At 35.7% G+C, this 57,651-nt stretch carries 65 protein-coding genes (1 of these 65 cut by a window edge); 20 read left to right on the forward strand and 45 right to left on the reverse strand.

Annotated elements, in window-relative coordinates; all coding sequences use genetic code 11:
* From C0T34_RS16310 to C0T34_RS16315, 3 genes are all read left to right on the forward strand, one after another.
* On the forward strand, nt 1-519 hold the end of the coding sequence (locus C0T34_RS16310; protein WP_109850474.1) for an SMI1/KNR4 family protein. The gene continues 903 nt to the left of window position 1, outside the view; the window shows 519 of its 1,422 coding nt (coding positions 904-1,422); the start codon falls outside the window, past its left edge; its stop codon occupies nt 517-519.
* A gap of 733 nt (nt 520-1,252) precedes the next feature.
* Nucleotides 1,253-1,417 carry a hypothetical protein gene (locus C0T34_RS18170; RefSeq protein ID WP_162556840.1) on the forward strand — a complete coding sequence of 55 codons (165 nt, stop codon included), beginning with the start codon at nt 1,253-1,255 and terminating at the stop codon, nt 1,415-1,417.
* Between the two features lie 730 nt (nt 1,418-2,147).
* Nucleotides 2,148-2,459 carry a hypothetical protein gene (locus C0T34_RS16315; protein WP_098943581.1) on the forward strand — a complete coding sequence of 104 codons (312 nt, stop codon included), beginning with the start codon at nt 2,148-2,150 and terminating at the stop codon, nt 2,457-2,459.
* Between the two features lie 429 nt (nt 2,460-2,888).
* On the opposite strand, the gene lpxL is transcribed toward C0T34_RS16315, so the two are convergent.
* The 4 genes from lpxL to C0T34_RS16335 all read right to left on the reverse strand — a co-directional run bounded on the left by lpxL (nt 2,889) and on the right by C0T34_RS16335 (nt 6,481).
* Entirely contained in the window at nt 2,889-3,818 is a 930-nt protein-coding gene (gene lpxL, locus C0T34_RS16320; protein WP_098943583.1) for an LpxL/LpxP family Kdo(2)-lipid IV(A) lauroyl/palmitoleoyl acyltransferase, read from the reverse strand.
* Nucleotides 3,819-4,278: 460 nt separating this feature from the next.
* A complete protein-coding gene (locus C0T34_RS16325; RefSeq protein ID WP_006537332.1) occupies nt 4,279-4,491 on the reverse strand; it encodes a cold-shock protein in 213 nt (70 codons plus the stop codon).
* 398 nt (nt 4,492-4,889) lie between these two features.
* Complete coding sequence (locus C0T34_RS16330) at nt 4,890-5,747, reverse strand: alpha/beta hydrolase (RefSeq protein WP_098944096.1); 858 nt, start codon at nt 5,745-5,747, stop codon at nt 4,890-4,892.
* Between the two features lie 401 nt (nt 5,748-6,148).
* Nucleotides 6,149-6,481, reverse strand: coding sequence for an MliC family protein (locus tag C0T34_RS16335; RefSeq protein ID WP_109850475.1), 333 nt, complete (start codon nt 6,479-6,481; stop codon nt 6,149-6,151).
* A 378-nt stretch (nt 6,482-6,859) separates the two neighbouring features.
* On the opposite strand from C0T34_RS16335, the gene C0T34_RS16340 reads away from it, so the two are divergent.
* The gene (locus C0T34_RS16340) at nt 6,860-7,756 is read left to right on the forward strand and encodes an AraC family transcriptional regulator (RefSeq protein ID WP_098943587.1); all 897 of its coding nucleotides are present in this window, start codon (nt 6,860-6,862) and stop codon (nt 7,754-7,756) included.
* Nucleotides 7,757-7,835: 79 nt separating this feature from the next.
* Here C0T34_RS16340 and C0T34_RS16345 read toward each other — a convergent pair whose 3' ends face one another.
* Nucleotides 7,836-9,332: a C69 family dipeptidase gene (locus C0T34_RS16345; RefSeq protein WP_109850476.1), complete on the reverse strand. Its 1,497-nt coding sequence runs from the start codon at nt 9,330-9,332 to the stop codon at nt 7,836-7,838.
* Between the two features lie 626 nt (nt 9,333-9,958).
* The gene (locus C0T34_RS16350) at nt 9,959-10,324 is read right to left on the reverse strand and encodes a hypothetical protein (protein ID WP_109850477.1); all 366 of its coding nucleotides are present in this window, start codon (nt 10,322-10,324) and stop codon (nt 9,959-9,961) included.
* Between the two features lie 225 nt (nt 10,325-10,549).
* Between C0T34_RS16350 and C0T34_RS16355 the strand changes: the two genes are divergently transcribed.
* Complete coding sequence (locus C0T34_RS16355; RefSeq protein WP_109850478.1) at nt 10,550-11,482, forward strand: LysR family transcriptional regulator; 933 nt, start codon at nt 10,550-10,552, stop codon at nt 11,480-11,482.
* Between the two features lie 51 nt (nt 11,483-11,533).
* On the opposite strand, the gene C0T34_RS16360 is transcribed toward C0T34_RS16355, so the two are convergent.
* From C0T34_RS16360 to cbpA, 3 genes are all read right to left on the reverse strand, one after another.
* Nucleotides 11,534-12,808, reverse strand: coding sequence for an amidohydrolase (locus tag C0T34_RS16360; protein ID WP_109850479.1), 1,275 nt, complete (start codon nt 12,806-12,808; stop codon nt 11,534-11,536).
* A 287-nt stretch (nt 12,809-13,095) separates the two neighbouring features.
* On the reverse strand, nt 13,096-13,401 hold the full coding sequence (gene cbpM, locus C0T34_RS16365) for a chaperone modulator CbpM (RefSeq protein ID WP_075673157.1): 306 nt from the start codon (nt 13,399-13,401) through the stop codon (nt 13,096-13,098).
* A complete protein-coding gene (gene cbpA, locus C0T34_RS16370) occupies nt 13,401-14,345 on the reverse strand; it encodes a curved DNA-binding protein (RefSeq protein WP_075673156.1) in 945 nt (314 codons plus the stop codon). The genes cbpM and cbpA overlap by 1 nt, the downstream gene beginning before the upstream one ends.
* A gap of 365 nt (nt 14,346-14,710) precedes the next feature.
* Here cbpA and C0T34_RS16375 point away from each other — a divergent pair, with 365 nt between their 5' ends.
* Both C0T34_RS16375 and C0T34_RS16380 read left to right on the forward strand, forming a co-directional pair.
* The gene (locus C0T34_RS16375; RefSeq protein ID WP_109393663.1) at nt 14,711-15,043 is read left to right on the forward strand and encodes a DUF1971 domain-containing protein; all 333 of its coding nucleotides are present in this window, start codon (nt 14,711-14,713) and stop codon (nt 15,041-15,043) included.
* Between the two features lie 7 nt (nt 15,044-15,050).
* A complete protein-coding gene (locus tag C0T34_RS16380) occupies nt 15,051-15,389 on the forward strand; it encodes a DUF1869 domain-containing protein (protein ID WP_098943599.1) in 339 nt (112 codons plus the stop codon).
* 68 nt (nt 15,390-15,457) lie between these two features.
* On the opposite strand, the gene C0T34_RS16385 is transcribed toward C0T34_RS16380, so the two are convergent.
* On the reverse strand, nt 15,458-16,330 hold the full coding sequence (locus C0T34_RS16385) for a LysR family transcriptional regulator (RefSeq protein ID WP_109393661.1): 873 nt from the start codon (nt 16,328-16,330) through the stop codon (nt 15,458-15,460).
* Nucleotides 16,331-16,430: 100 nt separating this feature from the next.
* Between C0T34_RS16385 and C0T34_RS16390 the strand changes: the two genes are divergently transcribed.
* Together C0T34_RS16390 and C0T34_RS16395 are read left to right on the forward strand one after the other, a co-directional pair.
* The gene (locus tag C0T34_RS16390; protein WP_109850480.1) at nt 16,431-16,883 is read left to right on the forward strand and encodes a multidrug/biocide efflux PACE transporter; all 453 of its coding nucleotides are present in this window, start codon (nt 16,431-16,433) and stop codon (nt 16,881-16,883) included.
* Between the two features lie 165 nt (nt 16,884-17,048).
* Nucleotides 17,049-17,576: a DUF4303 domain-containing protein gene (locus tag C0T34_RS16395; RefSeq protein ID WP_109850481.1), complete on the forward strand. Its 528-nt coding sequence runs from the start codon at nt 17,049-17,051 to the stop codon at nt 17,574-17,576.
* A gap of 349 nt (nt 17,577-17,925) precedes the next feature.
* Here C0T34_RS16395 and C0T34_RS16400 read toward each other — a convergent pair whose 3' ends face one another.
* Entirely contained in the window at nt 17,926-19,053 is a 1,128-nt protein-coding gene (locus tag C0T34_RS16400) for an ABC transporter substrate-binding protein (RefSeq protein WP_098943607.1), read from the reverse strand.
* Between the two features lie 346 nt (nt 19,054-19,399).
* Here C0T34_RS16400 and C0T34_RS16405 point away from each other — a divergent pair, with 346 nt between their 5' ends.
* The 8 genes from C0T34_RS16405 to C0T34_RS16440 all read left to right on the forward strand — a co-directional run bounded on the left by C0T34_RS16405 (nt 19,400) and on the right by C0T34_RS16440 (nt 27,204).
* Nucleotides 19,400-20,599 carry a PfkB family carbohydrate kinase gene (locus tag C0T34_RS16405; RefSeq protein ID WP_162556841.1) on the forward strand — a complete coding sequence of 400 codons (1,200 nt, stop codon included), beginning with the start codon at nt 19,400-19,402 and terminating at the stop codon, nt 20,597-20,599.
* Between the two features lie 53 nt (nt 20,600-20,652).
* The gene (locus tag C0T34_RS16410) at nt 20,653-21,840 is read left to right on the forward strand and encodes a nucleoside transporter C-terminal domain-containing protein (protein ID WP_109850483.1); all 1,188 of its coding nucleotides are present in this window, start codon (nt 20,653-20,655) and stop codon (nt 21,838-21,840) included.
* Between the two features lie 74 nt (nt 21,841-21,914).
* A complete protein-coding gene (locus tag C0T34_RS16415; protein WP_109850484.1) occupies nt 21,915-22,847 on the forward strand; it encodes a nucleoside hydrolase in 933 nt (310 codons plus the stop codon).
* A gap of 258 nt (nt 22,848-23,105) precedes the next feature.
* The gene (locus tag C0T34_RS16420) at nt 23,106-23,555 is read left to right on the forward strand and encodes a hypothetical protein (protein WP_098943615.1); all 450 of its coding nucleotides are present in this window, start codon (nt 23,106-23,108) and stop codon (nt 23,553-23,555) included.
* A gap of 670 nt (nt 23,556-24,225) precedes the next feature.
* Nucleotides 24,226-24,417: a hypothetical protein gene (locus C0T34_RS18365; protein WP_004247006.1), complete on the forward strand. Its 192-nt coding sequence runs from the start codon at nt 24,226-24,228 to the stop codon at nt 24,415-24,417.
* Nucleotides 24,418-24,753: 336 nt separating this feature from the next.
* The gene (locus C0T34_RS16430; protein WP_089503251.1) at nt 24,754-24,894 is read left to right on the forward strand and encodes a DNA polymerase III subunit theta; all 141 of its coding nucleotides are present in this window, start codon (nt 24,754-24,756) and stop codon (nt 24,892-24,894) included.
* Between the two features lie 575 nt (nt 24,895-25,469).
* Entirely contained in the window at nt 25,470-25,874 is a 405-nt protein-coding gene (locus C0T34_RS16435) for a hypothetical protein (RefSeq protein WP_109850485.1), read from the forward strand.
* A gap of 367 nt (nt 25,875-26,241) precedes the next feature.
* Complete coding sequence (locus tag C0T34_RS16440) at nt 26,242-27,204, forward strand: hypothetical protein (protein ID WP_109850486.1); 963 nt, start codon at nt 26,242-26,244, stop codon at nt 27,202-27,204.
* 199 nt (nt 27,205-27,403) lie between these two features.
* Here the strand turns inward: C0T34_RS16440 and C0T34_RS16445 are convergent, their stop codons facing one another.
* The 13 genes from C0T34_RS16445 to C0T34_RS16505 all read right to left on the reverse strand — a co-directional run bounded on the left by C0T34_RS16445 (nt 27,404) and on the right by C0T34_RS16505 (nt 40,963).
* Complete coding sequence (locus C0T34_RS16445; protein ID WP_109850487.1) at nt 27,404-28,312, reverse strand: SIR2 family protein; 909 nt, start codon at nt 28,310-28,312, stop codon at nt 27,404-27,406.
* A gap of 354 nt (nt 28,313-28,666) precedes the next feature.
* A complete protein-coding gene (locus C0T34_RS16450; protein WP_109850488.1) occupies nt 28,667-29,308 on the reverse strand; it encodes a hypothetical protein in 642 nt (213 codons plus the stop codon).
* Complete coding sequence (locus C0T34_RS16455) at nt 29,305-29,568, reverse strand: hypothetical protein (protein WP_109850489.1); 264 nt, start codon at nt 29,566-29,568, stop codon at nt 29,305-29,307. The genes C0T34_RS16450 and C0T34_RS16455 overlap by 4 nt, the downstream gene beginning before the upstream one ends.
* Nucleotides 29,553-29,804, reverse strand: a complete 252-nt coding sequence (locus tag C0T34_RS16460) for a hypothetical protein (protein WP_072071134.1) — start codon at nt 29,802-29,804, stop codon at nt 29,553-29,555. Before C0T34_RS16460 ends, C0T34_RS16455 begins: the two co-directional genes overlap by 16 nt.
* Nucleotides 29,805-29,807: 3 nt before the next feature.
* Nucleotides 29,808-33,986: a phage tail protein gene (locus C0T34_RS16465; RefSeq protein ID WP_109850490.1), complete on the reverse strand. Its 4,179-nt coding sequence runs from the start codon at nt 33,984-33,986 to the stop codon at nt 29,808-29,810.
* Entirely contained in the window at nt 33,986-34,552 is a 567-nt protein-coding gene (locus C0T34_RS16470; RefSeq protein ID WP_089503237.1) for a tail assembly protein, read from the reverse strand. The genes C0T34_RS16465 and C0T34_RS16470 overlap by 1 nt, the downstream gene beginning before the upstream one ends.
* Nucleotides 34,489-35,208 carry a C40 family peptidase gene (locus tag C0T34_RS16475; RefSeq protein ID WP_109850491.1) on the reverse strand — a complete coding sequence of 240 codons (720 nt, stop codon included), beginning with the start codon at nt 35,206-35,208 and terminating at the stop codon, nt 34,489-34,491. Before C0T34_RS16475 ends, C0T34_RS16470 begins: the two co-directional genes overlap by 64 nt.
* 3 nt (nt 35,209-35,211) lie before the next feature.
* Nucleotides 35,212-35,910 (reverse strand): phage minor tail protein L, encoded by a 699-nt coding sequence (locus tag C0T34_RS16480; protein WP_109850492.1) that lies wholly within the window; start codon nt 35,908-35,910, stop codon nt 35,212-35,214.
* Nucleotides 35,907-36,236 carry a phage tail protein gene (locus C0T34_RS16485; protein ID WP_109850493.1) on the reverse strand — a complete coding sequence of 110 codons (330 nt, stop codon included), beginning with the start codon at nt 36,234-36,236 and terminating at the stop codon, nt 35,907-35,909. The genes C0T34_RS16480 and C0T34_RS16485 overlap by 4 nt, the downstream gene beginning before the upstream one ends.
* 39 nt (nt 36,237-36,275) lie before the next feature.
* The gene (locus C0T34_RS16490) at nt 36,276-39,632 is read right to left on the reverse strand and encodes a tape measure protein (protein WP_109850494.1); all 3,357 of its coding nucleotides are present in this window, start codon (nt 39,630-39,632) and stop codon (nt 36,276-36,278) included.
* Between the two features lie 64 nt (nt 39,633-39,696).
* A complete protein-coding gene (locus tag C0T34_RS16495) occupies nt 39,697-40,005 on the reverse strand; it encodes a hypothetical protein (protein WP_109850495.1) in 309 nt (102 codons plus the stop codon).
* A 139-nt stretch (nt 40,006-40,144) separates the two neighbouring features.
* Nucleotides 40,145-40,462, reverse strand: a complete 318-nt coding sequence (locus C0T34_RS16500) for a hypothetical protein (protein ID WP_109850496.1) — start codon at nt 40,460-40,462, stop codon at nt 40,145-40,147.
* 21 nt (nt 40,463-40,483) lie between these two features.
* A complete protein-coding gene (locus C0T34_RS16505) occupies nt 40,484-40,963 on the reverse strand; it encodes a type VI secretion system-associated protein TagO (protein ID WP_109850497.1) in 480 nt (159 codons plus the stop codon).
* A gap of 391 nt (nt 40,964-41,354) precedes the next feature.
* Here C0T34_RS16505 and C0T34_RS16510 point away from each other — a divergent pair, with 391 nt between their 5' ends.
* A complete protein-coding gene (locus C0T34_RS16510; RefSeq protein WP_162556842.1) occupies nt 41,355-41,630 on the forward strand; it encodes a Rap1a/Tai family immunity protein in 276 nt (91 codons plus the stop codon).
* A 75-nt stretch (nt 41,631-41,705) separates the two neighbouring features.
* Here the strand turns inward: C0T34_RS16510 and C0T34_RS16515 are convergent, their stop codons facing one another.
* Nucleotides 41,706-43,295, reverse strand: coding sequence for a DNA repair protein (locus tag C0T34_RS16515; RefSeq protein WP_233063841.1), 1,590 nt, complete (start codon nt 43,293-43,295; stop codon nt 41,706-41,708).
* A 284-nt stretch (nt 43,296-43,579) separates the two neighbouring features.
* Here C0T34_RS16515 and C0T34_RS16520 point away from each other — a divergent pair, with 284 nt between their 5' ends.
* Nucleotides 43,580-43,759, forward strand: a complete 180-nt coding sequence (locus C0T34_RS16520; protein ID WP_109372780.1) for a hypothetical protein — start codon at nt 43,580-43,582, stop codon at nt 43,757-43,759.
* 5 nt (nt 43,760-43,764) lie between these two features.
* On the opposite strand, the gene C0T34_RS16525 is transcribed toward C0T34_RS16520, so the two are convergent.
* The 14 genes from C0T34_RS16525 to C0T34_RS18250 form a co-directional block, all read right to left on the reverse strand.
* Nucleotides 43,765-44,106, reverse strand: coding sequence for a hypothetical protein (locus C0T34_RS16525; RefSeq protein ID WP_239450339.1), 342 nt, complete (start codon nt 44,104-44,106; stop codon nt 43,765-43,767).
* A gap of 72 nt (nt 44,107-44,178) precedes the next feature.
* On the reverse strand, nt 44,179-44,871 hold the full coding sequence (locus C0T34_RS16530) for a DUF6246 family protein (protein WP_109850500.1): 693 nt from the start codon (nt 44,869-44,871) through the stop codon (nt 44,179-44,181).
* 49 nt (nt 44,872-44,920) lie between these two features.
* Nucleotides 44,921-45,676: an Ig-like domain-containing protein gene (locus C0T34_RS16535; protein ID WP_109850501.1), complete on the reverse strand. Its 756-nt coding sequence runs from the start codon at nt 45,674-45,676 to the stop codon at nt 44,921-44,923.
* A 64-nt stretch (nt 45,677-45,740) separates the two neighbouring features.
* Complete coding sequence (locus C0T34_RS16540; protein ID WP_109372776.1) at nt 45,741-46,112, reverse strand: hypothetical protein; 372 nt, start codon at nt 46,110-46,112, stop codon at nt 45,741-45,743.
* Entirely contained in the window at nt 46,109-46,477 is a 369-nt protein-coding gene (locus tag C0T34_RS16545) for a hypothetical protein (RefSeq protein WP_098943653.1), read from the reverse strand. Before C0T34_RS16545 ends, C0T34_RS16540 begins: the two co-directional genes overlap by 4 nt.
* 2 nt (nt 46,478-46,479) lie before the next feature.
* A complete protein-coding gene (locus C0T34_RS16550; protein WP_231039772.1) occupies nt 46,480-46,839 on the reverse strand; it encodes a hypothetical protein in 360 nt (119 codons plus the stop codon).
* On the reverse strand, nt 46,823-47,200 hold the full coding sequence (locus C0T34_RS16555; protein WP_098943655.1) for a hypothetical protein: 378 nt from the start codon (nt 47,198-47,200) through the stop codon (nt 46,823-46,825). Before C0T34_RS16555 ends, C0T34_RS16550 begins: the two co-directional genes overlap by 17 nt.
* 43 nt (nt 47,201-47,243) lie before the next feature.
* Complete coding sequence (locus C0T34_RS16560; RefSeq protein WP_109850502.1) at nt 47,244-48,194, reverse strand: major capsid protein; 951 nt, start codon at nt 48,192-48,194, stop codon at nt 47,244-47,246.
* A gap of 5 nt (nt 48,195-48,199) precedes the next feature.
* Complete coding sequence (locus C0T34_RS16565) at nt 48,200-48,886, reverse strand: hypothetical protein (protein ID WP_089503223.1); 687 nt, start codon at nt 48,884-48,886, stop codon at nt 48,200-48,202.
* Between the two features lie 66 nt (nt 48,887-48,952).
* On the reverse strand, nt 48,953-50,014 hold the full coding sequence (locus C0T34_RS16570) for a phage minor head protein (protein WP_109850503.1): 1,062 nt from the start codon (nt 50,012-50,014) through the stop codon (nt 48,953-48,955).
* Nucleotides 50,015-50,016: 2 nt separating this feature from the next.
* Nucleotides 50,017-51,399 carry a DUF4055 domain-containing protein gene (locus C0T34_RS16575; protein WP_109850504.1) on the reverse strand — a complete coding sequence of 461 codons (1,383 nt, stop codon included), beginning with the start codon at nt 51,397-51,399 and terminating at the stop codon, nt 50,017-50,019.
* Between the two features lies 1 nt (nt 51,400).
* Nucleotides 51,401-52,885 carry a terminase gene (locus C0T34_RS16580; protein WP_109850505.1) on the reverse strand — a complete coding sequence of 495 codons (1,485 nt, stop codon included), beginning with the start codon at nt 52,883-52,885 and terminating at the stop codon, nt 51,401-51,403.
* Nucleotides 52,886-52,887: 2 nt separating this feature from the next.
* A complete protein-coding gene (locus tag C0T34_RS16585) occupies nt 52,888-53,490 on the reverse strand; it encodes a hypothetical protein (protein WP_204100989.1) in 603 nt (200 codons plus the stop codon).
* Nucleotides 53,491-53,575: 85 nt separating this feature from the next.
* Nucleotides 53,576-53,740, reverse strand: a complete 165-nt coding sequence (locus tag C0T34_RS18250) for a hypothetical protein (protein ID WP_164530411.1) — start codon at nt 53,738-53,740, stop codon at nt 53,576-53,578.
* Nucleotides 53,741-54,024: 284 nt separating this feature from the next.
* Between C0T34_RS18250 and C0T34_RS16590 the strand changes: the two genes are divergently transcribed.
* The gene (locus tag C0T34_RS16590) at nt 54,025-54,453 is read left to right on the forward strand and encodes a hypothetical protein (protein WP_036976683.1); all 429 of its coding nucleotides are present in this window, start codon (nt 54,025-54,027) and stop codon (nt 54,451-54,453) included.
* Between the two features lie 505 nt (nt 54,454-54,958).
* On the opposite strand, the gene C0T34_RS16595 is transcribed toward C0T34_RS16590, so the two are convergent.
* The 6 genes from C0T34_RS16595 to C0T34_RS16620 form a co-directional block, all read right to left on the reverse strand.
* Nucleotides 54,959-55,420, reverse strand: a complete 462-nt coding sequence (locus C0T34_RS16595) for a lysis protein (protein ID WP_109850507.1) — start codon at nt 55,418-55,420, stop codon at nt 54,959-54,961.
* A gap of 2 nt (nt 55,421-55,422) precedes the next feature.
* On the reverse strand, nt 55,423-55,581 hold the full coding sequence (locus C0T34_RS18255) for a hypothetical protein (RefSeq protein ID WP_004244729.1): 159 nt from the start codon (nt 55,579-55,581) through the stop codon (nt 55,423-55,425).
* Entirely contained in the window at nt 55,563-56,033 is a 471-nt protein-coding gene (locus C0T34_RS16600; protein WP_109850508.1) for a lysozyme, read from the reverse strand. The genes C0T34_RS18255 and C0T34_RS16600 overlap by 19 nt, the downstream gene beginning before the upstream one ends.
* Nucleotides 56,033-56,302: a hypothetical protein gene (locus C0T34_RS16605; protein WP_098943665.1), complete on the reverse strand. Its 270-nt coding sequence runs from the start codon at nt 56,300-56,302 to the stop codon at nt 56,033-56,035. Before C0T34_RS16605 ends, C0T34_RS16600 begins: the two co-directional genes overlap by 1 nt.
* A 486-nt stretch (nt 56,303-56,788) precedes the next feature.
* The gene (locus tag C0T34_RS16615; protein WP_109850509.1) at nt 56,789-57,298 is read right to left on the reverse strand and encodes a lipocalin family protein; all 510 of its coding nucleotides are present in this window, start codon (nt 57,296-57,298) and stop codon (nt 56,789-56,791) included.
* A 24-nt stretch (nt 57,299-57,322) separates the two neighbouring features.
* Nucleotides 57,323-57,651: DUF1722 domain-containing protein (locus C0T34_RS16620; protein ID WP_114399071.1), on the reverse strand; the 329-nt coding region annotated here is incomplete at its 5' end.

Consider the following 57,651-nt stretch of genomic DNA (forward strand, 5'->3'; position numbering starts at 1 on the left):
GCACTGCCTTATATTCAGCAAGCTTTAGTTGCTCCATTTGATGAAAAAACAGATATTGTTATTCCTATTATTTACTTTAAATATAAAGATCAATGTGCTCTTTTCAAAGAGAGTCTTCTCCCTATACTTAAAGTAACTAATAACGAAGATACATTACGTTTTATCGGTTACTCTTTGACCGAATTAAACGCTATTTTAGTTGAAGATTTTCAACCATTCTTTACTCACCCAAATGTAGAAATAATAAGAAGCGCAATTTATGCTGCTTCTCATGATGTTAATTTAAAAGATAAAACATCAGCATTTTATGAACTTGCAATCTCTGAGAATGAAGAGATCAGCTTAGGTGCAATTCAGGCATTATCGAAATCAAATTACATCGACAGCAAATTGTTACCTTATTTACAACAAGCTTGGAAAATGTACCCCAAAGAAAAGAACCCTTATATACGCAATAATATTTCCTCTTATATCGCAAAGGTATACCAGAACAATGAAATTGATGTTACTCAATGGTAACTAGTAAATAAATATACATTTTCCTTTTTTAGTTGTTCCAAATAGACAATAATTAGATCTTATTATTGTCTATTTCCAATTCCAAACTCATTATAAAGAAGCTTATTGTTATTCTAACCAACAAGCTAAATTATCAAGATCTTCAACTAAATGTATGCAAACCTTATAGTTAAACCAAGGTGATTTTAGTTTACATTATTTTCCTTCACTGTCAGGTGAAATTTAAAAGCAAATGAAATCAAGCAGTTAAATAAAAAACAAACTTACACAGTCATTTATCTTCGTAGAAAATCATTTTAATTTTGCATTTATTCTTATTATTTCTTTTTAAAGTTTGTTACAGATTGATATCCTTTTTTCCCTTACTATTGGTTTCAGTATTTCATCACTGATAGATATTTAATTTTCCCCCCGCCTTGTGCGGGGGATTTTTTTATCTGAATTCTCCTCTTAAGATACTCAATCACTAAATCCCCACTATTTTCAAACTAAACGTGCTTTTATATTTTTTCCCATAGCGCAAACGTATTAGGGCTGTTATATCTTTTGCAAAGGATGGGAGCTCATATGGCAATAAAACTCAGATTAGTTACAGAGCAAGATGTACAACACCTTCATAAAATGGGAAATGAAAGTTATCGCTATCATTTTGCTGCTCTTTGGCATCAACTTATTGAAAGATATATTGAGTGGTCTGGTATAGGATTTATCTCATCTTCGCCCAGAATCATATATGCAAAATATATTAGGTTATCAAGGGGATAATAATTTAAATAAAAATATGCTTCGTTCTTATTTTGGTGATGCTATTTTGAGTTGGATTGACTGTACAGACGTTGCTGAAATGGCAGCTCATTGTTTGTTATCACCAAATCAACATACTGGCAATACCTACTGATTAGGGTACGAAAACAAAAATTATCAACAAATTGCTCAATTAACGACACTAAGACAATTTATTCTCAATAATAAAAAGTATTTCAATTAGTCATATAAACTTAGGTCAGCTCAACTGCTATGACCTTTTTATTATTCTACTCCCAGTTTCTATATCGAATGCTTGCAAATTATCTTTCATATTCCTATTTGCAAGTTTCCATTATTTTTCAGATTTTATGCACAGATATAAAGCATCTTATCTGCAATTGAGTTCCTTTCAATAACAGGCTCTATATTATCTATTTAAAAACCATCCAATTAAGATGAGTTTTTGTTCTTAATAATCGTTTCTTTGTAATACTTTGACAAATTTTTTTGGACTCTGAAATTACTCATTTTATAAGTTTTCTATTTTAACGACAAAATGTATCACTAAAAAATTAAGCAATTTAACTAATATCAAAAAAAGTTAACTTATTAACAAAAATAATAAAAAACAAGTTTATTACGTATATTTCAAGTAGTTATATAAATTTAAATCAATTTATGCTAATAATAAAGCACTGAAAAAATCACAAAACCATTCATAAATCTTTATCTAGCTGTCATTAACCATCAAGATTTTTTACAGATTGATATATTTTTTTCCTCTAATATTCCTTCCATCAACTCAGTACGAACAGATATTTATTTATCGTACACAAAAAAATTAAAAATTAACCAAATAAAGAATATTTGAGGAATATAGAATGAAAAAGAATTTTATTATCGGAACTTGCTTAGCACTTTTATTATCAGCTCCAACTATGGCAAATAACAATAAAGTCATCGGCTCAGGAATAATTATATTTACAGGCTCTATTGTAGAGGGAAATTGTATGACTGATTCAGTAGGAAATACTTTTAAAGCAAATTGCTGGAATGGAACTGAAATGGAAGAAACTTTACATAAAATCGAACCTAATAAAATGTTTAATGCTCAATTAGGTGAAAATAAAGGTTCAATGAGTATGAATTGGATCAAAGAAAATGTAGGTATAATGGATATCGTATATAATTAATATAGTATCTTTAAAATCCTATATTTTTAATAAACATTAATCTCTATTAAATAGAAATAATATTTATTATTAAATAACGAGTATATATTTTCCAAGAATTAGAATTCATTACTATATGAATGGTATTTTCTATTATGGTTATAATATATTAGGCAGATATAGTTTATTTCTATATCTGCTAACTCTGTTTTAACTCGTTTATAAAAATTCTTATTTTCTTATTTTCTTATCTTTACTTTGCCCTCCCTATTCTTATCTTCTAAATCCATACAAATCCTAGGGTTGACAAACTAAGTGATAATGATTATCTTTTACATTGTGAATGATTGAGTATTTTACTTGGTTTTTCACAACGACATTGCTCACATTGCTTCCAGTATTTACTGTGACCAACACATAATGTGTTGGTCTTTTTTTATATATTAATCATTAATTATAAAAACTAGCTTCACCCGCTGGCCGAGTTTTAAAGCGACGGTGAGCCCATAAATATTGTTCTGGAGCCCTCATAATTTCAGTTTCTATCAGCTTATTCATTCTATCGGTGTCATTTTGAATATCCTCAGAAGGATAATTAACTAGTTCTTTACCAATGATTAAGCTGTACTTTTTACCTTTCTGATTTTCATTTCTAACTAAAGTGACGGTTAAAGAAGGTGCTCCTGATAGTTTCGCTAGTATTGCAACCCCTTTTGAGGTTGATGTTTTTTCAACAGAAAAGAAAGGAGAGAATGTTGTGCCTTTTAAACCAAAATCTTGGTCTGGAGCAAACCAAATTGCTTTTCCTTTTTTTAGCTCCATAACCATAAACTTTAGGTTACGTCTATCTATCATACCTTTATCTGAACGGCATCTTGCTTTAGTTTGGATAAACTCCATCGCTTTATTATTATGTGGCCTATACATCGCATTTACAGGGAAACAAAGCCCCATAATGCGCCCACCTAATTCTAGTGACATAGAATGTATACCAATGAGTAAAATTCCAGCTTTTTTATCACTTGCATCAGTAAAATTGGAGATCCCCTGTACTTCAAAGAGGTTTCTTAATCGATGATCACTCCAGAACCACGCCATACCTGTTTCAAATAATGCGATACCTAGTGACGATAAATTATCCATAACAAGCTTGTTAATTTCATTTTCATCTTTATTAGGAAAACATAATTCTAAATTTTTCTTTATTATAGAAACTCTTCTTTTGACAAAGAAACGAGATAACAATCCGAGATGTTTACCTAAAAAAAGTAACCACGAATAAGGTAGTTGTACTAATAAAAAAAGAATAAAAACACCAAACCAAGTTAAGAAATATTTGGGATGTAATAGATGCAATGAAAAAATATTTTTAGCGTACACAAGCTTGTCCTTTAGGAACTAAAAAGCATTTAAGCCACATTGAATTAGACAATAATTATTTAAGATAAATCATTAAATATTACTTTTATTTTTTATCTTAAATTATTTTTATGATTTATCTGATATCTTTTATTCTAATAAAAATTTTTTCTTTCTTTTGATTGAGAAGGCAATAACTTAATGCCTTTATTTAACCATTATAAGAATTTCTTTATTAATTAATGTATTTATTTGTAAAATTTACTAGTAATTAAGGTAAATACACTTCTAATAATTAAATTAATTTACATTAAATATTTACATAACTTTAATAATATTATTTTTTACGCTTTGCTAAATAAACTTTAAAATAAAATATACTGGAATTTGACATAAAAAAACCCCACCGAAGTGAGGTTCTTTAAGTCTTACTTGTATTGATATTGCATCAGCAATATATACAGTAATAAAACTCAATATATTACAGAGCGATTACGTTCGCTGCTGCTGGACCTTTAGCGCCATTTTCGATAGAAAATGAAACTTCTTGGCCTTCTTTCAGAGATTTGAAGCTGTCGCTTTGGATCGCTGAAAAGTGTACGAATACATCTTTGCTACCGTCTTTAGGAGTGATAAAACCAAAGCCTTTATCATCGTTAAACCATTTTACTGTACCAGTCATTGTATTAGACATAAGATTTCCTTTAATTAATTAGTTTGCCATAAGGCATTGTTTTCGGTTTGATTTCGGATTTTTACTTATGGTCACTATTTGAAGGAATTCGCAACGAAGAGGTATCAGGGATAACGCTAAACGGTGAACTACTTAAAACTGCACTAACATAAATAGGTCTGTACTTCCAAACCAGTGGCGCTATTAAGTCATATAATTCGTTTTATAGCAAATTATTTTCATCTTTATTTTAAAAATAACTTTTTACACATTAAATTAGAAAATAATTATAAGATAAAAACAATTATCTATTTCAGCTATCTCTTTATTTTAATTTAATAATATGAATAAAAAAGGTAGATACTGTTATTTTTTTAAGATAACTCGTATCTACCTTATCATTAACGTACTACATCACCTTAATCAGCCAGTTCTAATAAAATTTCTTCTGTTTTCGTCCAGAGAAGTGCCCCCCCTTCTTCTGGCCATAAATGACGCTCTGCATTAGGAAAACGTTCAAATAATAATTCGCCAAAATCAGGAGAATGAACTGTACTGGTATCCTTCATTCCATACCATAAAGTTGTTGGTGTCTTTATTTCTTCAGGTGAAAATCCCCAAGGTTGCATCGCAATCAGTAAATCTTGAGTGTATCCATCATTACCTTGTTTAAAGGCTTCCGCCATACATTCTTGATAAACGCAGAGAAAATCAGCTGATTTATAAATAGCCAAATCGACATCAGCACTGTAATTTAGAATAAAATCCATTAACCATTTACCTGTTATATTTTGCTTAATCCAACTGGTTAACAGATCTGGTGATCCAACAGCTTGACGTTGCATATTGATAACATCTTCTGTTAGCTTTTTTTGTGTATCAGGATAATCAAATTGATCTTGTCCTGCGACAATCAGTAATTTATCAACATGACAATAAACACAAAGAGCCATCGCAAAAACAGCACCTTGTGAAAATCCCATTACATTAATGTTTTCGATACAAAGATGATCTAATAAAAATAAAATATCTTCAGAAAAAGATTTTAACGATTTTTTAGGATCAAAAGTGGAATCACCTAATCCAGGACGAGTTGGTGCAATCAGCCGAATATTAAGTCTATTTAAGAGGTCAATATCTACACCTAATAAACCGCTCATACCTGCACCAGTACAAAATAATATTGGCTTACCTTGCTCTGGACCAGATTCGTACCACGTTAAAATTCTATTATCTGGTAATGATACATTATATTTTCTTGAGTTTTTAATTTTCATTAGATTTTGTCTTTTATTAATTTTTGATAACACATTACCTGCCATATTGGATAGCAATGTCTATTTTAAAGTTCTACTTTTAAAAATTAATGTTGAGACTAGCTAAGGGTAAGACTTCATATAAACTCGCAATAAATTTTGTTTCGTTGCAGATAAACGGATAAACCGAAATTTATTTTTTGTTTTTTGAAAAACAAAAAAGAGTAGATTTTATACTACTCTCTATGAGTATAATCAAATTCGCCCTAATAAGTAAGGGCTCTACCATTGATCGCCACAACGAAAATCACAATAGGACTATCTTTATAACTAATTTTTTCATAACCAACTTATTTATGTGATAAAAAATGCGTTATCATTTTTCTATACTTGTTATTTTTTATTTTTAACTGGTTTCTACGTTATTTTACTAATTTACAGGTACGCCCCTTATCTTCAGCAACTCGCCCATTAACTGCATCATCCTCTGAAATTGTTGCTAAATTAAATTCATTTTTTCCTTTACCCCAAATTTGGAAGTTTTCACCAACATAACGAGCACCACTAGCCGCAACAGCTTCTTTTAAAACAATAAGTTCATCGCTGTAATACATAACTGCTAACTGTTCATTAGGGAAAGAAACTCTGATTTTTTGGCCTTCACAGTTATAAGTATCCGTTTTAGCTGCCAAAGCAGGAGCTGTTATTAATGAAGAGACTAAAGCAATAGCAAAAATAGAAAATAACTTATTCATTTACATCTCCTAAAATAACAAAGTAAGGTTTTACTAATAAATTTAGACTAGACTTTATCTTTAAAAGATAAAATAGGATACCTCCGCATTTTATTAAAATTAAAATATATATGAATATTTTAACTTAAGATTAATTTTAATAAAAAATCATCAATCATTGATGATTGAATTAAAATACAATTTTTTAATTAATATCAATTTTAAATCAAATAAATTACAATACATAACTTTACATTATTATCCGCCTATTTTACTTTATTCAATGTAATTATCACTATACGATATGCTATTATCCTAACACCTATAAATTTATTGTAGTTCAATAAATTAAGTCGATCTTGTTGAAAAATATCGATAGAAAAAATAATAGGAATATTCATGCTACAAGAGAATGTTGTTAAAGATATCATCGTCTGGATTGAGCAGAATCTCGATTCACGTTTATCGTTAGATATTGTTGCTGAGAAATCAGGCTATACAAAATGGCATTTTCAGCGCTTATTTAAAGCGTATACAGGAATATCTTTAGGAAAATACATACTCGCTCGTCGTTTATCTTGCGGCGCCTATGCGTTAAGAGTAACACGTTGTAGCCTATTAGATATTTCATTGAAGTATCGCTTTGACTCCCAACAAACATTTTGCCGAGCCTTTAAAAAACAGTTTAATATTACGCCTTCGGAATATAGAAAAAAACCAGGCTGGGATATTAGTGAACTAATTTTTCCTGCATTAGAAACCGTTGAACTGAGTGCTAAATATGAGGTAGTTACATTCCCATCTCAAAAATTAGTTGGCATGTCACATCATTACAATAAGCCTATTTCAACATGGGATTCAGACAAGAAAAAATTCAGAAAAGAATTTTGGCGTAAATTTTTAAAAGATGTACATACAATCCCCACAGAGTTATATGCAATGCATCGGGCATCTGCAAGTACATTAGAAGATACTATGTATATTTATAGCACTGCTGTTGATAAAGAAAAGTTAGCAAAAACATCAAATGTTTCTGCCATGTCACAATTAGAATTGCCGAGTGGCAACTATCTGGCCATTACATTTCATATGAATGAAATCTTAGATTCATTAACTGGCTATGATGACATTATTTATACGGTCTATACAAAAATACTTCCGAAAATGAATTTATTGCGTAGACCCGGCCCAGACATCGAACGATATACGCTAAAAGAATCTGTAAGTTACGATAAATTACTTGGCCAAAGCGACCATTACGTACAAAAGATTAGCTACTATATCCCCGTTCTTTAATTAATTTCATCTATAAAAAAGATCCCAATTTAAATGGGATCTTTCTATTAAAATAGATAGCTGAAATATTTCTCTGCTATCAGTCTTTTTTAGATTTGTTAGCAAAGAAAATATCGTCTTGGATATCTTTTGTTCTTACTGTAAATAATTCATTCATTAAATTTTCAGTTAACTTTTCAGCATCTGCCATGACTCGTAGATTAAATTCATTAAGCATTTTATTTGCACCAGCTTTATCTGTTTTCACCATAGTGAGATATTTAGCTTCCATTTCTTTTTGCTCTAATGCAGTTTTTACTTCCCACTCTTGATAAGCTTTTTTCACTATTGGTGCGAGTTTTGGATAATCTGTCATTACTAATGTTTGTAATTTACGATATTTCCAGTAAATAGAATCACTGTCTGCTTGATTACTTCCTATTCCATAATGTTGCGGATAAGCTTTTAATCCACTGTAATACGGAACAAATGCAGTTAAATCCGCCATGCCTAAACCAACATAGGTAACTTCACCTATTTCCTGAGGAAGTTCAGGGCGAACTTGCATAACATGAGCTTCATAAGTTCTGAATACACTGATTGGACGCCATGATTCTTGACCATTTAATCCATTAGTATATGGGTCGTGCTCTGTTCCTTCAAAGTGATTACGTAACATCGCTTTAGCTTCTTCAACAGATACTTTTTTCTCTGGTGTTAATAAAGGTGCGAAATTACGACCATCATCCACAGCTTGTTTTAATGATGGATTAAATTGTTGCTGAATAACCCATACACGCGGATCATTATAAGTACGATCTCGTTCATCATCTCGTGTATAAGCTTTTGAAAAATTAAATTCCCCTTCTTTTCCTGGGTTATATAGCCCTTTCTCAACAGCAAATTCCACTAGATTTTTAGAGCCTAAAACATCATTACTGTTAATATCGTAGTGTTGTAATCGGCCTTGGTTTCCTGTCGCAAAGTACTTATCTTTAGGTAATTTTTGTGCAATCCAATGATGTCCTGTCCCAGTTTCTAAATACCAAAGCTCATTTTTATCAACAACAGCAACACCAAATCCCTCACCAGCACCTTGTTTTTCAATAATACTTCCTAATAATTCCACTGCTTCACGAGCTGTTTTTGCTCTTGAAAGTAAGACATCTGGAATATCATCTTCAGTTATCCCAGTATCTTCAACATAGGGATCAAAAGAGAGCGCTTTAGGTGAAGCAAAAATAGATTCTGTACCACTAACCCCCACACCCAGTTCATTAAATCCTGTTGCACCATGGAGTTGTGTTTTCCAATTAGGTACGGTGGTATAACGCAATGAATTCTTAGGTAATGGATAAGTGAAATTATTAGCACCATTATGCTCTTTGGTACTGTAAATACCCGTTTGATTCGTTTTAGCCGGATGAATAACAAAATGTTGTGCTTTTAATGCATCGCTATCTGCGCTACGAGCAATAATCAACGAACCATCATTTGTCGCTTCGCTCCCCGCTAACAACGTTGTACAGGCTAAAGCTGAAGAAACTAATGCAATATTAACGGATAAAGCAATAATACCTTTTTTGAATAAAGACATAAAACTCCCCATTTGCTTGTTATTTATAATTTATGTATCAATTAAGTATCTTTTTAGAATCAAAATAAAAAACCAGATAGATAATTTGATGCGAAATATTAGCAATGAAAATGTGTGAATTTCCGTGATTTATATCTCAATGATTATTATATTTCTAAATAAAAATATTAATTTTATGCATTATATTAATATCAGAGGGCTTTATTAAAAGATATATTTAATATACAAATAAAACCAGATGAGCTTTGTTATTAACATTATTTTAATGTAATTGATAGCAGTGTTTTTTTATATAAATAACCATTGATATTAAAGACGATAGCAATACATTAAATCTGATAATAACTTGTGTTAATTTTGTTGTACTAACCTAAAAAAGAACTCCAGTTTTATTTTCTAGAGCTCTTTTATTGAAATCTATTTTCTACTTTTTTCTTGTATAAATTCAAATAGTTGATTAAACTCTTCTATTGTTCTAACGGCTCTCATTGGAATTATTATATAATTATGTCTTTCTAAATCTATAAAAATATATTTTTTATAAACAAAAGTATCAATAACAGCTGGCCAATAAGTTTTATAAGAAATATTTTCATCTCTCTGCTCTATAAACTTTCTATTTATTCTTAAGTCAAAATTATGGCCAATTCCTTCAATTTCTCTTTTTTCATTTTTTTAGTTAAATACTCATCTAGAGAAGAAAAAATTCCCAACATAACTAAGAAAGAAGCAAAAATAATAAGAATATAAAGATTAAGATCTTTCAGTCGCTGTAGCTCATCACTTACAACATCATTATTTAAATAAATATTAATCGCATTTAAAATTAAGAAAAAAACAGAAAGACCTGATAAAATCAATAATAAAATTAATAAATTAGAAAGAAAGGCATAACCTTTAATATACTTTCTCTCTCTTAACTTCATTTTTTTATGGAGTTTTTTTAATTCATTTATTGATAATGAATATTTTAAATAGAATCGGTTTTTCATATAATTAATCCTTTAATAACATTACCTTATAAGCTTTATAATATCATACCACCTGCTTTATAATAAAAGTTATAAATCCCAAATAACATTTATAATCTACGTCTTTACTCTTAAAATATTCCTTATAAAAACCATTTAAAATTTCCATCATCACTATTATTCAATAATCAATTCATTGACGGTATAATCGTATACAAGATAAACTGACTAAAACAAAAAAACATAATGACAATGAACATAAAAAGAACTTCTTGGTCAGGGGGATGGGCGACTTTACGTGACCTTGAAATTATACAAACCGTAATCGATCAAGGAAGTGTTACTAATGCAGCAGAACAGCTGGGTATTTCTCAACCAGCAGTAAGCCAGACATTAAACCAGATCGAAAAACGTTGTGGTAAAAAGTTATTCAGTCGTGAAAATAATAAACTAATCCCAAACTCTGATGCCTTATTGCTTTATGAAGAAATTGCCAATATCGCCGAATCTTTCAGTCGATTGAGCCATTTTCATCATCAAGAAAAAAAACGAAGTCTACGGATCCTAGTTCCACCAACATTAGCTTATGGTTTTATCAATCAGGCCACTACTCTGTTTATCAAAAAATATCAAGTTAATGTCCATTTAGAAATATCTAGAAGTGAGCAGCTACTTTCTTTAATTGCAAAAGAACAAGCTGATATTGTCATTACTGATAATATGACCATTAACAGCAATTATAATTTGACTCAAATTCCGATGAGAGAAACTCAAATTATTTGTGCAATCCCTAAAACACATGAATTATCTACAAAAAACACCATCACACCTGATGATTTACATGAACAGTCTTTTATTGCTTTAGTTAAAAGTAATATTGGGCGCACAGTTATTGATCGAGCACTCAATAAATCAAAATCTAAGCCTAATATTATTGCTGAAGTTTCTGATCAAGATACAGCTATGACATTTGTAAAAAATGGCTTAGGGATCAGTTTAATTAATTCATTTCCTACTATTGAAACAGAAGATATTGTTTATAGAGAATTTACACCGACGATTATGAGTAATATTTGTTTTTTCACATCGCAAAAAACAGAGCATGAAACACAACTTTATATTGAGTTTATTAAAGAACATCAACCTGATGCCTCTTTATTTTCGACCCCAATTAAATAGTTATTAAGGTCTCATTCTATGCAATATCGATAAATAGAAGAGACCTTTCTCTTATTTATGCATCTCAAGAATAGAGAGAATACCTTCAGTAAAAAGTGTTAACCCGATGGAAAGCGCCTCTTCATCGATATCAAATTTTTCTTTATGATGTCCATCACATTGATCTGCACCAACTAAGAAGAATATCGCTTTTCCTTTTTTCTCTTGCACTCTTCTTACCATTAATGAGACATCCTCACTTCCTCCTAAAGGTAATACGACATTTAATAAATCTGGATGCGCATCAACAACACCTTGCATGATATCTATCATTTCTCGATCATTTCTGAAATTTGTCGCTTCGCCCGTAATGTCTATTTTTGTTTCTAGTTGGTAAGTAATTGCAATACCATCAACATATTTTTTTATACTATTAAATAAGTATTGTGTTATTTCAGCATCTTGCCCACGCACTTCTAGTTGCATTTTCGCAGAGCGAGGAATAAGGCTACGATTTTCGCCTGCAATTAAGGTTCCAATATTCACTCTAGTCATACCTTTACCATGCCTTGGCGTTGCTAATATTTCATTAGCTAAAAAGCATGCTCCGGCTAATGCGTTATTTCCTTTTTCTGGTTCATCAATAGCATTAGCGGATTTTCCTTTTAAAGAAATATCTAATTTAGTGGTACAAAGAAAATCAAAAGGATCGAGTGCAATTTCACCTTTTTTCAAGTTACATCCAATATGCATCCCCATAAAATAATCAGTATCATCTAATACTCCACTGTCGCTTATTGCTCTTGCACCTCTCACTCCTTCTTCTGCGGGTTGGAATATCAATTTATATTTCCCGCGTAAAGCGTGAATATTTTGTTTTAACCAATGAGCAAGGCCAAGCCCTATTGCAGTGTGTCCATCATGACCACAAGCATGCATTAATCCAGAACGGCACGAAGCAAACCCTTGTTTATTAGGCAGATGAGTATCGTCATTTGACTCTTGAACATAAACACAATCAATATCGAAACGAAAGGTAAATGTAGGGCCAGGAATTTCTGTATCAATAATAGCCATACACCCTGTTAAACCGTCCATTTCAGCCAATAACTCAGCACTGATCCCTTCTTCTTCGGCTATTTTAATGGCCTCATTAACTAATTTTTCATCTCGACCTAAAATACTTTCTCGACAAATAATATGAGGCCCCGCTTTTACTTCAATATTCATCTCTCGCAGTACACTGATTATCGTGCCTGTCGTCACAAATTCAGTCCAGCCAATTTCTGGAAACTGGTGAAACGTTCTGCGCCATTCTATTAGTTTATTGGTTTGGATCGGCTTCATTATTTTTCCCTTACAAAAAATAAACCTCTTATTAAGAATAAAAGAGAAGATAATAAATAATACATTATAGTTATCATAACTTAATAGTTATACAAATAGATGTGATCTCAACATCATTTTGCTTATTTTTAAAGCCGATATTTTAATAATGGAGAATCAATGAAATGGTAAGAAATAATGTTTAAAATCAATCAATAATAAATATATAACTATAAATCATTAATAAAATTTAGGTATAAAAATAGCCACTAAAGTGTTTACTCTTTTAGTAGCTATTTTATTAATGATTATTCATTTATAAATCGCATTAACTGCTGACGTAATTGCTTATTCTCTTGTTTTAACTGTTCATTTTCATCTAATAAAGTCAATGCTATAGCGATACCGTGCCAATCTAATGCGAGCTCTTTATGAAGTTTTAATGCACGATGTGTCACCACGATAGCATTATCATCAAAAAACCACTCCTGAGTTTCAATTTCTAGCGGTTCAATTACACCAAGTGCTACAAATTCTTTGAGTTCATCATTTGATATTCCAGTATGATGACAGAACTCAGTAACAGTAAATACGGTTGTTGTTAAATGACCCATTATTTATTCTCCCAGTCTTTACGTGGATTATAATCGGTCTGACTATCTGCAATTTGTTGCCATAATTCACGTGTCTTTTCATCGGATTTAGGTGGCATAACAATTTTTAAAATTGCATATAAATCACCGCTAGCCTGTTTACTAACTAACCCTTTTCCTTTAATACGTAGTTTTTGTCCAGCCTGGCTTCCCGCCGGAATAGTTAACAAGATTTTTTCTTTTATTGTAGGTATAGGAATTTTTGCACCTAATGCTGCTTCCCAAGGTGCAACAGGAACAACTATTTCTAAATCATGACCCTTAATATCAAATAGAGGATGAGGCGCAATACGAATTGTTAGCCATAAATCACCATTCTCCCCACCATTTTCACCTAGTGTTCCCTGACCTTTTAAACGAATACGCTGCCCATCAATAACACCAGCTGGAATTTTAACATTCAAAGTTTTAGGGATCTCTTTTTCCAAAATTCCAAAAACATTATAAACAGGTAAGTGATAGCTAATCGTACGCTTATGTTCTTCCTGCGATTCTTCTAGAAAAACGGCTAATTCTATCTCTAAATCATGTCCACGCTGTTTAGGTGCTTGTTGAGTTCGACGACCTTCAAAAGGAGAGTGTTGACCAAAAAATGAAGCGTAAAAATCATCAAAATCTTCTTGGCTAAAGCTTTGTTGATTTTTTGTATTCGAATGTTGTTGTGTAAATTGCTTAAACTTAGGATCGTTACGATGTGCCCAAAGCTCATCATATTCGGCTCTACGTTGTTCATCGCCTAATATTTCCCATGCTTGAGCAATTTCTTTAAAACGCTCTTCAGCATTTGGCTCTTTACTTACATCGGGATGATATTTTTTCGCTAAACGGCGATAAGCTGTTTTAATCGTTTTAGTATCATCAGTGGGTTTGACACCCATTATGGTGTAGTAATCCTTTAATTCCATAGTGACATCTCAATTATGTTAAATAATGAATTAAATATTAATACCCTAGACTTGGTTAATTATAGAACAAAGAAATTATGTTAGTGAGTAAACATCAAGAATAACACCTGAGAAATGCCTAAAAAGCGACCTTTAAGTAAAAGATAATTTAAACTTTAAAAAATAATTTAATCAAATAAAACAAGATATTAATAAGCCTAGAACTATATTGTCACTTTTTTTCATAAAATTGCATTTGAAATACTTCATTAGAAGAGGTAGATTTTATTCGATAGCACAATAGCTTATTACATTATCAGCAATAATTTTTCTTCTTAACTAAGATAAAAATAGAAAAATTAATCTCTTCATTTTAGGGAGGCAAAATGGAACGAATTATTATTCCCACTCACTATATCCATGTACGCTCAACACCACTTTGGACCAAAGACACAGCCCCAAAATCAATTTGGGAAAGGCATTTAGATAAAGGTACTCGCCAAGGGGTTTATCCTAAGCTGTCTGTTATGCAAGGAATGATTATTTATTACGCATATGCAGATGAAATTAGCCCAGAACCAACAGAAAAATTAGTGATTAATGCTGGTGAATTTGGTGTATTCCCGCCAGAAACATGGCACAAAATAGAAGCAAAAACTGAAGATACTGTTTTTAATGTCGATTTTTATGTCGATCCTAAAATACTTGCTGAAGGTTAATAATAATATGGAAAATGAAAATAAAGGCTATTTATTAGAATTAATTAATGCCAATGGCCAAGAAAAATCTCAAAAAATATTTCTAAATCCTAAAATTTTATATATTCCAGAAATTGCTACTAAAGAAGTTTTACTTCTAGTTAATGAGCTAAAAAATAAGGTAAATATTGACTCACAAGAACTTACCTTAGTATTAACAAATAAAAATAACGGTGTTTCTGTTGATAAAAATAGCTTTTTAGCTGATTTATTAGATGCTGATATGTCCAGTTTAATGGTGAAAGATCTTATCAATATTGTACGTGGTTATGATATAGATGAAGAAACAAATGTTTGTGGTTGGTGATCTGGCGTAGTGAAAGGAATATATCACCTTTGCTATATCTATTGATAATGAAGGTGATTGATTAATACTTAGAGAGAAAATTGAAGATCATTTTTTAATAGCCTATCTATCATCCAATACCCCGCTTTTCCTGGTGGCTTACTTCTTGACCACACTAAATCAATGTCTATTTTCTTGGGAAATTGGTCATAATCTAGGCTGACTAACAAATCATGTCCAAATTGCTCAACTAACCATGTGGGTAATATTGCCCATCCCATTTCTTGCTCTGCCATTTCAAGTAATAATAAATAGTTAGGTGCTAGCCAGTTTTTCTCACTATTAATAGCAAATTGGGCACTACTGCTTAGCCTTAATTGACGATGCATTGTTAAATGTTGATAGTTGATTTTCTTTTCTCTTACAAGTGGGTGCGTTTTATGTGCATATAGTCCTAACTTACCACTTATAGGTAAACGAGCGAAAGCAATATCAGCAGGATATTCTACTCGTGATTCCATCATACCAATATGCGCCTGATTATTTTGCAGCATATTAATCACATCATCATTCTCTGCAACAAGAAACTCAAATTCAAGATGTGGAAATTCTTTATCTAGAATTTTCAAAAGTTGCTCTGAATAAGGTGGTTGATACATATCAGAGAATACACAACTTAAACGAGGCTCCATTTCAGGCGATAGTTCTATTCTTAATGCCTGTAATCGTTCATCAGCCGATAATATATCTTCAACCAAGCTCAACACTTTTTGTCCTGCAAAAGTCAGTGTTGACTCCCGCCCTTTACGCTCAAATAATTCAAACCCCATATCATCTTCGAATCCGGCGATTGTACTACTGACCGTAGATTGGCTTTTATTTAATTTTCGTGCTGCTGCAGAAAATGATTTTAATGAAGCAGCTTCAACAAATGTACGCAAAGTTTCTATAGAATAGTTCATTATGGTATCGGTTTTTTCGATGGCTCCTATTTTGTATATATACAAAATATCATCAATAATTGCACTCGTTTTTTGTTAAATAATTAATTTGAGGTGGGACATGAGCCAATATCAAAAAACATTTACTGAGCGCGTTTTTCACGCTGTTTCATTTGAAGTAATAGCCATCGCAATAACAGCGCCACTTAGTGCATGGGTTTTGGGTCGCTCAGTTTTTCAAATGGGAACTGTTGCTATTGTTTTATCAACATTAGCTATGCTATTGAATTTATTTTATAACATGATTTTTGACCGCTATTGGCCTTTAATCAAAGGATCAAGACCAACAAAAATACGAGTCATTCATGCTATTGGTTTTGAATTAAGCTTTGTGGTTATTGGTTTACCAATATTGGCATTTTTATTAAATATGTCACTGTGGAATGCATTCTTATTAGAAGTTGGCTTCTTTGCCTTTTTCCTTTTCTATACCTATGCATTTAATCTTAGTTACGATAAATTACGTGAAAATTGGTTTAATCGTAAAGAAAAACGGGTAATTGCACGTCAATAATTACACAAAACACCTTTTGAACTATCATTAGGTGTTTTATCACTAATCAAAAGTAGGCACTCATTATTTTATATCATTAAGTTATAATATTAATATACTATTCTAATTATCTTCATACAGAGCAATTATTATGATTGTCGCTGTATCTAACTGGATTATGATTCAATGATGATATTACATGATGAAATAATTAAAAATATAAAAAATGATATTGTCTCTTTTGCAATAACAGAAACAGAGAAATTTTTAACAGAAAAAAGTGGCGAAGTCTTTTACGCCTTTGCGTTCGATTTAAATGCCGCATATGGAGAAGTAAATCTTTGCTTTAACACTGAAGAATATTTTCAAAAAACATTAAAATACTATCAAAATCAATCTGATAATCACGTTTATCATTCAAATGAAGAGATAAAAAGCTTAAAATACAATACAGGTGATTGGGAATACCAATGCTTTAGTACTATTTATCCTATCGATGAAACATACTTAGAACAACTTTATCATACGTCTTATAAAGACGGCTCTTACTCTCACGTTTTAACAAAGATTATTCACATATTTTCAGAATCTCTAACCCTGTTTAAGCAAACAGAGACTTACAAAAAAATCCCAAAAACTGAGGATTTTATTGCTTTTACAATTGATCATGATGAAGATGTTGAAGATGCTTTAATGCGTATTGGAAAATATTAATAAAACTGTGTAGAACGATAAATATCGTAGATGTTCAAAAATAAAGCGATAACCGAACGGTTATTTATTATTGACACAAGAAGAGTATCAATAAATGATCTTTTTTATTAGTTCTATACTTTTTGCAATTTTTTTGACCACTATATTAGCCTATTGGTGTTTCTCTGCACTTTTTCCTAAAGCGCCACCCACAACACTTTCTTGCCTTTTAATAAGAACGATTCTAGGTGTATTTCTCATTATTATAGTGATCAGCCTTATTTTAACTTTATTAAGTCAGATACTCTGATTAGCCGAAGTGTAAATGAATATAGAAAGCCCTTAAAAACAAGGGCTATAATTAAAATTTTTATTTATCTGCTTTTGCTGCCCAAAGAAATTGAGCATTAGGTAATGTGGTATATTTTTCTATTATCTCTTTATAGGTGTTTTCTGGCTTTAATTCTGCAAATTGTTCAGGGTAAATGAAGGTTGCTAAATATTCTAAACCAACGATGTTATATGGATGATTATAGAAATTGTGGTATATACCATATAATCGCTCATTTTCAACTGCTGCGATCTGATTAAATCCAATTCTGCTCTTCAATCGTTTGAAACCTTCCTGAGTCTCTTTGTCAGATACCCCATAGCCAAATGGTACAGCAATATTATTCTTATTGATCCAGCGAGATCCCGTTACAATATATACATCAGGTTTAGTGCTAATAACCTGCTCTAAAGAAATAACACCCGAAGCGCCTGGTAAGAAATGACTGCCTATATTGTCCCCACCAACAGCTTGGATCAACCCCCCCCACCCTGCATTATTATGTGTAAAGCAGCACCCATCACCGTTAGCTCCAGCCTTTGCTTCTACAAATACACTTGGTTTATTTTTAATTTCTTGAGTTTTATTTTTAATACTATCTAAGTGCTGTTGATAAAAGTCTGTATATTCTTTAGCTTCACTCTCTTTATTTAAAATAATACCAAGAAGCTCAACACTTTCTTTCGTGTTTTTGACTGGATCTAAAAAAGTATCAACATAAATAATAGGAATATTGGCCTCTTTTAAAATGCTGACAACGCCCGATCCTTCTAATGCGGGTTTGGCTCTTAATTGAGCGATCAGAACATCAGGTTGTTGTGCAATAACTCGCTCTGCATTAACTTCACCTTTGTCATTAAATCCCATATCAGGGATCGCATTTATATTAGATTTCCATTTCTGTTCTAATAAAGAAACTGTCTGTGGATCCGATTTTTTTAGATTATTATTCCATGCTACAACTCTTTCAAACGGGTTATTTCTATCAAGCAAAGCCAGCGTTAAAATATCTCTACCATCTTGTAATACAATGCGTTTAGGTTCATGTTTTAACGTTATTTTTTGCCCATCTGTATCGGTAATTGTAACTGGATATGTTGTAGCCAATGCGGTAAAAGGAAGTAATGCAGAAAGGGATATTGCTAACAGGTGATATTTATTTTTCATAGTATACTCTCCATAATAGAGAGTTAATGCTAACAATTATCATTAACATCATCAATAAAAATCATCTTTATCTGACTACCAAATAAATTCGTTTTAATAGAACGGCATCCAACAATAAATATTCGGGTCTGATATGGTTTCGCTAACCACTTTGACGCTAAATGGACGACCGTCCATTTAACATAAGCAAACTGCGTTATCCATATATTTTCCTTAAAATTTATCTAAACGGACAGATAATTGTCCAATTACAAGCAAAAAACGTGACTACTCAAGCAGAATAAACTTAATTAACCTCTATCATCTTAACAAATGGTAAAACATTTTTTAACAAATGAGGGGTGATATGAAAAAAAAGAGTAGTATTGCATTTATCAGAAAAAAATTAGTAAAAGATAATTCTATCTACGTAAAAGAACTCAGTGCTCTACTTCATGTATCGGAAAGAACCGTAAGAAGATACATAGATGAATTACAGTTATTAGGTATAGCAACTAAATTTCATGGTGGAGTGAGATTACAAAAAATTGAATTAGAACCAATAATAAATAGAACTATTGATGAAACCAGAGTACTTCAAATTGATTGCGAAGAACAAGGTAGAGATAAAAAAACTGCAGATAAATGCTCATTATATATTTTAGGATCTTTCAATTTAGATGTTGTCACAGAAGTTGAAAGATTTCCTTTTGTTGGAGAGACAATCAAAGCAATTTCGACAAACTTTTTCCCTGGAGGGAAAGGTGCAAATCAAGCGGTTGCGGCTGCTGAATTAAATGATCATGTACATTTTTTTGTTAAAGTAGGCGACGATTCATTTGGTGCTACTGCAGAGAAATATTTCGGTACTACAAAAATAAGTTCATATACATTAATTAAGGATGCCAATGCAAAAACAGGGAATGCATTAGTTATGGTTGAGAACGCTACTGGTAACAATAGCATTGTTATTGATCTAGGAGCTAATGCAACAATCACTAAAGCTGAAATTCTTTCAGATATTAATAATCTACAATCGGCAAGTGTTTTTCTTACTCAATTAGAAAATAATATAGAAGCGACCAAGTTTGCGATTGAAATAGCAAAAAAATCGGGATGTTATGTCATTCTTAACCCAGCGCCCTATTCAGATCAAATTGTCTCACATTTGCCATCTATTGATTTATTAATACCAAATGGAACAGAAGCAGAACTAATATCAAACATTAAAATTGATAGCGTTATTTCAGCACAGGAAGCCATAAAAGCAATACACAACTTAGGTGTTAAAGAAATAGTAATGACACTTGGTGACAGTGGTGCTCTTTATTTCAATGGTAGCACGATGAAATATTACAAAGCGATGAATGCATCTGTCGTTGATACAAGTGGTGCTGGTGATGCATTTACAGGTGCTTTAGCTGCAAAATTAATAGAAGGTAAAAATATGGATGAAGCAATTAAGTTTTCTATTGCTTATGCATCATTGGCCGTTGAAAAAAAAGGAGCATCATCAATGCCATCTAGAACAAGTGTTGATGCCAGATTAAAAAAAGAGCGTATGTAAGGGAAGTGCACAAATAACCTACCCCGTTAATAAATTATATAATCGAGGTCGTTATGAAATATTTAATTTTCATTATTAGCCTTCTCTTAATTTTTATAGTGGCATCTTCTATTAGTTTTAATGCTAATAAAATAAAAATAAAACTTATTCCTATTATTATTCTTTTATTAATAGAGGCCTCCGTTGCTTTTATACTTCTACACACATCTATTGGGATCTCAATTCTTAATACGACGAATATAGGTATAGAATATTTAGTACATCATGCAAATAAAGGAATTGATTTTGTATTTGGAGATATAAGCACAAAAGCACCTATTGTATTTGTTATTGTTGCTCTAATGCCTTTAGTATTTATTTGTTCACTTATTGGGATATTAAAATATTTTGGTATTCTACGTTTAATTATTCTTACTATCGGATACCTTATTAATAAAATAGCCAAAGTAGGTAAACTTGAATCGTTTTCAGCAGTTAGTGCTGTCATTGTAGGTATGATGGCCGTATATGTTTCGATTAAAGAATACATACCTAATTTAACAAAACCACAAATGTACACAATAGCTGCATGCTCGTTGTCTACTGTCGATATCGCAATATTGGGTGCTTATACTCAAATGTTATCACCTCAGTTTGTATTTATTGGTGTTTGCCTAAACTTTTTTAGTACTTTCGTTATTGTTTCCATTATTAACCCTAATGATCCTATTGAGATATCGAACCATTTTTCTGGCCCTAAAAATGAACATCATAGTTTTTTTGAAGTACTAACAGAGCATATGCTCGATGGTTTTAAATTAATTCTAGCGATAGTTCCAATGCTTCTTGGCTTTATTGCTCTAATTAGCATGTTGAATGATATTTTTTTACGCCTCATAGGAATAAGTTTCCAAGGCCTTCTTGGTTATATTTTCTCTCCTATTGCATTTGTGCTTGGTGTCCCTTGGCAGGACAGTATTGAGTTCGGACAAATTATTGCCACAAAAATTTTAACGAATGAATTTGTTGCAATGGTTGACTATATCAAATTGGGTGATCTGAGCCCAAAAACAGAAGCCATTATCTCTGTATTCCTAATTTCGTTCGCAAATTTTGGTTCAGTCGGAATGATTATTGCTTGTATCGCCAGTATCAGTAAAGAACATGGAAAAATGATAGCGGCGAATAGTTTTAGACTGATTGTGGGTTCAACGTTAGTGAGTTGCTTATCTGCAACTATGGTTGGTATTTTTATTAGCTGATATTTATTTCATGAGTCATTTTTTAATTCTATTTGTTATTCAATGTGTTATGTAAGTTATCAAAGGAGAAGTATATGACTAAAATTATTATAGATTGTGATCCGGGTGTAGATGACGCTATTGCTATTTTACTGGCGTTGGCATCACCAGAAATAAAAGTGCTGGGGATCACAACAGTAGCTGGAAATGTTGAGTTAGATAAAGTTCATGAGAATGCTCGTAACATTCTTTCATTTGTGTCACGGCCTGATATTCCTTTAGCCAGAGGATGTGAACGACCTTTGATAGCACGTAGGGGAAGTAAGACACAAGTACACGGCAATAACGGCCTTGCTGGTGTGATGTTACCAAAATCTAATTACACTTATCCCGATATACATGCCGTCGATTTTATTATTGATACTGTGATGTCTAATCCTAAAGAAGTCACCCTTTGCCCGACAGCACCACTTACTAATATCGCCATGGCAATGCTAAAAGAACCAAGGCTTAAGGATAATGTGAAAGATATTGTACTAATGGGAGGGGCTGCATTTTGTAATGGGAATATAACACCAGCAGCCGAATTCAATTTTCATGTCGATCCACACGCGGCACATATTGTCTTTGATACAGCAGAACACATTACTATGTTGGGATTAGATGTCACACATAAAGCTGATATTCGAGCAGGTTTATGTCAGTCGTTAGAGCAAGGTAATGTCATTGCTAGAACAGCAGCAAAAATGTCTCGTGGATATGCTGCATTTGATCCCTTCTTACATGATCCTTGTGTAATAGGTTATCTAATCCGCCCAGATATTTTCACCGGTATAAATGGACATATTGATATTGAATATGAATCATGCAAACTTTTTGGTTTAAGTTTTGCAACAGTCCATGATGATCTAAGACCACCTAAAAATAATAGCAATTTAAATGAATGTCGTATGAATACGATGATAATCACCGATGTTCAATCGGAGAAATTAATGTCACTAATATCTGAACGAATTTTATCTTTGTAAACTGAATCAAATAGAAAAATACAGAGAAGTATAGCTTCTCTGTATCAATTTTTATTATATTATTTAAAAATTAAGGTTCCTTTCTCTCAATAATAATTGATTAATATTTTATTGAAAATTAAACAAGAAATATCCTAATAGTAACTCCGTGCTATGTTTGAAAATAAACAAATCTATTATGATGACTAATATCATAGTAATGGAATGTTAGTATTTACATAATTATTTATATATAACAGTACGTTAGGATAAAGAAACATGGCTAGTTATAAAAAGCTAATAGCTTTAATTGCTATATTATTTACCTGCATAATAGGGAACGCACATGCAGAGCAACGCCCTGATGTAGCAGATAATGTCATTGCCTATAAAGGTCAACAAGGCGTGATTGTTTGGACTCTACGTATTGGTGATCGTAATGCTAATGAAGCATTAGTACAGATCGAAGGTATTGATCATGACTGGAATTTAAAAATTCAGAAGATGCAGGTCGAAAAAACAAGTAGAGATACCCGATACTCAATAAATATTAATGGAAATAAATTTGTTGCTCTAATTATTGAGAATAAATGTTGTGGTAACCTTTATATACTAGGAGAACCTCAGCCTATATCAGTAAATTACTCTGAAGAGATATCCCATGAAGGTAATGCACAAGCATTTCTCACTGATTATCTTCAAGCTCAGAATAATAAAATCAATAAATAAGCCTTTAAAATTATTTTGATATTAAATAGGTGAGTTTTATTGATTATTTTCTCACCTATAAAATAGAATGAAAAAAACAGCCCTGAAATGCCAATAACTCCCATAAAAAAGAGATAAAATAATTATTTAAGCTAGCTAACTATTATACAAAAAACTATACAACAAATAGTAGAGCTTTCAAGAGACGTCAGAAAACAATGATTGATTAGATTGCTTGATTTACTTGGGATTAGGAGACTTCAGGAGACGCTAGGAGATGATGAGATGGCGGAGGAGGAGAGAACAAAATAAATAGGTTAACACACTGATTTATATAAAAATAAACATACAAATAAATTTTCATACCCCCATAAATACCCCTTTTGGATTTTTAGAGGTTATTTTTAGATAAGACATGAATGCAAAAAAAAGAAAGGTGATAGTTTTATACCACCTCCTCATTTTTAATTCCACCTATCCAAAAACTAACTGGAGCTGTTATGAACCTCATGAAGCTAATCCAGAAAGAAAAAAAGATAATGGAATTATTTAAGCCTGATAATTTTGCATGAGTAGCTGGCGAAATAGGCACCCCTCCTTTTGAGGTTTCTGGTGTAGCTTAATGCTTAAAGGATAGGATTCTTTTAACAAGAAAAGTATTCTCGAATCTACTCGCAGAACATTAGATAGCATGGTTAAAGATGGCTTGTTAGAAAAAATATCCAGCTATGAGAGACGACAAAACAAACACCAAGGCTCAAGTAGCTCTCCTGGTGTTCGTTGTGTCGTTAGTCGATATGGCTTATGTGGAAAGTGTCGTCTTGTGAAATGCGAAGATGACGGAGAGGATTTTATTGAAGGTGAGTGTGTGGTAGTTGGCTAACCAACAGACAGTTTCTGGCACCTTAAATACTCAAACGTACTTGCAGTGCTTTATCATGTGGTGTAATAAAACTTGTCACCACAAATAAAAGAGCAAAAATTGAGCAATTAAATACAAAGTAGCGTACACTGAATCACGATATCCCTATAATGGGTGAAAGATATGAAAGCTTTTAATGTGATAAGAATGTTTCAAGACGCACTAGTAGAAGTTACCTGCCCAAGCTGTTCTTACGTAGCTAAACAAAACAAACACAAACTTAAGAAAAACCTAATCTTATTATGCCCTAATTGTGGCTACATGTTTTATTTCAATAAAATATAAACACCACGCAATATGCCCGTTGTTGCCGTGGAAGTTGAACGACAACAACCAGCACATCTGCGCGAGTATTTTAACGAACGATTGGCATTTTATCGTGAGAGAGGCAAGAAGTTGCCTGATGGGAGTTCGGTGCAGTATTTGAAAACAGAGTAGAGCCGATGCTCGATGGAACCGACTGATTTATATAATCAATCATTTATAAAATTTTGGAGTCTTATTGGTGTCCTGATTTTTTCTTTTACAATTATTGATAAAACATCATACTGATAATTAGTTGTATTACCCACCATACTCCCTCAACCTATGTGGCGTAACATTATACCCATAATATTTAAATAACTTATTAAATAAATTATAATTATTGGGGGTAATTATTTATTTTTATGTGATCTTGATTGGTATGTAACTGGTTGATTTTTAGTTTGGGTTGGAGTGGTTTTGGGGAAGATATTTTAAATGATTGAGAGCTTATTAAACTGCCACCAAACACTCAAACCTATTATTTATATTAAATATTCTTCACTATACTAATGTAGTGAATATTTTAAAAACCAAAATAACAATTTATTATGTAATAACTTAAATCTGATTGTCGGCTTTGAGCTAGGAGCGAACCTTATTCTGGGAACAAGTGACCTTATAATACATATTTAGTTAAGTTTACTTAGGTCATGGTTATCAATAATGCTTTATTATATCGTTTTCGTACAGTAAACAGGTAAACAAGTATGGATGGATGGGAAAAGCCCTTTACATTGGCAGAACAGATACAGTTAGCTTTGAATTTAGGTTATGAGGCAGTACCAGACCAAGAGGCTTACACGGGAGCATACTTCATTAAAAGTGGTAAGAAATGGATTTTTAACATTATCGGTCTCAAAAAAACGTTGAATATAACTTCAGATGATGAACTAAGAATGCAGGATTATGATGTTGATATGTATTTCGAAATTCGCCAAAACTGGTCGCAATATCAAGATATGATTTTTGGAAACAACGATATTGCGCCTTCGCCCGAAAACGAACTTACTTCAATTTACCATGACCTACAAGTAACAAATGATTCTGGGGAAATGGTGTATTTGTCTGATGGAATGTGGTTGGATTTCAACGGTCGGATTGTACAACGCTAGCACTCCAACTCTTTTAGTGGGCTTCTGTAAGATCAGCAATCGATAATTGGTTATTAGTTTGCTGGTCTATCCCATTAAATTCTCTTCTTGTACTTTTTACAAAGCGTTGACACTTTCCTTTTTAATCAACACATGACGGTGTTAGCAACATCATCTTTTGGCACTCATCACTCAGAACGATTTTAGGTCTGCTCTGAGCGAAAAGCGGAAGTAATTTCCAAGTTTTATTTTTATCTCAGGCATTAATTTCGGAGGCATCAACCTGTAGATAACTATTTGAAATCATACATAACCTGCTGGTAATATGAGAAAAATAATCCAATGTGGATGCGTTGTTAGCTTACAGTTATAAACCTACGAGGAATCGATGAATATTGAAGGATATGAGAACCGATTTGTAGCCTTTGTAGACATATTAGGCTTCAAAGAGTTGATCCATAAAATTGAATCTGAAGCAGTCGAAAACGCAGATTATCAAAGAGTCAGGTCTGTTCTAAACTTTCTACATGAAGAGTCGATAGAATCAAATGGACAGCACGACCTTCCTGTTTATGAGAAAAAATATGGTTATATCCTTGAAAAAGAATTAGGAGATCCACGTATAAGTTATATCTCTGACTGTGTGATTATCTCTACAGAAGGATCATTTGACGGATTTAAATCACTCTGTAATAAATTAACTAAATTTTCAACTGACATTGCCTGTGATGGAATATTTATACGGGGGGGGGTTACATATGGAAAAATATATCATCACGGTCCAATGTTGTTTGGCTCAGCATATCAACGGGCCTACGAACTAGAGTCTAAGCATGCCACTCACCCGAGAATAATTATTGATGACGTAGTATTCGATTTTTTATCAGAAAGGAAAGGTGTTTTCCCACTTAATACACATGCAATCACAAAAGATGTTGATGGCTTAAATTATTTAGCTAACTTCCCACTCAACTATAGCCCTATGTACATACCATCATGGTTGGATTTCTTGTTAAGGATAAAGAGTAGGATCCTCTATCACTTAAATTTCTTTGACCCAAGAGTTTCGGGATTTGGTATCGAGCTAAAGAGGCTTGATAAATTTTGTTGCTGGAAAGAGGTTTACGGTTGGAATTTGAACTTTGATGGTGGAAATGAATATGTGTTAAAAAAATACGAATGGCTTAAAGATGAGTTAAATAACACAATTGAAAAATACTCAAAATATCTTTCTGCTAATGAGAGGGATTCCATTTATAATTTTGGTGTAAAAAAAGGCGTGAGAATATCGCCCATACATTGGAATGGAACAATATGGTCTCCTATAGAAGAACTTGGTCGTTATCGGTGACGTTTTAATAAGTTAAAATATAAAATTTAATTTCTAATGATCACAACATTTCCAAGTATTGTGGGCATTAAGGTCCATCTTCTATAAGGCAAACCGAGTATAGTATCATCGGGTTTGCTCTGAGCGAGGAGCGGACTAAATGCTCATCTCAGCGGTCAAAGAATATTCTTCTTTGACCATTCTCTTTATCGAGAAAAGATTATCTATTAGTTTTATTCTGAATGTCATTGATTACATCGAGGTAATACTCTTTTTCCTTCCCTTTGAACACTAATCCGAACTCATGATTAATTATAACCCCAACACTTTTCAAAAGGTCGATTTTTGGTTTGGAAGCAGCGTCATTATAATAATAACTAGGAATGTAGTATATTATCTTATGTTGCAAGCTTATTTTCTTTGCAATTCTATTTCTTTCTCTAAATGTAAGCAACCACCAAAGATCAATTTCAACAAAATCCAAATTCAAGCCTAAGATATATACATCCTTAGTAAAAAACTCATCAATCCAGCTATTACCAATATCATTTGCTTGTAACCGTTTTGTAAGCGGCTCGTTGAACGATTTATTGGAATACTGACTTCCGGTAGTCGTATACCCCCGCATGCTTTGCAAATAACCACTGTAATGTTCATAACCAAGGATTATTGAGCTTGGGTTATTCAATGCTCCATGTATATGCCATATATTTTTGTTTTTCACCTTGTGATGTCTGAAGATATTGTATTTACTTTCTTTTATTACACCTTCATTTTTTAAATCTTCAGGTCTGATGTTGTCATCTAAACAATATTCAAAAGCTAAGTCATAGTTTGTTGTTAAAATATTACCGCATTCTAACTCTATTATTTTTTGATGGATTTCATTTGGTTTTATTGTATTTATCTTTGATGCAATGGAATCTTTTATTTTATTTTCTGAAAATCCATTAATTTTCTTATTTGAAATACTAAAATAAATCTCTTCATAGGCTAGTGGGAATGGTTTTTCATGTGTGTCAATTTTTATCCCATATGTTTCCCCTAGATTATTTAAAACATCAAGCCAAGAATTTCCATTTGTAATATTATTTATGCCATTTCCAATAAGTAGTGAATAACCACGCATTTCTATCCCTTATGTTAGATATATTTCTTACACCATACTACTGATATTTATTCTAATACTAGTACTAGCCATTGGCATGTTCGATATCGATAAGTGTGATCTTACCTAGCAACTAGTGTTTTCGAATAAGTACCCCCATGAAAGTCTTAGACAACTATACCTATTAATATCCTACAGAGTGCTCTTCGTAGTCAGAAAATGAGAACTGGATAACATCAGCTCATTGTTTTATTCCCTACGCAGTTTGTGAGTTAACAATGTCCGCTCTTGGAACAAAGCAGACCACAAACAAATATATTCTTTTATTTAATAGTCTTTCATCCTCACCAGCTAAACTAACCATCTAAACTCTTTCTACCCACCATACTCCCTCACATCAATGTAAAAATACTGCTTACCTAGCGAGGTTGTGGACATCTGTCCTGAAACTATCATGGAATGAGGGATAATTCGATTACCTCGTCCACAAAGAGTTACTCTAATCGTTTTTCCTCCCATCGAATCCATCATCCCAATATGCCCTATTGTTGTGATTAATACCGCACAAGGGAAACCGACATCCACACCATTCCAATTATTTCCTGTAAGTACAAAATTATTTCCCTCTAATAAATTAAGCGGTCTTTGGCTTGAAGCGTGTGTAATAACACCTTTATGATAAATTTGAATTCCCCATTTTTGAGGATGAAGTGAAATATGATAAGAAGACTTCACAAATACATAGAGCTCATATTCTGCTGAATTGCCTTGAATAGTATCGATTAAATTCACACACCACGCATTGTTCTCATAAATTACTTCAGATAATCCACTTAATGATGGATTAGAGGAATTAAGAACTCGAATAAAAATAAGTGGTACTGCGTTATTATTACCTTCGATGACTTTAATTAGTCCTGGCTTAGTTTTTATCTTTTTTAAAAATACGGCTGATTCATAAGGTGTTAATTCTTCGGTAATGCCCTGATTAAAAAATAATGCACCATATTTACTCATTTAATTAGTACCATAATAATTCCATTAATCGATTGACTACCACGTAGAGAATTCCACGAAATTTTATTATTCTCGACTCTAACAGTGAAATAAGATCCTCGATTTCTAGCTACAATATAGGCGGCCAATGACCGCCCTTTAGGAATATTATTATAAGTTTTACTGCCATTTTTAGTGACCGCTATTTGGTCAAAAATAAACGAACGCCCTGTGATTTTTATTGGCTTTCCTTTTTCATATATCTCTATTCCCCACGACATGAGAAATCCTCTACGGCATCAGGAGATACCCATCCTCCTAAGAATTTAAATCCTAATTGAGGTACAGCATGATAAAGAGGCCCTTTAATTGTTTCTCTCTTTTTATCAAATTTCACCAATACAGGTTGTTGATAGTGAAAAGTTTTTATTTGGTAAACACCTTGGCAATCGACTTTTTTATATCCAGAGGTACACCCTGACAATAATAATGCTGTAATTAAAATAATAAACTTCATACGCTACCCTAAATAACCTATTTTTGCCGCTAACTGATTGTTTTCATCGTAAACATAAATAGTATTATTTGTGATCACTAACCGCCCTTTTGTTCCTCCTGAGTTTATATCTAACCGTCCACGAAATACTGCATCATTTAATTCCACATTCCCTGTTGTGGCATCAATATTAAATCCTTTCTTGCCAGCTGAATAATTAGTGGATGTGATTTTTTTACCTACCGATAATTTATCAATAGTTGCCTTGCTAAATAACGCATCATTGAAAAAAGCTTGTCCATTTTGGATCACAAAAGGCGTCACCACTTTGCCGTTTAATGACGATATCACTGCAAAGTTTTGGGCATTGACCAGAAATTGGCTATTTCCTTGTGCATTAAACCCTAAGCCAATGCCAGTAATGACTTTATTACCTTTGCTATCCTGCTGGACTTTCATTGTCCATGATGCCGAAATTTTGCCATTTATGTCTGTGACCACTTTCGAAGTTTGTTCGATTTTGGCTGAACTTGTACCCACTTGGCTTTCTAAACGAGTGACTTGCTGAGCGGTAGAGGTCACCTTTCCTGAAACCTCGGTCACTTTAGTTTCAAGTTGGTTTACCGCATTCGCTGTTGCATTGGCTTTCTGTTCGCTGGACTTAGGCACTTCATTCACCACAAATCCTTTTGGTGCCACCAATTGTTTGTTATTGGTATAAGTGCTGGTGATGATTTGATGGTTTATACTTTTATGCTTAGTAAGCTGATATTTTGCTCCTCCTCGCAAATAGATATATTCCACAGAGCCATTCGTTAATTGAGCAGGCCCCATCACAGGGGATTGATTTGTCCATTTCCAATCAAAATTATCAATGATGCGATTTTCAGACTGAGTCCCCCATCCAGAACCACTGACTTGCCATTCCACAATCATGGCAAAGCCTTTGGTGCTATGAGTGGCATAGCTGGGTTTATTGTCTGAATATTGCCCTAAGGTTCTAAAAACCTTAAAGGCATAACGTCGAGAGGTTACTAAAGGTAAAATCACCGGATAATAGGTGTTTTCATTGAGTTTAGATAAATCTAAATCCACCACCACAGATTCCGTTAAATCAGCTTTCACTTTATCTAATTTGCTGGATAACGTTTGCACCTGAGAGGTTGCGGACGTCACTTTGCCATCGATATTAGATACTCGCGTATTTAACGCATTTACCGCACTACTATCAGCTTTCCCCTTAAGATTTGAATTGAGCGTTGAAATCTCTTGCGTTTGGGCTTGCTGTTTCGAGGTGAGGGTTTCTAATGATTTATTAATCGCAGAAACATTCCCATTCATCCGTGTTTCCAGTGATTGTCGGGCTTTCGCTTCTGCTTGGTCGCCGGTAACACGTGCTTGCTTCTCGGCGGAGATAAGTCCTGCGGTGACTTTAGATAAATCATTACCGGTATAATCACCACGAAGTTGAGTGGCTAAGGATTGCCGTTGTTGCGCTTCAGTTTTATCTGCATCAATACGCGCTTGTTGCTCTTGTTTAATCGCCGCTGCCTGTGCTTCTGTTGCCGTTGCAACTTGGTTCATTCGCTCAGCTAATAATTTTCCTGCCTCCTCCAGTTTTTTTTCACTTTCTTCAATCGTTGCTCCATGTCTCATCAACTCAGCTAAAATCTTGTCATGATTTATCCTCATCAACTCATGTAATTCAGTAATATCGAGTTGGTTAGCCTTGCTGTTGATCTCACCCAATAGGTCTTGTGTGAGTTGATCTCGACCGATTTGCCCCGCTAATTCATCAAGAATAGCGTCTATGTTACCGTCAACTTGTCCTGTAACTTCTACAAAATGAGATTTACCGTACTCATTGACACTTCGCACATAAAACCAGTAATCCAGACCCGCCCTTAGTTGTTCTTTAGTCCAGAATTTAGCTCTACCTAAAAAGTCAGCTTTTAACTCTATCTCATTGATATTATTTATCCTGTTTTCACCAGAAAACCAGAATTCAAACTCCGTGTTTTGAGTGTGTGGCACGACGATATGTGGGATCAGCTTTATTTCAAAAAAGCCAGACTCAACCGTGATTGAACTCGGTGCGCTTGGTGCGCCAATGACCATTTGAACTTTTGTTTCGCTACCAAGCATTCCATTAGCGTCTTTACCTCTTACCCCAACAAGATAATCCCCCGCGTCAAGACCGTTGAAGTAGTATTCTAAATCTGCGGTATTTCCAGTAGATACAACCTTGCTGTTTTTATAAAGAGTGACATTAAATGAAATATTTCTATTAATGGTTGTTGTTACCCACATAGCCCTAGCCTGAACTTGAGGGCTATCATTAACATAAGCGATAGAAAGGCGCTCTATGTTAGAAATACGAACAACATTCTGTGTTGGAGGATTTCCAGTAAAATCAACACCGCTATCAACAATACTTTCCTTTTGAGGCGCATGCTGAATACAGTTGTATAGATAGTTCCCCTCATTATCTTCCGAAATGGAAATTACCCTAAATAATTTGGTCGTTAACGTGCTCTTTGAAATGGAAAATACACCATACTGCTTCAATCCATGTGGATTTTCACGCAAAGTAACAATATCACCATCGATAGATTGAATTTCTATTTTTACAAACTTACCTGCTGCCCCTAAAAATGAGAAAGTGCCTTTATCATCATATTTCCACTCAATAGGCGCATCGATAATAATAGTACGAGCATTGACTGATAGAACTCGTCCTCCTACCTTCACCCCTGCAAAACTGTCATCTGCAACTTCAATAATATCGCCAGAGATACAGTTGATCCCCTCACGTCCGGTTGTAAAGGTAACGCTATCTTTCTCCAGCTTTTCTGTTTGTAATATCCATTTACCCACTCTGTGAGCCTGCCCGCGACTAGTACAGCCAAAAGCAGTGACTTTCTTGACATTTACACCGCCAAATCGCTGAATAAGGTCATCATCTTGGATAAATTCTCTTTCTTCACTCCATCCATTACTCGGATTTACCCATGACACTTCAATAGCATTGTGTCGTGCTGATTTCGCTGTTGATGTATATTTAAATTTGCCATCAATAACGTTTGAATTTGTATACGTCCATACTGGATCGGATGGTCTGTCTTGAAAACACGTTAATTGTTGTCCATCCCATAAAGGCATACCGCGAAATACAGACGCCAAGTCATCAAGCACTTCTTTGGCTTTTCGTTGAGAGGTTATATAGGCATTGAAAGTAAAACGCGGCTCTTTGTTGCCAAATCCATCATCAACCAATTCATCACAGTAACGAGCAATGGCATATAGCGCGAATTTATCAACGTCAAACGAACCGATCATCTCTCCTATACCGTATCGTTCATTGGTGACTAAATCGTAAAAAATCCATGCGGGATTATTAGTCCATGCAGGCTTGAAGCGGCCCGTCCAAATCCCTGTGTAAGTGCGCGTTTCTGGATCATAGTTATCAGGAACTTGGATAATCATTCCTTTTATATGATAGGTGCGATTGGGCGTATCACCGTATTGGGATTTATCAATTTTCATCCCGACAACAGCAGAATTAGGATAAGAAAATTTAGCGTCAGTTATTTCTGTGTAACTCGCCCATACTGTGCCATTCTTCAGCAAATCACTCTTACTGTCTTCAGTTGTACGAGAAACCCTGATTTGAAATGGTTTTTTCTTAGGCGCATCGATGATATATGATTCTAAATATTGACCGCTAATTTTACCGGTTATTCTTGCTGTTTCTGCATGTACCCAACCAGATCCCTCATTAACTTCAATAAGCATTTCCACCGTAGCATCGTACTGATTTCCCTTATCATCTTGACCAACAAGGGCAGAGACACCCAAAGTAAATCTAACGCGGTCAGTTTCCTGATCGGAAATAGTGCGCAAGATTGGCGTATTTTTTTTCACCTCAACATTAACGGGTATTTCTTTCTCTACAAAAGGAAAACCATCTAAAGGCGCTTGTGTCGGTGTTCCCGCACGCCATTGAACCTCAACCCCATGAATATTCGGATTGCCATCTTCATCTACAACAGGCGTACCATTCAATAAAAAGCCTGACATACCACCAACAGGGCCTTCTATTGGCCCTTCGGAAACCAAATCAATGACATTAAGAAATTGTTTATTTTTTAAGTTGTCATCAAGCAATCTCGGAGTACTTCCTCCGCCACCACCTTTCCCCATTAAACAGTCTCCAAACCTTGTGATATTACATTTGAACCCACGACCATCTCGCCATAACAGATAGGAACGGGATAGCCTTGTCCGACTCTATTTGATAATGAGCTGAAATACTGGTTACTTTCAGAGTTTCGCCCCTCTATGCTCGGTGCCGGAGGTGTTTTGGTTAACATCGTTGCCAATCCCGCTGCGGCCACTCCCACACCAGCAGCAAATAATGCCGTCGATGTCATTGTTGCCAGAAATCCGCCCGGTATTAAAAACGATGCACCAATTAAAGCTGCTCCACCAATAATGCCTAGCCATCCACCGGATTTAGCGCCACCAATGACAGGAACAATCGTAATAACATCACCTTCACTTAATGGTGTATTTAATCCCGCAGAAATGCTCTCCTTGGTCATATCATTACCTGCGATACGAACACGAAACTGCCCTTGATTAATCTCTTTTTTCAATCCATCAATTTGATAGCAAAGACAGCGTAAGGCCTCACCAGCATTGCTTACCTCAAGCTCGAACCTGCGTCCAAATCGGCGTAAATAGCCTGCAAACTGTAATTTGACCATTGCTTATGCCTCCAAATGCTGTGAGTGTATTTGAACCAGTAGCCACCGTAAGTATCTCGCTTACTCAATCTGTCTGGTCTGTGATGCAATATCTCTTGATTTCCTAAGTACAAAGCGGCATGGCAAGGTTTTGAAGTGCCTAAGCAAATCAATATCATGTCGCCTTCTTGAGCTTCATCAACTTGATAGAAACCCTGTTTAACTGTGTTATCTAAATAGAGATTTTGCTCTGTGTACCACCATTCATCAGGGCGAATAAAATCATCTAACTGAATGCCTGAAAGGTGATAGGCGTCGCGTATAATGGAGTAACAATCCTGCTCACCATGCTTAAACTCTCTACCTAATAGTGGTGCTATTGGTCTGAACTTGTGGATCACACCATCACATACCAACCACCACGGTAGATTTGTTTTCCTTTGCATTGCTCTATCGCCAGAACTCAAGAAAGGTTTTCCGTCAGGATGACTATGAACAATAACTTTGACGTCTGAATAACACTCTGCCGTCATCCAATCGTTTGGGTTTATTTCAAAATAGTTTAGTGGATTGGGGTGTATATTCCCGCAAGGAAAATACTTGTCGCCAGAAATTAAACCACACGACTCCCTCACTCCTTCCGCTTTCGCGTGAGCGATAATGTCTTTCTCAATCATGGATTAACCTAATTTGTTTGAGCCTAAATACCCGCCAAATGGCATGACTGATTTAAATCTGAGTTTGCACCCACTGTATTTATGAGAGCACTTATCTTTAAGGGGATCTGTTGTTAGTTGGTCTTTTTCATCTGCAACAGGAGGGCCATCATAACCACAGTCGCCACCTCGGTATCGCCATGAGCAAATGTCAGCTTGAATAACTCGCCTAGGTATCAGCGCGTTATCCGTTTCTGTTGGAAGCGCTAATATGTACGTCACAAAGTCTGAATCTGAGCTTTCCCGTTGCTCGATAACATACTTCTGAACAACTTCTCTTGTTGGATCTGCTTGTGGGTTTCCGTTGGGAAAATTAACAGCATCAAGATATTGATCTAAAACCTGCCGGCGAGTAACGATAGCACCTAGGGCGTCATCATAGTCGTTGTTAATGGCTGTCAACATTCCGTCAAAGTTAGCAAATGTCATTTTAGGTCTATCTGACGCCCCCTGCGCAGTTACACTAAATCCTGTAACTTGAACAGGATAAGGCTCATAGCGTAAACCTTGCCAGATGATAGGTTTTAATAACCCATTCATGCCATCATGAAACCGGTAAACATCCCCCCCAAAACGGCTTAAATCGACCTCATATAGATCTAACATTGCATTTTGCTGTAAGTCTGCAACGTCTATGCGCATCGCTTGAGGTATCTCTCTCATGCGATAACCTCCTCAAATGTACAGTCTATCTGCCATGATGATTTACGTGGTGTTACCTGCCAGCCTCGGCAAACAAACTTACGCTTAGAATTATCATCACTGGTTAGCCACAAGAATGACTCAACCGCACCACGAGCCTTAAGAAATTCATCAATCTGCTTACCTATGTCAGCATGTTTAATAAATGAAAGTTGATAGGTCTTTAATTGGTTGTTGATCCCGTCTTTAACTCGTTGTTCGTAACCGTTACCAAACTTGGCTACTTTCACTTTAGGCTCATTACCTACCTGATAAGCCGTTTCTGGCCGCCATTTAAACTCTTCCATTGGTTACTCCAATAAAAAAGCCACCTATTTGGGTGGCCGTTACCAACTTCTTGATTTTTCCAAAGCACCACCGCTACGCATTTCGGTGCCAAGTACATCATAAACCGTACCTCTCACCATTTGCTGTATCTGCTGCGCTTCCTTTTGAGTGATACCATTCGGTGCCTGAACTTGGAATGTAAAGTGCATATCCCCCATGCTGACACCGTTACCACCTTTACCCATTTGTCGATTGCTGATAACCCGCCCACTATCGCCTGGTATCATGTATTGATTACCATTCGATGCCTTGAATATCTCTGGCTTGCCACCTTCTCCAACCCGATACATTTTACCTGCACCGACCTGTCCTCCATTTTTACGAGCGCCAGCAAGCGCAATCATGGCCGGTATTGCTGCCGCCATTGCAGCCATTCCCCAAGTTGCAGCAGAACCCATTGTGGCAATACTGGTTGTTGCTGCGGCTGGAGCCATTGCAGTTGCGATTGCACCTCCAGTCGCCGTTGCGTCTGCAACCGCTTGAGCATTTGACGCTTTACGCATAGCATTTTCAGTAATCATATTCTTAACTTGCTGCATACCCATTTGAACCAGAGCACCAACGGCTTGGTCTACAATGGTTAATGCGACATTGCGGAAAGCATCGTTAAGGGATTGAGTGCCTGTTAATAGCCCTGTAATTACGTTAGCGGAACGTTGCCCTAATGCGTCCAACCCATCAGCTAAGAATTGATTAGCTTGACTCTGATTACGCCATATCTCCCATTGAGCATTCATGCGGTCTTGCTCATATTGAGTATTAGCGGCATTCATTAACTCCAAGCTTTGCTGCTCAGTTAAAACCTTTTGGTTTTCATACTCTTTTATGAGTGCAAGTTTACGATCGTGCTCATTCTTTAGTTGCTGAACAGGGTCTACTTGTGCTTTTAAATTATCTTGAGGAGATACAGCGTTATTAGCCCGTATTTCGGCTATTTTGTGCTGATATTCTGCTTCAATTTCAGCTTTACGCCTTGCCGCTTGCTCAGTAAGAGATACATCATCTTTTGTTATCCGCTCTAAATCTGCCAACTGTTTATCGTGAGATTCTTTAGCCTTAGCGACTAAATCAAGCTCAAGTGCGGCTTTCTTATCAGCTAGATTGCGCTCAATGTTGTATTTATCTTCTGCAAGTTTCTCAGCTAGTTTAATCTGTTCAGGAGATGCCTTGTCACCCAACGCCTTAACCGCATCATACTTAGCCATTTCAAGAGAGCCGCCTTTGTAACCTTTGTTTAAAAGCTCAATTTCTTCTCTCTGGCGTTTTAATGCTTCGTATGCTGCATCTGTGGCTTTGGTTGATTCCTTGGTTGTTTTGTTACGCTCAGCGGCTGCATCTTGAGCTTTTTGAGTTGCTATTGCTATTTGCTTTAGTTGATATATTTCCCTTTCGTCTGTTATCCCTTTATCTTCAATGTAAAAATCAACTTGCAATAATCTCTTATCAACTTCACTTTTGGCGTTAGCTAGCTTCATTTCACGCTCTAGTGATTTTCTTAAATCCATCCCCTCCTTAGACCATTCGAAAGATATTTTTTCACCATTAAACTCTTTCTTTTTTTGCAGCGCCCTATCAATAGAAAAACCATAAGAATCCCATCCCTTTGCGCCACTTGGTAGAACAGATATTTCCCTTTTTAGTAAATCAATTCCCTCTTTTAACTCACCATTAAGATCAGCTTGAATAAAAGATATGGTATTTTTTGTGCGACTGTAGTTATTTGACGCCTTTGTTGCGTTGTCAGTTGCAATTGCTAACTTATCTTGAGCATCGGCTAGCTGTTTTGTTATGGATTCATATTTACTTGTTCCAACTTTAGCTAAAGCCAAATCAGCCTCTAATTCTCTTACTTTTTCCGCAGCTTGCTTCATAGCGACAGTGGTGTTTAGAACTTCATTTTTTAACTCAGGGAGCGCTTCTTTTAACTTGGCAGATTCAGCCCTCTTTTGTTCCCTTGTCATGTTTTTCATTTCAGCAGTTAATTGATTTACTCCCTCTGCAAGTTTTACTGCTTCTTCTCTTGCTTCTTTTGCCTGCTGGTAGAAATACATGATCGCAGCACCCGCGGCCATTGCTATACCTGCTGGGCCACCAACAAAACCTAGAGCTTTATTAGCTAAACCGATAGATACAGAAGCGGCTCTTGCTGCTGCGGCTGAGTTAGCCATTGCTGCTGTCTGCGCTTGCGTTGCTTGCTTATGATTTATCGCCGCGGTTGTTGCGGCAGATCTAACGGCAATTAAATTTGCCAGCGCGGTTGCTTCTGCGTTTGTTCCTCTTGCGGCCGCAAATTCGGTTTTCGCTTTCTCAACTAACGCTCTGGCTGCTGCTAAATCTAAAGCGGTCTTTCTTGCCGTCATTATTGCATTGTGTTCAGCTACTCTAGCAGCTTGAAGGTTTGCTATCGCTTCTTGCCTTGCTGCAACTGCTGATTGCATTTTAGCTTTGATAGCCAACCCCATTGCGGCAATGTATCTACCGCCAACAACGGAGGCAACTAGACTAACCGCTAAAACCATTTCATCGAGACTCTTACTTGCAGTAATTACAGCATCGCTGAATACGTTAATAGATGCCTTTATTGTTGTATTCTCACCAAGGAACTTAGTTAAGTTATTCCCTGCTTCTTGAAATGCCTGCGACATTGTTCGAGTGGTTTTAGCGAACTCTTTACCAATAGCATCCCCCTGAGACAATAGCCCTTTTACAACAACATCAGTGGTCAACTTGCCTTCTGCTGCCATTTTACGAAGCTGACCTATACTTACTCCTAGTGAATCAGCCAATGCAACCATTAAGCGACTACCCTGTTCTGCTACTGAATTAAATTCTTCACCACGGAGAACACCAGAAGCGATACCCTGTGATAACTGAATGATGGCGTTTTCTGCTTCCTGCGCAGTAGCACCAGAGACAATAAATCCCTGATTAATAATCGTTGTTAATTTTGCCAAATCCGCCGCTGATGTATTGTATTCTCTCGTTCCTCGCTCTAATCGTGCATAGAGTGTTGCTGTGGCATCAAGACTAGATCGTGTTGCTTGAGAGATATCAAATACTCGTTGAGTTACATCAATAAGCGACTCGCTAGCACGAACTGAGTTAGATAACTTATTGTTTAATTCAGTCCATGCCTCAGAATAACTAGCAACCATTGAAGCCGATAAATAACCAGTCAGAGCCGCTGCAACTTTAGATAGAGATTGCATTGAACGTTCAGTATTATTTACTGATTGAGACGTTCGGTTAAAACTACTATCCATACGATTAAGGCGTTGCTCTAGCTGACGTTGAGATGTAAGCAATTGCCGAACATCCATTTGAACTTGATAAACGATTTCGCCTACATTTGCCATTTATCGGCTCCTTAAAATGAAAAACCCCGCCGAATGGCAGGGTTTAGGTTGTTAATATATCTGGTTAATATTTTACACTTCGTACATCTAGCAACATTTCATTTGCTTCATTACATCTATCTTTTTGCTCTTCTGGTATCTTATCCCCAGACTCACGCATTAAATCACAAACCATGCTAATTCTCCCCTGATCAAAAGCATGTCCCATTGATGCGATGATAAGGCCTTCACATGATTCTTTATCTTTATGATTAACACAAGCTGCTTTTGCAACATCTGATATTTTTATATTTTCTTTAGCAATAGAGTTAGCACTAAATAAAATAGCCAAGGAAGAAATAACTCCAATAGATGTAACTAATAGTTTCCTCACAACACCATCCTCGTTAGTTAATTTGTTATTAGTTTAGCTACTTATAGTGCAAATTAAAGCAAACAAAAAAGCCTCATTGAGAGGCTTCGGAATATTTTACTTACTAGAAATAAAACCCAAAATAACGAACGCCCATTCATTACCTATCAAAAGTTTTTCCGTTGGTTGATTTTAAGTATGCGTATTCGCTATACGGTAATCTAATAATGATGTCGTCTTTATCAATTGAGTTTCCTAACATTCTCATTCTGCACAACAGACTTACTCCCCCAGTTTTCTGTATGCATAAACTATCTGGACTCTCAAAAAACCTCATATCACCCTTTTTCCAAATAACAACTGTTACACCATCTGGTATCGCACCTATTGGCTGTACTGTAAATATGGTTAATTTATTATAAGCAAAAATAGATAAGGAAATAGCTAGAATGGCAAGTATTACTAGTAACTTTTTCATTACAAACTTTCTTCCTTTTTATTATAACTTCCAGTTACAAGCGGATGATATTTCTTTTGCTATCGTATCTATATTTTCCAGATCAAATTCAGCTATTACTTGAGTTTTGCCATACGGGCTATATCCAGAAATTAAACTCTTTTTACCCACTAAACTTTTAATTAATGATACAGGTTTAGGTACAAATAATGATGTACCACCTTCTCCAATCCCCCATGACTGAGTTAAGGGTTTTTCTTTATCTATTCGCAGAGTCACCTTGGAATTATAACCGCTACCAATATAGTCCCTCATTGATAAATAAGCCTCAGTCTTATCATTTTGGCAACGTAACACAAGTGATACATCTTTATCTTTTGCAGAAAGAATTGCGTAATAATCTATTTTGTCTGTTAATTTATTTTCTTCCTTACTGACCAACCAATCACCAACCTTTTGATGGTCAGTAGCAAAAACAGAACTAGAAAGTGATAATATAGAAATAAGTAAGATTTTTTTCATTATAAATATTCCTTGCGAGTAATAAATTAATCTTATGTTATGTATTATCTTTACATTACTAAAGGTAAATTTACTTTTTATATCTAGTTCCGTGATCCGTATCCCTAGTTGTCACTAGTAGCGTCAATATCATCCTAGAAAATATAAAAACAAAAAGCCTCAATTAAGAGGCATGGTGAAATTTGGGCAATAAAAAAACATTTATGAGAGCTTATTGAGATAAATTAACTCTGCCTAGTTGGTATCGAAAAATAAAATAATATATTTTGTTTTTCTGTTAACATATTAAAATATTACCTACTTCCCGAGATTTTTAATGAAAAAATTTTTATTTCTTTTACTGTTTCCTATGCCACTTACTGCTCAAGTTTATCTTTGGGATGGAAATTCTGTGCACGAATATAACCAAGCAAGAGAGCGACTAATGAATGACGCTATACTAGATGTAACCGATATTGCTAAATCAGGCATGTACTCAGGCTATATAGCAGGAACGCTTGATTTGGGTTCAGGTATTCTTTTCTGCCCTCCACGCAATGTTACGCTAAACCAAGCTATGGACGTTGCGGCTAAACACCTAAAGAATTCACCTGAGGTTCGTGACAAGCAAGCAAGTCATCTGGTAGTAGATTCTTTTATTAATGCATGGCCCTGCCAAAAAAAATAAGTTAATCGGATGAAAATCAGCCATGCTTGAGCAATAAAAAACCCACCGGAGTGGGTTGATTTGGATTATTATCCGTTACACTCGATAGAATAAAGGATGTATTACAAAAGTTTTATTATAATCTGTAATATCCAAAATGGGCTTATCAAAGCTAGAGTATACCGTGAGTGTTTTTGTTTTTTCTATTCCTATTATTCCGATAGTAAACCACACATTAACTAACAATTTAATATCTGTTGCTATCTTTTCATCAACCGAGTTATTTATAGATGAGTTTTCCATAACATATATCAATATTTCATCTTTATTCAATTCTTCTATTTTAAATTTTTTAATATTGATTAATGATATTGCATCTATATATTTCAAAACATTTGGGTATTGACTCATCCATTCTTTATTGAGTGCCATTTTTCTAGATGTATAATATCTCTCTTCAGCCTCAATAACCATATCCTCATTCAATGAAGTTCTTCCATCACCTTGCATTAAACAGAAATTTACAAAATCTATGGCATCTCTTGGCCTTAACATTGTTCTATCTAAAATATAATCAGAGGCACTTTCATTTTTAACTGAAAAATTAAAAATATCAGAAAATTTAACTTCTTTTTTAGAGGCATATTTATGCTTAACCAAATAATCTATTCTTTTATCTAATATTTCAGATAACTCAAACCTACTCCATTCTATAGGAATTATTAAAGATCTATCTTTTTCTTCTTGTCTTAAATTTGTATTATAAATTCCCATTAGTATATCTGTTCTTATTGAAATCAGTATTTTAACAGATCTTAAGTCTATTAATTCTTTAAATGCATCCAATAATGCGTTTATAAAATCATATCTTATAGTACTGTTACTCAGCCAAGATTTGTCTAAATCATCTATACTAATTATTATTCTACTTTGTGTTTCATCAGGGCTTTCTTCTGTAACAAACTTTATTAACTCTTTTTGTTTTTTTAATAAATTAGCACTAACATATCTAGCCGTTTCTCTTTGAATTTTCGCAACCTGCTCATCACTAACTTTAAGTGATGCACCGAAAATAGTATCTTTATTACCTATACTTAAACCAACTTCATCTTGAAATTTTTCAGTTATTTCGGCAACAATTTTATCATTGAAGAAATTATCTTTATAATGCTCTAGATATTCCTTAGCTAAATCTAAATTATACTTTCTTTTTTTTGAATTACCTAAGGATTGAATTTTTTCAAGAAATGTTTGCTCATTTGAATAAACAATTTCTATCACTTTTACAAGCAATACGTGTATCCATAAAGATTTATAAAAAACTCTTAAATCAACATTTGAATCAGCCAGTTTTGAAATAAATACATTATTATTTATATGTTCAAAAACAGTAGATTCAGCCTCTATCGTTGTTGATTTTTTTATTGAGCTGTCATTCGATAACATTTTCAATATTGCTGTTTTACCTGAGCCAGTGCGACCTACAATTATTCTCTTTACAAAATCAATGTCTTTATTATCAAATTTCTTTAACGTGTCATATACTGATGATTCTAAAAAACATTCTGATAAAAAATGGTCTGTTTCAGCATCTAAACTACCAATTTGATCATTACTTTTGAATTTATATAAGTCCATGCCTGTCTCTGTGCCAATATAATTACCATCTCCATTGCATAGTAACATAATATTCTCCTAGCCTCGTGGAGCTGTTTCACATATTTAATGAGGTACCCTGCAAATACATCTGTTTATAAAAACAGTATGCCTCACCAATAAAACAACTCAAATCCACCGTTCGGCTATCTTCGGACAAGGTTGGGATTGGTGCTTTCAGAAAACAACACAGGGCACTGGTGCCCTTGTTTTAGTAGTAGCAACCTCCTTCCTTTGTACGGATATTTGACTTAATTAAATTCCTGTCTAATATTTGTTCTGCTCAATAACGAGCATTACAAGGAGTTTTTATTATGAGTAAAAAGCCAGGTGAAAATACAGGAAAGGATGGTGGTATTTATCGTGAAGTAGGTCCTCGAGGTGGGCAGCGTGATAATTACGCCACCGTGAGAGATAACGAAAGGTTGCCACCAACAACTGAAAAAGGTAATTCCTGGGTTCTTGATAAAAGAACACCTGATAGTAAGCGTTAGTTGAATTAAGCCGACATAGGTCGGCTTTTTTGTTCTCTAGAACAGAAATCAATCATCCTGCTAATTAAATGACAAAATGTTTCATTTGCTGATCCTGTTTCAACGCCCACACCGACGCGATGACAAATGTCGAACGCCATATGCGCACATTCGTGAGCTAGAGTAGATGATTTACCGTTAAACACACCAATAATATGGAGCACACACTGAGCGTTAGTAACTGTACGACTTGCCCCGTTAACAAAACTATCCCCACCATCAATTCCTAGTTTTTCATGTAGAGAGCGCCAATCATCCCAAGAGCCACAATAGATAATATATCCAGATTCAAATAAAGGTACCTTCATATATCGATACTGCCTTAGGATTTTATGCATATTCCTACCTTTACTATAAAACATCTCAAACCTAATAATTGGCTACTTTCTCTTTCTACTCACCAATCTACGCTTACCACTGATCAGCTCATCATTGCGCTTATCATCTTGCTTCATGATGTTGTCGTATTCTTCTCTCGTGAAGCCTTTCTCATCGGGATATTTAGCTTTGAGCATCATCTGAAATTCAGTCATGGTTAATTGTTCGGCTTCATCTCTATTCATGCCAAAATGAGCACGAGCTGAACTGATGTAATCAATTGCCATAAACTCATCTGAGAATTCGCTTTTGCCTTCGTTACGTTGCAGTTTGCGGATCTTTGCTTTACCAATAATTCCATGAGTGAATAATTCTCTGGCAATGACGATAATGTCAGCGATTGGCATCTTGCCGTTTTTATAGACGATACCGCGCTTACCTGATTTCCATTCACCAATAATTTCAGAGCAATCATTATCACAGCACGCCTGCATTACTATCATTGCAGTTTGCAAAATATTGCGCCCGTATGTTGGCTTGCTAATCGCTTTTATTAACCAATCGGGGATAACACTGTAACTCATTACGGCGCGTGTAATTAACTCTTGCACCTCTGTGCCATTTAATTGACCGTATGCGTTCACAATCTGTTTAGGCTCACCAATTCTTGTCATATTGATGAACGATGGTCTAAATAAGTAATCCTTTTTATCAGTAGAGATAACCATCTCACCGATGTCTAAAATAGGCGTCATAACCCCTCCTGAATATTATCAAGGGCACTTGAAAGCACCCTTTGTAATATTAAGCAGTGGTAACAGTAACCACGCATTTGACTGTTTTACTACCATCTTCGGATTTGACAGTAACGTTTACGGTACCTTCGGCAATACCACGTACAGTAACCACATTCGCAAGTTGGGTAACTGTTGCAAAGTTTGTCTTATCGCTCACAGCGGTGTAGTTTTTGTTAGTTGCATCGGTTGGTGTAAATTTGACAGTAAATGTCTTAGTTTCACCCACTTTTACAGACAGAGTAGCTGGTTCGACTGCGACACACTCAACAACGATTTCTTCTTGTAGCCATTCAACCGTTTCTGCATCAGCAACTTTCAGTTCACCTGAATAAGTGGAGATTTCTTTTGTTGGAAATTCCATAGACCATGATGTAAATAACATATAGCCCTGAACAACATCAGAGCCATCACCTTTCATATCAAGTTGAACCCAATAATCTGGCTGGCGACCAGCTTTGATTTCATCAAGGATTTCTTTTGCAATATCGAAAGCAGAAGTAGAGCCAGTTACGCCAGCTTTCTTCAATTCACCATCAAAACTAATGGTGAAATCAGCGCCAGTAACGATTGATTCCGTTAATCCTTTGATATCATCAGCATTAGACGTTACCGTCTCCATACCGAAATCGAATGATTTGCTTGTTAACGCACCTAAGCGTAAAAACTGATCTTGTGCTGGCACTTGGTCAGGGCATCCTTTTGCGATACGTATAATTCCTGCATTGCCCATCACCAGACCTTTTTTGTCAGGACATTGTGACATGTTATAACCTCTTTATTTGCAAATAAAAAAGGCCGCATAAGCGACCTATTGAGATGTATTTAATTTAAGATGTACAACGGAAAGAAAGTGGGATGATAAACCTACCTTCTGTTGTTTGAATTGGATTAACAAAACCAGATGTATTGATAATGAAACCAATGTTATGGCTTCTAGAATGACACCTTACATACTCTAGTATTTCGTTAGCTCGCTGAACAATAAACTCAATCCACGCCTTACCAGATATGAGTGAAATGGTAAAAAAATCATCACCACTTAGATCATCAATACGTCCAGTTCCATTTTGTTGCTGAAATACGATGTATGAGTCCGAATCATTACCTTCTTTTTCATTCCAAATATAATCCTGCTTAATGAGACCATCTGATAAACCTGATTCAGAAAAATAGTTTTTCAGTCGCTCAAAGGTCGTCATATTTTAAACTCCTCAGCAACAGCCTTATCAATCATTTGTTTCGTTTCCTCAAATCCTTTCAGGAGGAATTCTTTCTTAGCGGTAGGTCTACGGAAACTTTGATTAACATTAGGATCATGAACGAAAACAGCATACGAAGCAGAATAACCAACGCGACCAGTAAATAGTGTGCCTTTTACTTTTACATCTCTAAATTGTGAATTAATGAGTGTTTTAGTGTCAATGGGTGTGTATATAGCAGCTTGCCTACCACCAATATCTAGCGCTCTATGCATGGCTCGAGCTATCTTTTTTGATGCTATACTTCCAACCAGAGAGTTTAAGTTAGATATCGCATTACCTATTCCTTTTACTTTTGCCCCCATAGTTATACCGCCGTCGTTAATGTGTAATCATCTAGACCACCATTAATATCTCGGTCTCTATCGATAGACTTAATCCTACTAGCACCATGCAAAAATGGATCTCTATCTTCATGTTTGCCAATGGCGATATAGTCTTCTTGAGTTGCTTCGCTATACTCAGTCCAAATAACATTCTTAATGATTATTTCAGTGCCAATGGTTTTTCTACCATCTTTAAAACTACTTCCGTAATCACATCGGATATGAATTGGCTCTGAAAATATGGGTTTACCGTAACCATCTTTACCTGTAATTTTCCAAATGGTTGCCCACCCCTTGCAAAATCGTCGCAGGATTTTCCCCATATCACCCCCGAACCACATCAAACTGAACAATGCCAACAGGTCGTTCAATAGGTAAGCTATCGGTACATCCAGAGGGGTCCAGAGAAGACAGCGTTTTTAACAATGTTTTTCTACCATCAGCAAAATACTGATATGAAACAGAAGCGCCAGAAGGTGCGTGCTCTGAGGATATTTTTCTAACATCAGCAGATGATAATATGAGGATAACCGAATACAGCTTAATTAAAGTAACAACTGCATCTGAATATCCTGCGTTATCAAGGCAAGTATCAATAGTATCCACAATAGATATGGCAGAGCTTATAACAAGGCTTGTTGCCTCAAACCCCATCACCTCTAATTGCTCATTAACTTGCTCAACCGTAATCACAATAGACATGATCACTCCTCATGGATAAATAAGGGGCTACTGCCCCCTCGCATTACCCTCCAACACTAGTATTCTTGCCAAATGAAACCATAACGCCAGCGGTATCTTTAATATCAGTAGCAATCTGCTTCCAATTAGCTACCGTTTCAATCTGTGCGTTAGTGGGTGATTTGATACTATCTTTACTCCACTGATAACCACGCAGACCAATAGTAAAGTCATACTCACCTTGCATTAGTGCCTTAATATTTTCTTGACCTAACACATCCTGAGCCTTCATGATCAATGGCGATGTTTGAATCGCTGCGGCGCCAGTAACCAAACCTAACGAATGCTGTTTGTCTGCATCTGACAAAGCGGGAATATCAGAGATAACAAAACGACGACCAAGGTTATCTTGTTTAATGGCGACGTTACCAATTTGGAACAGGTTATTCGCGTTGGTTAGTGTCTCATCCATAAAGTCGTTGAACGTTGCACCATCCATTAACCAAGCGACAATGCGTGAATAAGCATCGCCGAATGGACGTGTGGCCTTATTCAAACCTCTTAATGATGGCGTTTCTCCGCCAACAGTAACTGCCGTTGTATTACCAGAAATAGCTGCTTTCAATGCTGCACCAGCAGTATTAAGGTAATCTTGCAACATGGCTTCTGCTGATTGAGCAGCAACTACCGCGGCCGCTTCTGACACATCTTTACCTAGTCGCTTCATCATCGTTGGGGTAACAGATACAGGACCAATACGACCATCAACCTTAATCATACGGTCAAGGATTTGACCCAATTCTTGCGGCGTTAGATTGCCTGAGCCATAAGCGTTACGTCGCTGAGCCAGCCCGCCAAGTAACTGCCATGATGTTTGCTCAATGTAGTCACCGATATGATCACCATCACCTATGACTAAAGCGCCGCCAGATGCTTCGTTAAACTGACGGACAGCTTGAGCAACTAATTCTGTTGCTGCTAGCGATACTTGTTTTTGAAAAATATGTAAAGACATATAAATTAATCCTCTGGGATATTAGCAATGATTTCACGTGCGCTATCAACTAATGGATTTGCGCTTTTGGGTTTATCACTGCCTCCGGCTGGTGATTTCCCTTTGCCGCCTTCCCCTCCGGTTCCGGTGGCTTTGCTACCGATAATTACCGGAGCAAATAACTGGTTATTACGAAATTCTTTTTCTAAATCATCAATAGTGAATGCTGAAGGATGCCCATTAGCGTCAACTACTCGCGTTTTACCGTCCTCTACTGATAATCGAGATTTAATGTGCGGGATAATTAACGGTGCAGCATCACCAGCAAGCTTTGTAGCCAACGTTTGTGCGACGTTATCAACCAATAGTGTGTGTAGGCTCGCGTCTTTTTCCTGTAGCTGTGCTAATAGCTCACTTTCACGCGCCTTTAACTTTTCAGCCCAACTTTTTTCTAGTGATTCAATATCACCATTTTTACGAGCCTGCTCTTCAGCCGCTTTCTTCGCTGCATCTTCGGCTTGTCGGCGCTTTTCTTGCTCTGCTTTTTTCTCAGAAAGTAATTCATCAACCTTCTTTTGAAGCCCTGACACATCTGGAATTTCTGGCATACCTTCGATTTGAAGTTGGTAATTTCCACCGACTTCTTTATACAAAACCTTTTTATCATCAGTTAATGCATCAAATTCTTCTTTTGTTAATAGGTATTTAAACATCGTAAAACCTCTGGTTTAGATGGTGCAGTCTCTAACTGCGAATAATAAAAAACCCACCGAAGTGGGTCATTTGAGGTCGATACCTGCTTTATTAAAAGCTTCAGGTATGATCCGTTGAAGTTCCTTAAGCGTTATTGGCTTAAAGTATTTATCGAGCTGTAACTTTGCGAATTTATCAGGCGGTAATCCACCATCACGAAACAACTGTGCCCTAGTCTTACCTAATACAATGTCCTGCCTGTTCGCTGGTTGGCGATAAAGCCACTCGTAATAAGACTCTTCACCCCATTCAGAATTACCGACATAATCTGTTGTAATTAAGTTTATGTATTTCTCATCTAAAACTGGAAGTAATCGACTACGGCAATTAGGATGAAGAGGAGGTTTGGGACCTTCTCCTAATGGATAGCGATTACCGGATAATGATCTACATACTGATGATGTTTTATTGTCCAGTATTGCGCTGAACTCTTCATACTTAATCAGATCAGGATTCTCTTTGTAAAAATCCATTGCCCCTATACTGTGCGCATGCTGTAAAGAGGTTCTGGATATCATCTGAAAGCCCCTAGCAATCCTACCGACTACCGACGATGCGATGATTAGAGGTTCAACTGACGTCCCGTTAATCGTTGATTGCAGATCAGACACATCACCACCAGATGATAGTGATATCAGTGCCTGATTTTCTACCTGTTGAATGGATGTATCAGCCCAAGATTCAATAAACTTTTCTAGGAATAACGAACCACTCCATCCCGTCAGGTTCATGGGGATGTTTTGTACATCTTTACGCACTTTCTCATAATTGGCAGGTTTAATACCTTCTAGAAGTGAGTTAAAACCTCGATATTCGGCATCTGCCATAACAATGGCAACACTGATGGCTTCATCAAGCAATTTTCCAGAATGACTAGAGAGAACTGGCTTTAGTGATTTTTTTAATGCAAGCGCGATTGATTTTGCTTTACTTATAGAGGAAATATCACCTGAGAAGGTAGACAGCGCAGATGCCACAGTGGCACGAATATCCAACACTAAATCACGAGTATCTGCTGTTGATGACTTCAACCTTTCCAGCATGACCTGTATCATTAATGCGTTGTCAAGGATGATGCTCGGTTGCATAGTCACACTCCCAACATATTTGCCCCTCTCGTTAATTCCAGTTCATCAACAACATCCTCAGCCCTCTCGTCTTGAGAAATGATATTGATACTTTGCAAGTACTTAACAAAATCAATCAATCGCATAGATCCTGATTGCAACGCAGCCAATAACGCTGTAATCGTTGGTGAATCTAGCTTAGCTATATCATAAACTTTATTCAGTTGTATTGACGCTTCGCCACCACCCGCAAACTGGATACAAAAATCAAGTGCTCGGTTAAATGCTTGCTCAACATTACCCGCACACAATGACAGCACTGAATTATCTGTTTGTGCCTCATCCTGTGCCTGTGTAGCAGTTCTTGCTGACGTTCCTCGTTCAACTAACTTAGCGCCTAGCATTGCCATTTGCTTCTCTCTACGTTCAGCTAGAGTGATTTGAATATTTCTATCTTCGGGCTGTGCAAACTTCATGTCACCACCTTGTGGTAGCAATACCCCTTTACGGGAGCCAACAGTAAATCCATCAGACATATGTTTCTCAACCCAGTCATCTGTAAGACCTGTTAATGCAACCATTGGTTGACCGACAGTATGTGCCGATTCTGCTATATCAGCCTCAGCCTGATAATGTTTGATATTCACGTATGCTATATCAGCAAGAGGTGGAGAATCAGGAGTGTGATCATTATTCATTGAGCCAATCCATGACCATGGCAACTCATTTAATGGACTGCCAATCGCATCACTCAATACAACCCAATCTGTAACCTTTATGTCTCCATCTTCATACCAACGACGAGAATGAGCGACATCATTAATAAGCCTTAATTCAATCCAGTTATTCTGCATTTGCAGTTCAAAATCATCTGTATCTACTGGCTCTTGATATTTGAGGACAACGAGGGATGTTTTCCCATTCGTTACACGCCAGTTGATGATTTCTTTTGCTGTGAACAATCGAACATAAGGGCGTCCCTTATTAGCTTCTGACTGAATCCCTGCTCCGCTAAAATCACTTAATAGACCAGCTCGACCACGCTGTAAGTTTTGCGATAACGCATCCCTTATCATTTGGGTTAGTGGCTGGCCTTGACCGTCTATGTCAGTTTCTAAATACTCGACACTACCGCTAACACTAATCTTTACTGGCTTACTGAAAGCAATACCAAGTAAACCACTAAGTGTCCTACCCGTGGCATTCAGAAAGGATGCTCTAGCTAAATAGCGCTTATAACGCTCATTACCCTTATCATCTTCATCTTTGTTATCTGCCGGATGAGGGAGGTATTTCTCTTTCTTGCTTTTAACAACTCGTTCGCCATCAACACAATCGCCAATCATGTCCCATTCAGGCAAAAACTCATTGTAAGCTGGATGCTTATAATCAACGTTTGTATTCATGTTAGTTCCAGTTAAATTCTATTTTCTTAGTCAACCGTTTAGTATTTCTTCGACTCACTGCAAAATATCTAAATCCATCAGCATCATGAGATGTGTAATCATGAAGCGGTTTATCTTTCCAACATCCACGTTTGTCATCCCACTCTTTGCGATACCCCTCAAGATGAGCGATGCCTACACTGCATTTATGTTCATCAAAAACACAGTGGGGGAGAATTTCACGCACAGCCTCAATGCCTTCATCAATGGAAAGTTTCGGCACTACGTCAAATCGAATTGAGTAAATTTGTCCGTCGATTTCGTACCCTTCACGCGCTAATTCACGCCGAGATTTCGCATCAGAACCAAACTCACGGTTATCGATATCATGAGGGCCATTGTGACTTGCATATGTGTAGCCTTTGTCTTTCAGCACTTTCATGTAGTGTCGCAGGCCTTCACCACTATTTGAGTAATGATCTATGACATGGAATTCCGCACCAACCTCACGAATAAACCAAATTGACGTTGAGTCACCCACGCCGATATCCCAGTACGTATGAACCGGTAGATGAGAGTTATCAGGAAGTGTACCAATGCGTTTATTTTCGTACAGGAAGCGGAATTGCTTGGCGTAGTAAGCACCTTCAACAGATTGCTGAAATGCTTCAGACGGTATTGACGGATATTCCCGCTTCATATCGTCGCCAAGTGTTTTCTCTTTGGCGTAATACCATGCTTTCTGGCGCTCGTTTAATTGAACGCCGTGCTTACTTGATATCTCATCGAAGTAATCAACTAACCGCTGTGGTAATTGATCAACAGGGTCAATCGCATACTCTGGATTCTTCCACCATGAGAAGAAAAAGAATTTCCAGTCTAGGTTAGAAAGAGTCTTGCCCTGAATTTGTGCTTTCTCAGCAGACTGGCAGTAATCATAAAAATAACCTGCTCTACCTTCCGCTGTACTTTCAATTGTCGTGAAACAATCGCTTGATACCGCCTCAAATGCACCAGTGACAATTTCACGAGCCTTCTCTGGATACTTAGCACATATCTTACCGAACTCAGAAACGTGCAAATAACGGAGTGTACCACCACGAAATGATGTACTGATATAAAGTGACCCGCCTTTGCTAAACACCAACTCACCAGACGCATCATTACTCGCTGGATTTGCCGCTTTAATTTCATCAGGTAGTTTTTCGTAAGCGTATTTTATCTTTTCCCTGAATAGTCGCTTAGCATCGTTTAGCGTGTGGGCTATCAATGCACATTTGGCTGCCTCAAATAGAGCCGCGTCTAGTTGGATAATGCAGACTTCAGTAGTAAAGCCAAGCTGACGAGCCTTGAGGATAATGTTTCGCGTGTGCATCCCTTCAAAATATTCAAGTTGCTCGGGCGTCATTTTAAATCGAACTGGCTTGCCTTCTTTATTGGTTATCCAGTAGAGATGGTTCAATCGCCAGAGCTTATCTCTTAATAATGCAAGATGTTCTGGCTTCATGATTATTCCTTAGATAAGTCATCCATTAAATCTGATAGTTGGCTAGCTGTCTTATTCGGCTGAACGTCATCGAGGCCATATGCCTGACGCTCAAGTCCAATTAAGTTCTTAAGTGTTTCACTAAGTGCTTTTGCTGATTTAACACGCTCAGGCAGGGAGATAATTGAGTGATAAATTTCATTGAGTTTGTCGCGACCATTATCATCAGGACTAAACATCAGGTCGCCCAACTTATTCAGGGCAGGCACATCTGTGCACTTTGCACTCAGTTCGTCAAACAAGACGTTAGCCAGTTCACGCGCCCGGCGTATATCACCTCTATGCTCCATACGAACATTAGCAATAACCTCAGCCGTAGCCTCAATAAGTACGCGCTCAGATAATGTTGTTTCTGTGCGTACCTGCTTGCGTACTTCTTCTTTGCGTACCAAATCATCAGCACGAGATTTTATCTTTGCGTTAAGATCTCTCGACCAATCATCTTTCTTAGCTCTCTTGCGTATAGCCCCTTCAGATATGCCATGCTGTGAAGCTATTTCTCGGAGTGACATCACGCCAGCTCGGTAAGCCGACTCGATGGCCTCCCAATCTGGTCTTTTAGCCATATTCATATCCTCAATAACAAATTAAAAAACTCACCATAGTGAGCTTTGTGATTTGCAATAAAAAACCCGCCGGAGCGGGCTATTGTTAGATAGCAACTCCTCGTCGCCTTAACTCATCAATGATTGCATCAATAGCATCATGGATTACGTCAGTATTGTAGTAAATTGACAAGCCTGATTGATAAATGGTTTCCAGTAACTTGAAGTTATGCTTAAGATTGTTGATCAGCTGATCGGTTGTTTTAGACATTAGAATTCTCCTGTGTCTTTTATAGAGCTTAATTGCTCACCTTTATTTATCCTCACAGGCCTGAAGAATGCCCAAAACACGCTATTTTTGGTCTAATTTATTTTGTATTCTATTTTTGCGCTACCGATTATCCTATTGGTCACATGAGGCTCTTTAGTGGTCATTATGCCTTTGTATGTTGAGCCATCTTTCTTAGTTGCTATTACGTGATATTTTTCAGTCATAGTTAGCTCTTCTTGTGATAGTCTTGTCGTAAGACGATATTGCATTGACATAGAGGGATCATGAGACAGTATCTTTTTGCTTTACTTATACCGTTCACTGTGTGCGCTAATGCAACAGATGAAACCCTGATATTTGAAATGGAGTGCTCTTGGATTAATTACTCCCAAGACGGCACCACCAAAAAAAGTGAGGATAGCCAGATATTTTCTGTTTATAAATCAAATGCAACACAAATCCTCAAGATAGCGCCAGCTAAAAAGAGTAGTCATATGCCATCTCCGACCTATGCTATGAAGGTAAAAGGAGCATACTCATCTCAATTCGGAGTACCTTATTACAAAGAATTCTATTGGATGAGCCACGATACAAGGCTTACATTACTTCGTGGAAATGACACAAAAGTAATAATTGAATCCATATCATCCCCAGGGATGCCTGTGATGGAAGCCACCTGCACCAAGCCTATATATACAGACGACAAAAAGTAACCATTCGCAACCATCATCACGTGTCACTACGTTACTTTGGTCACTTCTAGTCTATTCCTAGCAGTCAAGATAGGGATCGACCTCCTTAATGGATAAACGATTTATCTAACCTTGTCGGGGTTATTCTTTTGGAATGCTTTTATCCAATTCTTCACGGAATTTAACTGGATTCTCTGAACCTTCTACTGCCATGATATTTCTCCATTAAAAAGCCCCGCTATTGCGAGGCGATTGTTTTCTAAAAACTTACGTTGATTATTAACAGATTGGCTTACTGAATATTGGTAATCTATTGTTTTCACACATACTAGTGAAAGCCCTGTGGGAGCCCAAACTCACAGGGTTATTTTTATCTTGCGTTTTTATTTGGGTAAGAAATAAGTTAATCAGAATTATCAATCTGGTATATATACTTACTTAAGCTATACTAACTAAAATCAACCTCGCTATACTCTTACTGATTGGTGTTTAGTTAGTTTGCCCATGCACCCATGCTGGGCTTTTTTTAGTTCACACACTCCACTCTAATGTAATCCTGCAACCCTTTAATCATCTGTTCTGACTCTGCAATTCGCTCTCTGAGTAACCAATAATTTCTGATAGCGGTGTCAGTAGGTCGGGCGGTGGTTGCATAAGCCAAGCGGGTGGCGGGAGTGGTTTTGTTTTTTGGGCACTCGGCTTTGATATACACCCGCTCAGGATGATGCTCACTAATATCACGCAAGCGACTAATTTCATTCTTGGCATTCGCTAACTCCTGTATATATTGAATATCCAACTGATTTAATCGCATTATGCGTGCTTGATAATCAGTATTAATAGACCTCTGTTCTTCGAGAGCAATCGTTAGTTCTTTGTTTGTTTCTACTAATAGATTAATTCTGTTAGCTTGCCAGTTAATCACCCAATAACTACCCACAATGATGCCTACCATCGCAATGACGGCATAGAGTTTCCCGTATTTCATGATTAGTACCGATGATGTGAGAGAGCTATCTGACAGCGCTTTTCTAAACTAACTTGGTCTTTAGTACATGAGTTATCAATCAAGAGATAAATGCCACCAGCGACTGTAATGAGTAATGCAAGGATAAAGCTGATAATGATGATTAAAGGTTTCCATGACATAGTGCTGACTCCGCTTCTCGACGACTGACAAGCCCTCGCCAAACCTTTCCACCCGCATATACCCAACGTTTTATTTCTTCACAGGCACCCGCTCTATCATCCGCATTTAATTTCTTGAGTAATGTTGAGCGAGCAAATGCTGTCATTCCTACATTAAAAGCAAAGGAATATAAAGCGGCTTTGGTGTAGTCATCGAGTGGTACTTTGATTAATGCATCGACTTTCTGTTGTGTCTTAATAAAATCGTTTTGTAATAACGCATCACATTCTTGTTGTGTATATGTCTTACCTTGAATAATGTCTTTGCCTGTATGCCCATAACAAACCGTCAAAACGCCTGCCACATCACGATAAGGTTCATAACGCACACCTTCAAAATGGGCTATCACTACTAATGCGATTGCTGTGGCTCCTGCTGTTGTTAGCGCCGCTATTTTCTGTTTGAGAGACATTAAATATCCTTTGGTGCTTTCACCATTAATTCAGCAAGTCTTTTTAACGTTTCGGTCGGGTTTTGTGGGTCAACATGACGAACAAGCTCTTCAAATAATTGAGTACGTTTTCGCTGTTCTCTTCGAGTCATAAAATAAGTGGCTAAACCTAGAACCATGCTGAACGCCATCCCGATAACAAATCCCCATTCATATAAAGAGAGACTGGCAAAAAAGGCCGTTAGGCCTGCTGTTCCATAGGTTACATTGGTTAATTTATCCATACACATATACACCCCTACGGAGTGCCCATTAATGATTAATATAAAGAGAAATTATTAAGAGATTTTCGAGATGATTTATAAAAATATAGTAATTCTTATTTATTACTGTACATATTTATAAATTTATTCATAAAATAATAAATAATATTTATGAAACGGAGTAATCAAGTGCGATATATTATTTTATTTCTTATTTCTTTATTTTTTATAATTACTTTCATTATAATAACTAATAATGATAAAAATCAGTCAGTTAAACAAACAACTCAAATCGAGAACGATATAAATAAAAAATCAGAAAAGTGCACATTTTATTCACCAATAAAAACAAAACGACTAGCCTGGATAACACTAACTCATAAATCCCCATGCTCTTAGGTGTAAATAATCATTACCAGTGTTATTATAATGGATAATATGAATAGGCATTTTCAAATTATAATTAAATACCATCAAATTAGATAGTATTTAAATTCAGCTATATACCTTTTGTTAAAATATTATGATCCTGTTACTATCAAATCCATATGATGTTGCAAAATGAATATATTCATTCAACAAATTTGATGGCATGGTCGGTGTACGTGATAATATCCATAAATAATCTTTATCTGGTCCTACAACCAAAGAATATTGATAATTCTTATCCAATTTGATGATATTATATCCACCATAGAATGGACCAAAAAATGATACTTTTAATGCACCTTTATTAGATAAATCAACAAAATAAGCCTTACCGATACTTTCTTTCCAGCGATGTTTATTTTGACTCCAACCTCGATTAATAACCTTAACACCACCATCATCTCGTAATGAATAATTTGCGGTAACTTTCGTTAAGCCTTTTTCAAAACGATTATCTATTCTAGCGACCTCATACCACTGCCCAAGATAACGTGATAGATCAAAATTATTAACAGGCTTAATGTCACTCGGAGGAATAACATTGCATCCAGTAAGAATAAATGAACTTAAAAAAGTGACAAAAGAACGTATCATATTTTCCTCCTATCAATAAGTTTATTATAATCCATAACGTAATCTTAAGGATTGAGGATAAGGATGAAAATATCTCTGTTTACTCAAATAATTATCAGGATGCTCTGATAGATAATGATTAATTAATGTTAAAGGTGCTAATAAAGGCTGTATTCCTTGACGGTATTCTAAAATCAATTGACTTAATGCTTGTCGCTGATTTGATGTTAAATAGCGCTTAAAATACCCCTGCACATGCATAAGAACATTGGTATGATTACGTCGTGTTGCTTGGTGCTGTAATAATGTCATAAATCTATTTCGATATTCATCAAAAAAAGCTTCCAATGAATGCCATTCTTTATTATTAGCAA

It is taken from the genome of Proteus sp. CA142267 (assembly GCF_003336825.1).
Lineage (GTDB): Bacteria > Pseudomonadota > Gammaproteobacteria > Enterobacterales > Enterobacteriaceae > Proteus > Proteus terrae.

Coding starts and splice junctions, on each gene's coding strand:
- C0T34_RS18170 (WP_162556840.1), top strand. CDS start 1,253: ATGCAAAATATATTAGGTTATCAAGGGGATAATAATTTAAATAAAAAT.
- C0T34_RS16315 (WP_098943581.1), top strand. CDS start 2,148: ATGAAAAAGAATTTTATTATCGGAACTTGCTTAGCACTTTTATTATCA.
- C0T34_RS16325 (WP_006537332.1), bottom strand. CDS start 4,491: ATGTCTAATACAATGACTGGTACAGTAAAATGGTTTAACGATGATAAA.
- C0T34_RS16330 (WP_098944096.1), bottom strand. CDS start 5,747: ATGAAAATTAAAAACTCAAGAAAATATAATGTATCATTACCAGATAAT.
- C0T34_RS16335 (WP_109850475.1), bottom strand. CDS start 6,481: ATGAATAAGTTATTTTCTATTTTTGCTATTGCTTTAGTCTCTTCATTA.
- C0T34_RS16340 (WP_098943587.1), top strand. CDS start 6,860: ATGCTACAAGAGAATGTTGTTAAAGATATCATCGTCTGGATTGAGCAG.
- C0T34_RS16345 (WP_109850476.1), bottom strand. CDS start 9,332: ATGTCTTTATTCAAAAAAGGTATTATTGCTTTATCCGTTAATATTGCA.
- C0T34_RS16350 (WP_109850477.1), bottom strand. CDS start 10,324: ATGAAAAACCGATTCTATTTAAAATATTCATTATCAATAAATGAATTA.
- C0T34_RS16355 (WP_109850478.1), top strand. CDS start 10,550: ATGACAATGAACATAAAAAGAACTTCTTGGTCAGGGGGATGGGCGACT.
- C0T34_RS16360 (WP_109850479.1), bottom strand. CDS start 12,808: ATGAAGCCGATCCAAACCAATAAACTAATAGAATGGCGCAGAACGTTT.
- cbpM (WP_075673157.1), bottom strand. CDS start 13,401: ATGGGTCATTTAACAACAACCGTATTTACTGTTACTGAGTTCTGTCAT.
- cbpA (WP_075673156.1), bottom strand. CDS start 14,345: ATGGAATTAAAGGATTACTACACCATAATGGGTGTCAAACCCACTGAT.
- C0T34_RS16375 (WP_109393663.1), top strand. CDS start 14,711: ATGGAACGAATTATTATTCCCACTCACTATATCCATGTACGCTCAACA.
- C0T34_RS16380 (WP_098943599.1), top strand. CDS start 15,051: ATGGAAAATGAAAATAAAGGCTATTTATTAGAATTAATTAATGCCAAT.
- C0T34_RS16385 (WP_109393661.1), bottom strand. CDS start 16,330: ATGAACTATTCTATAGAAACTTTGCGTACATTTGTTGAAGCTGCTTCA.
- C0T34_RS16390 (WP_109850480.1), top strand. CDS start 16,431: ATGAGCCAATATCAAAAAACATTTACTGAGCGCGTTTTTCACGCTGTT.
- C0T34_RS16395 (WP_109850481.1), top strand. CDS start 17,049: ATGATGATATTACATGATGAAATAATTAAAAATATAAAAAATGATATT.
- C0T34_RS16400 (WP_098943607.1), bottom strand. CDS start 19,053: ATGAAAAATAAATATCACCTGTTAGCAATATCCCTTTCTGCATTACTT.
- C0T34_RS16405 (WP_162556841.1), top strand. CDS start 19,400: ATGAAAAAAAAGAGTAGTATTGCATTTATCAGAAAAAAATTAGTAAAA.
- C0T34_RS16410 (WP_109850483.1), top strand. CDS start 20,653: ATGAAATATTTAATTTTCATTATTAGCCTTCTCTTAATTTTTATAGTG.
- C0T34_RS16415 (WP_109850484.1), top strand. CDS start 21,915: ATGACTAAAATTATTATAGATTGTGATCCGGGTGTAGATGACGCTATT.
- C0T34_RS16420 (WP_098943615.1), top strand. CDS start 23,106: ATGGCTAGTTATAAAAAGCTAATAGCTTTAATTGCTATATTATTTACC.
- C0T34_RS18365 (WP_004247006.1), top strand. CDS start 24,226: ATGGTTAAAGATGGCTTGTTAGAAAAAATATCCAGCTATGAGAGACGA.
- C0T34_RS16430 (WP_089503251.1), top strand. CDS start 24,754: ATGCCCGTTGTTGCCGTGGAAGTTGAACGACAACAACCAGCACATCTG.
- C0T34_RS16435 (WP_109850485.1), top strand. CDS start 25,470: ATGGATGGATGGGAAAAGCCCTTTACATTGGCAGAACAGATACAGTTA.
- C0T34_RS16440 (WP_109850486.1), top strand. CDS start 26,242: ATGAATATTGAAGGATATGAGAACCGATTTGTAGCCTTTGTAGACATA.
- C0T34_RS16445 (WP_109850487.1), bottom strand. CDS start 28,312: ATGCGTGGTTATTCACTACTTATTGGAAATGGCATAAATAATATTACA.
- C0T34_RS16450 (WP_109850488.1), bottom strand. CDS start 29,308: ATGAGTAAATATGGTGCATTATTTTTTAATCAGGGCATTACCGAAGAA.
- C0T34_RS16455 (WP_109850489.1), bottom strand. CDS start 29,568: ATGTCGTGGGGAATAGAGATATATGAAAAAGGAAAGCCAATAAAAATC.
- C0T34_RS16460 (WP_072071134.1), bottom strand. CDS start 29,804: ATGAAGTTTATTATTTTAATTACAGCATTATTATTGTCAGGGTGTACC.
- C0T34_RS16465 (WP_109850490.1), bottom strand. CDS start 33,986: ATGGGGAAAGGTGGTGGCGGAGGAAGTACTCCGAGATTGCTTGATGAC.
- C0T34_RS16470 (WP_089503237.1), bottom strand. CDS start 34,552: ATGGTCAAATTACAGTTTGCAGGCTATTTACGCCGATTTGGACGCAGG.
- C0T34_RS16475 (WP_109850491.1), bottom strand. CDS start 35,208: ATGATTGAGAAAGACATTATCGCTCACGCGAAAGCGGAAGGAGTGAGG.
- C0T34_RS16480 (WP_109850492.1), bottom strand. CDS start 35,910: ATGAGAGAGATACCTCAAGCGATGCGCATAGACGTTGCAGACTTACAG.
- C0T34_RS16485 (WP_109850493.1), bottom strand. CDS start 36,236: ATGGAAGAGTTTAAATGGCGGCCAGAAACGGCTTATCAGGTAGGTAAT.
- C0T34_RS16490 (WP_109850494.1), bottom strand. CDS start 39,632: ATGGCAAATGTAGGCGAAATCGTTTATCAAGTTCAAATGGATGTTCGG.
- C0T34_RS16500 (WP_109850496.1), bottom strand. CDS start 40,462: ATGAAAAAGTTACTAGTAATACTTGCCATTCTAGCTATTTCCTTATCT.
- C0T34_RS16505 (WP_109850497.1), bottom strand. CDS start 40,963: ATGAAAAAAATCTTACTTATTTCTATATTATCACTTTCTAGTTCTGTT.
- C0T34_RS16515 (WP_233063841.1), bottom strand. CDS start 43,295: ATGTTACTATGCAATGGAGATGGTAATTATATTGGCACAGAGACAGGC.
- C0T34_RS16520 (WP_109372780.1), top strand. CDS start 43,580: ATGAGTAAAAAGCCAGGTGAAAATACAGGAAAGGATGGTGGTATTTAT.
- C0T34_RS16525 (WP_239450339.1), bottom strand. CDS start 44,106: ATGAAGGTACCTTTATTTGAATCTGGATATATTATCTATTGTGGCTCT.
- C0T34_RS16530 (WP_109850500.1), bottom strand. CDS start 44,871: ATGACGCCTATTTTAGACATCGGTGAGATGGTTATCTCTACTGATAAA.
- C0T34_RS16535 (WP_109850501.1), bottom strand. CDS start 45,676: ATGTCACAATGTCCTGACAAAAAAGGTCTGGTGATGGGCAATGCAGGA.
- C0T34_RS16540 (WP_109372776.1), bottom strand. CDS start 46,112: ATGACGACCTTTGAGCGACTGAAAAACTATTTTTCTGAATCAGGTTTA.
- C0T34_RS16545 (WP_098943653.1), bottom strand. CDS start 46,477: ATGGGGGCAAAAGTAAAAGGAATAGGTAATGCGATATCTAACTTAAAC.
- C0T34_RS16550 (WP_231039772.1), bottom strand. CDS start 46,839: ATGTGGTTCGGGGGTGATATGGGGAAAATCCTGCGACGATTTTGCAAG.
- C0T34_RS16555 (WP_098943655.1), bottom strand. CDS start 47,200: ATGTCTATTGTGATTACGGTTGAGCAAGTTAATGAGCAATTAGAGGTG.
- C0T34_RS16560 (WP_109850502.1), bottom strand. CDS start 48,194: ATGTCTTTACATATTTTTCAAAAACAAGTATCGCTAGCAGCAACAGAA.
- C0T34_RS16565 (WP_089503223.1), bottom strand. CDS start 48,886: ATGTTTAAATACCTATTAACAAAAGAAGAATTTGATGCATTAACTGAT.
- C0T34_RS16570 (WP_109850503.1), bottom strand. CDS start 50,014: ATGCAACCGAGCATCATCCTTGACAACGCATTAATGATACAGGTCATG.
- C0T34_RS16575 (WP_109850504.1), bottom strand. CDS start 51,399: ATGAATACAAACGTTGATTATAAGCATCCAGCTTACAATGAGTTTTTG.
- C0T34_RS16580 (WP_109850505.1), bottom strand. CDS start 52,885: ATGAAGCCAGAACATCTTGCATTATTAAGAGATAAGCTCTGGCGATTG.
- C0T34_RS16585 (WP_204100989.1), bottom strand. CDS start 53,490: ATGGCTAAAAGACCAGATTGGGAGGCCATCGAGTCGGCTTACCGAGCT.
- C0T34_RS18250 (WP_164530411.1), bottom strand. CDS start 53,740: ATGTCTAAAACAACCGATCAGCTGATCAACAATCTTAAGCATAACTTC.
- C0T34_RS16590 (WP_036976683.1), top strand. CDS start 54,025: ATGAGACAGTATCTTTTTGCTTTACTTATACCGTTCACTGTGTGCGCT.
- C0T34_RS16595 (WP_109850507.1), bottom strand. CDS start 55,420: ATGAAATACGGGAAACTCTATGCCGTCATTGCGATGGTAGGCATCATT.
- C0T34_RS18255 (WP_004244729.1), bottom strand. CDS start 55,581: ATGTCATGGAAACCTTTAATCATCATTATCAGCTTTATCCTTGCATTA.
- C0T34_RS16600 (WP_109850508.1), bottom strand. CDS start 56,033: ATGTCTCTCAAACAGAAAATAGCGGCGCTAACAACAGCAGGAGCCACA.
- C0T34_RS16605 (WP_098943665.1), bottom strand. CDS start 56,302: ATGTGTATGGATAAATTAACCAATGTAACCTATGGAACAGCAGGCCTA.
- C0T34_RS16615 (WP_109850509.1), bottom strand. CDS start 57,298: ATGATACGTTCTTTTGTCACTTTTTTAAGTTCATTTATTCTTACTGGA.